42 protein-coding genes and 3 pseudogenes (1 of these 45 running past the window's edge) are annotated in these 57,671 nt (G+C 67.3%); 25 read left to right on the forward strand and 20 right to left on the reverse strand.

Annotation, left to right across the window (positions count from 1 at the left end; translation table 11 throughout):
- Positions 1-53: 53 nt before the first annotated feature.
- Positions 54-860, reverse strand: coding sequence for a methyltransferase domain-containing protein (locus ABZS43_RS30795; RefSeq protein ID WP_355039549.1), 807 nt, complete (start codon positions 858-860; stop codon positions 54-56).
- Between the two features lie 198 nt (positions 861-1,058).
- On the opposite strand from ABZS43_RS30795, the gene ABZS43_RS30800 reads away from it, so the two are divergent.
- From ABZS43_RS30800 to ABZS43_RS30810, 3 genes are all read left to right on the forward strand, one after another.
- Positions 1,059-1,643, forward strand: a complete 585-nt coding sequence (locus tag ABZS43_RS30800) for an HhH-GPD-type base excision DNA repair protein (protein ID WP_355039497.1) — start codon at positions 1,059-1,061, stop codon at positions 1,641-1,643.
- Between the two features lie 113 nt (positions 1,644-1,756).
- Positions 1,757-2,470, forward strand: a complete 714-nt coding sequence (locus ABZS43_RS30805; RefSeq protein WP_355039498.1) for a hypothetical protein — start codon at positions 1,757-1,759, stop codon at positions 2,468-2,470.
- A 443-nt stretch (positions 2,471-2,913) separates the two neighbouring features.
- Positions 2,914-4,182 carry an ROK family protein gene (locus tag ABZS43_RS30810; protein ID WP_355039499.1) on the forward strand — a complete coding sequence of 423 codons (1,269 nt, stop codon included), beginning with the start codon at positions 2,914-2,916 and terminating at the stop codon, positions 4,180-4,182.
- 77 nt (positions 4,183-4,259) lie between these two features.
- On the opposite strand, the gene ABZS43_RS30815 is transcribed toward ABZS43_RS30810, so the two are convergent.
- Positions 4,260-5,891 carry a DUF2207 domain-containing protein gene (locus ABZS43_RS30815; RefSeq protein ID WP_355039500.1) on the reverse strand — a complete coding sequence of 544 codons (1,632 nt, stop codon included), beginning with the start codon at positions 5,889-5,891 and terminating at the stop codon, positions 4,260-4,262.
- 121 nt (positions 5,892-6,012) lie between these two features.
- Between ABZS43_RS30815 and ABZS43_RS30820 the strand changes: the two genes are divergently transcribed.
- Positions 6,013-7,182, forward strand: a complete 1,170-nt coding sequence (locus ABZS43_RS30820; RefSeq protein WP_355039501.1) for a neutral zinc metallopeptidase — start codon at positions 6,013-6,015, stop codon at positions 7,180-7,182.
- A gap of 184 nt (positions 7,183-7,366) precedes the next feature.
- On the opposite strand, the gene ABZS43_RS30825 is transcribed toward ABZS43_RS30820, so the two are convergent.
- The 4 genes from ABZS43_RS30825 to ABZS43_RS30840 form a co-directional block, all read right to left on the reverse strand.
- Positions 7,367-8,644 carry an ammonium transporter gene (locus tag ABZS43_RS30825; RefSeq protein WP_355039502.1) on the reverse strand — a complete coding sequence of 426 codons (1,278 nt, stop codon included), beginning with the start codon at positions 8,642-8,644 and terminating at the stop codon, positions 7,367-7,369.
- Between the two features lie 103 nt (positions 8,645-8,747).
- Entirely contained in the window at positions 8,748-9,434 is a 687-nt protein-coding gene (locus tag ABZS43_RS30830; protein ID WP_355039503.1) for a TetR/AcrR family transcriptional regulator, read from the reverse strand.
- A complete protein-coding gene (locus tag ABZS43_RS30835; protein ID WP_355039504.1) occupies positions 9,431-11,668 on the reverse strand; it encodes an MMPL family transporter in 2,238 nt (745 codons plus the stop codon). The genes ABZS43_RS30830 and ABZS43_RS30835 overlap by 4 nt, the downstream gene beginning before the upstream one ends.
- A gap of 66 nt (positions 11,669-11,734) precedes the next feature.
- Positions 11,735-12,559 (reverse strand): hypothetical protein, encoded by an 825-nt coding sequence (locus ABZS43_RS30840; protein WP_355039505.1) that lies wholly within the window; start codon positions 12,557-12,559, stop codon positions 11,735-11,737.
- A gap of 469 nt (positions 12,560-13,028) precedes the next feature.
- Here ABZS43_RS30840 and ABZS43_RS30845 point away from each other — a divergent pair, with 469 nt between their 5' ends.
- The 5 genes from ABZS43_RS30845 (at position 13,029) to ABZS43_RS30865 (ending at position 23,945) form a co-directional block, all read left to right on the forward strand.
- On the forward strand, positions 13,029-15,464 hold the full coding sequence (locus ABZS43_RS30845) for a DNA polymerase III subunit gamma and tau (protein ID WP_355039506.1): 2,436 nt from the start codon (positions 13,029-13,031) through the stop codon (positions 15,462-15,464).
- A 291-nt stretch (positions 15,465-15,755) separates the two neighbouring features.
- The gene (locus ABZS43_RS30850) at positions 15,756-16,970 is read left to right on the forward strand and encodes an acetyl-CoA C-acetyltransferase (RefSeq protein WP_355039507.1); all 1,215 of its coding nucleotides are present in this window, start codon (positions 15,756-15,758) and stop codon (positions 16,968-16,970) included.
- Positions 16,971-17,007: 37 nt separating this feature from the next.
- Positions 17,008-19,158 carry a 3-hydroxyacyl-CoA dehydrogenase NAD-binding domain-containing protein gene (locus tag ABZS43_RS30855; RefSeq protein WP_355039508.1) on the forward strand — a complete coding sequence of 717 codons (2,151 nt, stop codon included), beginning with the start codon at positions 17,008-17,010 and terminating at the stop codon, positions 19,156-19,158.
- A gap of 343 nt (positions 19,159-19,501) precedes the next feature.
- Positions 19,502-20,155 (forward strand): hypothetical protein, encoded by a 654-nt coding sequence (locus ABZS43_RS30860; RefSeq protein ID WP_355039509.1) that lies wholly within the window; start codon positions 19,502-19,504, stop codon positions 20,153-20,155.
- Positions 20,156-20,345: 190 nt separating this feature from the next.
- A complete protein-coding gene (locus ABZS43_RS30865; protein WP_355039510.1) occupies positions 20,346-23,945 on the forward strand; it encodes a protein kinase in 3,600 nt (1,199 codons plus the stop codon).
- Between the two features lie 48 nt (positions 23,946-23,993).
- Here ABZS43_RS30865 and ABZS43_RS30870 read toward each other — a convergent pair whose 3' ends face one another.
- Both ABZS43_RS30870 and ABZS43_RS30875 read right to left on the reverse strand, forming a co-directional pair.
- On the reverse strand, positions 23,994-25,310 hold the full coding sequence (locus tag ABZS43_RS30870) for a class I SAM-dependent methyltransferase (RefSeq protein ID WP_355039511.1): 1,317 nt from the start codon (positions 25,308-25,310) through the stop codon (positions 23,994-23,996).
- A complete protein-coding gene (locus tag ABZS43_RS30875) occupies positions 25,307-26,758 on the reverse strand; it encodes an FAD-binding oxidoreductase (RefSeq protein ID WP_355039512.1) in 1,452 nt (483 codons plus the stop codon). Before ABZS43_RS30875 ends, ABZS43_RS30870 begins: the two co-directional genes overlap by 4 nt.
- Before the next feature lie 254 nt (positions 26,759-27,012).
- Between ABZS43_RS30875 and ABZS43_RS30880 the strand changes: the two genes are divergently transcribed.
- Positions 27,013-27,447, forward strand: a complete 435-nt coding sequence (locus tag ABZS43_RS30880) for an SRPBCC family protein (protein WP_355039513.1) — start codon at positions 27,013-27,015, stop codon at positions 27,445-27,447.
- A gap of 24 nt (positions 27,448-27,471) precedes the next feature.
- Here the strand turns inward: ABZS43_RS30880 and ABZS43_RS30885 are convergent, their stop codons facing one another.
- Positions 27,472-28,287 carry a MerR family transcriptional regulator gene (locus ABZS43_RS30885; RefSeq protein WP_355039514.1) on the reverse strand — a complete coding sequence of 272 codons (816 nt, stop codon included), beginning with the start codon at positions 28,285-28,287 and terminating at the stop codon, positions 27,472-27,474.
- A 149-nt stretch (positions 28,288-28,436) separates the two neighbouring features.
- On the opposite strand from ABZS43_RS30885, the gene ABZS43_RS30890 reads away from it, so the two are divergent.
- Both ABZS43_RS30890 and recR read left to right on the forward strand, forming a co-directional pair.
- The gene (locus ABZS43_RS30890) at positions 28,437-28,778 is read left to right on the forward strand and encodes a YbaB/EbfC family nucleoid-associated protein (protein ID WP_355039515.1); all 342 of its coding nucleotides are present in this window, start codon (positions 28,437-28,439) and stop codon (positions 28,776-28,778) included.
- 11 nt (positions 28,779-28,789) lie between these two features.
- Complete coding sequence (gene recR / locus ABZS43_RS30895) at positions 28,790-29,398, forward strand: recombination mediator RecR (RefSeq protein ID WP_355039516.1); 609 nt, start codon at positions 28,790-28,792, stop codon at positions 29,396-29,398.
- An 89-nt stretch (positions 29,399-29,487) separates the two neighbouring features.
- Here the strand turns inward: recR and ABZS43_RS30900 are convergent, their stop codons facing one another.
- A complete protein-coding gene (locus tag ABZS43_RS30900) occupies positions 29,488-30,126 on the reverse strand; it encodes a hypothetical protein (protein ID WP_355039517.1) in 639 nt (212 codons plus the stop codon).
- Between the two features lie 203 nt (positions 30,127-30,329).
- Positions 30,330-30,452 carry a hypothetical protein gene (locus ABZS43_RS30905; RefSeq protein WP_355039518.1) on the reverse strand — a complete coding sequence of 41 codons (123 nt, stop codon included), beginning with the start codon at positions 30,450-30,452 and terminating at the stop codon, positions 30,330-30,332.
- 246 nt (positions 30,453-30,698) lie between these two features.
- Here ABZS43_RS30905 and ABZS43_RS30910 point away from each other — a divergent pair.
- From ABZS43_RS30910 to ABZS43_RS30945, 8 genes and pseudogenes are all read left to right on the forward strand, one after another.
- Positions 30,699-31,961, forward strand: a pseudogene (locus tag ABZS43_RS30910) (transglutaminase family protein); the annotation flags it as partial.
- A 240-nt stretch (positions 31,962-32,201) separates the two neighbouring features.
- Positions 32,202-34,340 (forward strand): transglutaminase family protein, encoded by a 2,139-nt coding sequence (locus ABZS43_RS30915; protein ID WP_355039550.1) that lies wholly within the window; start codon positions 32,202-32,204, stop codon positions 34,338-34,340.
- Between the two features lie 78 nt (positions 34,341-34,418).
- Positions 34,419-37,259 (forward strand): circularly permuted type 2 ATP-grasp protein, encoded by a 2,841-nt coding sequence (locus ABZS43_RS30920; RefSeq protein WP_355039519.1) that lies wholly within the window; start codon positions 34,419-34,421, stop codon positions 37,257-37,259.
- Positions 37,256-38,161, forward strand: coding sequence for a transglutaminase family protein (locus ABZS43_RS30925; protein ID WP_355039520.1), 906 nt, complete (start codon positions 37,256-37,258; stop codon positions 38,159-38,161). The genes ABZS43_RS30920 and ABZS43_RS30925 overlap by 4 nt, the downstream gene beginning before the upstream one ends.
- Before the next feature lie 6 nt (positions 38,162-38,167).
- Positions 38,168-38,395, forward strand: a pseudogene (locus ABZS43_RS30930) (zinc-ribbon domain-containing protein); the annotation flags it as partial.
- A gap of 126 nt (positions 38,396-38,521) precedes the next feature.
- Positions 38,522-39,310, forward strand: a pseudogene (locus ABZS43_RS30935) (putative zinc-binding metallopeptidase); the annotation flags it as partial.
- 67 nt (positions 39,311-39,377) lie between these two features.
- Positions 39,378-39,635 (forward strand): type II toxin-antitoxin system prevent-host-death family antitoxin, encoded by a 258-nt coding sequence (locus ABZS43_RS30940; RefSeq protein WP_355039521.1) that lies wholly within the window; start codon positions 39,378-39,380, stop codon positions 39,633-39,635.
- The gene (locus ABZS43_RS30945; RefSeq protein ID WP_355039522.1) at positions 39,632-40,006 is read left to right on the forward strand and encodes a type II toxin-antitoxin system VapC family toxin; all 375 of its coding nucleotides are present in this window, start codon (positions 39,632-39,634) and stop codon (positions 40,004-40,006) included. The genes ABZS43_RS30940 and ABZS43_RS30945 overlap by 4 nt, the downstream gene beginning before the upstream one ends.
- Positions 40,007-40,011: 5 nt before the next feature.
- Here ABZS43_RS30945 and ABZS43_RS30950 read toward each other — a convergent pair whose 3' ends face one another.
- The 5 genes from ABZS43_RS30950 to ABZS43_RS30970 all read right to left on the reverse strand — a co-directional run bounded on the left by ABZS43_RS30950 (position 40,012) and on the right by ABZS43_RS30970 (position 45,748).
- Positions 40,012-40,722 (reverse strand): glutamine amidotransferase, encoded by a 711-nt coding sequence (locus tag ABZS43_RS30950; protein WP_355039523.1) that lies wholly within the window; start codon positions 40,720-40,722, stop codon positions 40,012-40,014.
- Positions 40,719-41,954 carry a MurT ligase domain-containing protein gene (locus tag ABZS43_RS30955; protein WP_355039524.1) on the reverse strand — a complete coding sequence of 412 codons (1,236 nt, stop codon included), beginning with the start codon at positions 41,952-41,954 and terminating at the stop codon, positions 40,719-40,721. The genes ABZS43_RS30950 and ABZS43_RS30955 overlap by 4 nt, the downstream gene beginning before the upstream one ends.
- Before the next feature lie 131 nt (positions 41,955-42,085).
- Complete coding sequence (locus tag ABZS43_RS30960) at positions 42,086-42,724, reverse strand: pyridoxamine 5'-phosphate oxidase family protein (protein WP_355039525.1); 639 nt, start codon at positions 42,722-42,724, stop codon at positions 42,086-42,088.
- Positions 42,725-42,789: 65 nt separating this feature from the next.
- A complete protein-coding gene (locus ABZS43_RS30965) occupies positions 42,790-44,562 on the reverse strand; it encodes an FAD-dependent oxidoreductase (protein ID WP_355039526.1) in 1,773 nt (590 codons plus the stop codon).
- Between the two features lie 157 nt (positions 44,563-44,719).
- A complete protein-coding gene (locus tag ABZS43_RS30970; RefSeq protein WP_355039527.1) occupies positions 44,720-45,748 on the reverse strand; it encodes an EamA family transporter in 1,029 nt (342 codons plus the stop codon).
- A 124-nt stretch (positions 45,749-45,872) separates the two neighbouring features.
- On the opposite strand from ABZS43_RS30970, the gene ABZS43_RS30975 reads away from it, so the two are divergent.
- A complete protein-coding gene (locus tag ABZS43_RS30975; protein ID WP_355039551.1) occupies positions 45,873-46,769 on the forward strand; it encodes a LysR family transcriptional regulator in 897 nt (298 codons plus the stop codon).
- A gap of 48 nt (positions 46,770-46,817) precedes the next feature.
- Here ABZS43_RS30975 and ABZS43_RS30980 read toward each other — a convergent pair whose 3' ends face one another.
- Positions 46,818-48,494: a MinD/ParA family protein gene (locus tag ABZS43_RS30980; protein ID WP_355039528.1), complete on the reverse strand. Its 1,677-nt coding sequence runs from the start codon at positions 48,492-48,494 to the stop codon at positions 46,818-46,820.
- A 301-nt stretch (positions 48,495-48,795) separates the two neighbouring features.
- A complete protein-coding gene (gene leuA, locus ABZS43_RS30985) occupies positions 48,796-50,589 on the reverse strand; it encodes a 2-isopropylmalate synthase (RefSeq protein WP_355039529.1) in 1,794 nt (597 codons plus the stop codon).
- Between the two features lie 270 nt (positions 50,590-50,859).
- Between leuA and ABZS43_RS30990 the strand changes: the two genes are divergently transcribed.
- The 4 genes from ABZS43_RS30990 to ABZS43_RS31005 all read left to right on the forward strand — a co-directional run bounded on the left by ABZS43_RS30990 (position 50,860) and on the right by ABZS43_RS31005 (position 56,029).
- Positions 50,860-51,627: a sulfite exporter TauE/SafE family protein gene (locus ABZS43_RS30990; protein ID WP_355039530.1), complete on the forward strand. Its 768-nt coding sequence runs from the start codon at positions 50,860-50,862 to the stop codon at positions 51,625-51,627.
- A 51-nt stretch (positions 51,628-51,678) separates the two neighbouring features.
- Complete coding sequence (locus ABZS43_RS30995) at positions 51,679-53,349, forward strand: alpha/beta hydrolase (protein WP_355039531.1); 1,671 nt, start codon at positions 51,679-51,681, stop codon at positions 53,347-53,349.
- 95 nt (positions 53,350-53,444) lie between these two features.
- Positions 53,445-55,064 carry a GMC oxidoreductase gene (locus ABZS43_RS31000; RefSeq protein WP_355039532.1) on the forward strand — a complete coding sequence of 540 codons (1,620 nt, stop codon included), beginning with the start codon at positions 53,445-53,447 and terminating at the stop codon, positions 55,062-55,064.
- Positions 55,065-55,180: 116 nt separating this feature from the next.
- Positions 55,181-56,029, forward strand: a complete 849-nt coding sequence (locus tag ABZS43_RS31005) for an ion transporter (protein ID WP_355039533.1) — start codon at positions 55,181-55,183, stop codon at positions 56,027-56,029.
- Between the two features lie 6 nt (positions 56,030-56,035).
- Here ABZS43_RS31005 and ABZS43_RS31010 read toward each other — a convergent pair whose 3' ends face one another.
- Positions 56,036-57,244 (reverse strand): low temperature requirement protein A, encoded by a 1,209-nt coding sequence (locus ABZS43_RS31010; protein ID WP_355039534.1) that lies wholly within the window; start codon positions 57,242-57,244, stop codon positions 56,036-56,038.
- 78 nt (positions 57,245-57,322) lie between these two features.
- A protein-coding gene (locus tag ABZS43_RS31015) for an SRPBCC family protein (RefSeq protein WP_355039535.1) crosses the window boundary here: on the reverse strand, positions 57,323-57,671 show its 3' portion. It continues 107 nt past the right edge of the window; only the last 349 of its 456 coding nucleotides appear in the window; its start codon lies off the right edge, out of view — the gene reads right to left on this strand; it ends in the stop codon at positions 57,323-57,325.

Raw genomic sequence — 57,671 nt, forward strand, 5'->3', positions numbered from 1 at the left:
ATGGTGTGGCCCATCGAATTCGATGGGGCCCGCCGCTTGTCGAACAGGCCGGATCAGCGTGGCTTGTGGGCCAGCACCGCGAACATGGTGACCGACAGGTGGATATCACCGGTTTCGGAACCGCGACGCAGGTCGGCCAGCAGTTGGTCGCGCTGGGCCTCGGTGATCGCGCCGCGCGCCACCGCCATCGCCGAAATCCTCGTGACCAGCGAACCCGCACCGACGGTGCGTTCCTGGACTAGAGCGTGCGAGCCGACCTCATCGATGACGAGGCCCGCTTTGGTGAGCAGTCCCGGCAGTCTGCGGCCCGAGCGCGGGTTGGTGGTCGCGGCGGCCAGCGTGTCGATGACCTGGCGCACTACCTGCAGATCACCGGGGTGCACGATCGCGGTGCCCCAGTCGACGTCGACCACCACGGCGCGACCGCCTGGCCGCAGCACACGGGCGATTTCGTTCGCCGCGCGGCCCGGCGCGGTCAGATGCTGGAATACCCGCTCGCACAGTGCCGCGTCGAAAGTCTCCGCGCCGAAAGGAATGCCGTAGGCGTCGCCGGAGTGGAATTTCGCCGGGGAGCCCGCCTGTTCGGCGCGGCGCTCGGCGGAGGCGAGCAGATTCGGGTCGGGCTCGACGCCGATGGCCGTGCCGGTCGGTCCGACGGCGTCCGCGAATTCCAGGACCTCCGAGCCGGTTCCCGACCCGATATCGACCGCGGATTCGCCGGGCCGTAGTGCCAGGGCTTCGTGGGCCCAGGTGCGCAATCGCCGGATACCGGGCAGTGCGGCCTGCAGGTCGCGCACGTCGACCAGTTGGTCCTGGCCCGCACGGTCGAAGCGATCCGGGCGGGGAGAGTAAGTGTCCATGGGCCCGAGTCCGTCCCTGGGTTTCGCCGTCGTCTGGGGCATGGCCGGTAGCCTACGCGGGGGCATGCGGGCCCGCGCGGCAGGGTTGTGAGATGTGTCACGATTCGGGGCTCTTCCCATCCGAGGCGGTGACCTCGCCGCGTGGTGCCGGTGGGATGATCGGACGTGGTTCGAGCGATAACGGCGAAAGGATGCACGGTGACCGTCAAACTATGTCTCGCGCAGGAACCGGAGGCCGACGAGTTGCTCTCCGACGACCCCTTCGCGTTGCTGACCGGAATGCTGCTGGATCAGCAATTCCCGCTCGAACACGCATTCCGCGGGCCCAAGAAAATTGCCGATCGGATGGGGGGTTTCGCGATCGACAAGATCGCCGAGGCCGATCCGGAGGCATTCGAGGAGCTGTGTGCCACACCGCCCGCGATCCACCGCTATGGGCGTTCCATGGCGCGCCGGACTCAGGAACTTGCCCGGTTTGTCGTCGAGAATTACGGCGGCAGGACCGAGGCGATCTGGACCGAGGGCGATCCGGACGGCGCAGAGGTGCTGCGCAGACTGAAGGCGCTGCCGGGTTACGGAGATCAGAAGGCGCGAATCTTTTTGGCACTCTTGGGGAAACAGCTCGGTGTGCGGCCCGGGGGCTGGGAGAAGGCGGCAGGTGCGTATTCCGAGAAGGGATCTCGTCGTTCGGCCGCCGACATCGTCGACGGCGAGTCGCTGCTGGAGGTTCGCGCCTTCAAAAAGCAGATGAAGGCGGCGGCGAAGGAAACAGCCGGTAAATAGGGTTGCCGCGCGATTGCGGTATTGAAATCGTGCTGCGTTTTTTCCTCGTCTGCCTGTGAATTCTCGGTGATGCTTTCCCCCGAAAGCTGGACCGAGATGAGGGATTGCACGTCATGAGGATGAGGAAACTGGCCGTTGTGGCCGCATTGCTTACGGTGGCGACCGGTGTCGCCACCGGCACGGCCGGTGCTGCGCCCGAGGTGGAACCCGCCCCGGTCAACTTCACCGCGCGCAGCACCGATACCCAATCGATCATCACCACCGACTCCGGCTCCATCGTCGTGGAAGATGACACCTTGAAGATCAAGGCCGCCGACGGCACCGTTGTCGCGGGCACCGTGCTGAAACTGCGGCTCGACGAGTTCGAACTGCCGATCGCCGCGCAGATCTCCGGTAATACCGCGACGCTGACCCCGCAGCTCGACGTCGCCAAGGCCGTCTACAAGCCGGTCGCCCTGCCGTACGAGGACAAGGCGCCGTGGAAGAACGAATACGACCGTGAGGTCGCGGCCTGGACCCGCCTGACCAGCACTATCGCCGCGGGCGCCACCATCGGCACCCTCGTGGGCGGCCTCACCGGCGGTGCCGTCGGCTGCGTGCTCGGTGGCGTCGTCGGCGCCGGCCTCGCCGCGGGCACCATTGTCGGCCTGTTCGGTCCCTTCATCGGTGGCGCCGCACTCGGCTGCGTCGCGGGTCTTGCCGCGGTCGGCTTCCTCGGCACCCTGATCGGTCAGATCCTGGTGACCGCGCCCGTCGCCATCGCCGCCGCGATCCAGTACTTCACCACCATCAACGCGCCGTTCGTCGCGCCCGCCCCGGCGAAATAGTCTGACCGGGGAGAGCTCGTCCTGATCCGAAACCGTTGGACGTCACCCGTTACCGCGAAGGCGGTAACGGGTGACGTCTGCCGTTGTTCTCGGCTCGCTCGGTCGCAACCGACTGGCTCCGGCCGTGTCACTCCCGTGACACGCCGGGAACTCATCGCCGTGACCTGCGGAAACGGTGTGTGCTTGCCCACCGGGATATGTCATTAGGTTGGTATACCGATGAACTCGGTGTTACCGTTTTTTTATGTCCAGCAACCGCACCTCCGCCCCGCGGGTCACCTACGTGACCGCCGCGCTGGGCCTGCGGTTGCCATTGACTCGAGAACTGTGTTGTTCCTGCCGCTGCAGCTGAGCTGAGCTCCGCTTCCGGCTCCATGCTGCCTAGTCGCCGCACATGTAGGCACGTCCCGTTTCGATTCGGGACTTCAGCAAGGAATCTTCATATGTCCCTCCCCATCCTGGAGCGCCACGCCTCGCGTGTCGCCACCGGTCGTGTCCGTGTTCAGCGTCCAGTTATCGCCCCGGAACTTCGTATCGCCGACAATCCGGCCGCGGCCGTGCTCCGCGCCGCCACCGGCGGTCCGGTGTCGCGCGACAATGCCGCGCGCACAACGGGTTTGAGTATCGCCACCGTCAACCGTCAGGTCTCCGCGCTCTTGGCCGTCGGCCTGCTGCGCGAACGCGCGGATCTGACCGCCTCCGGTGCGGTCGGGCGTCCCCGGGTGCCCTTCGAAATCGATCACGAGGCATATCTGACCCTCGGCATCCATATCGGCGCCGCCGTCACCAAGATCGTCGCGGCTGACCTGCGCGGCCGGATTCTCGGTGGACTCGCCATCGCCACCCCGCAGACCGGCCAGGAGTTCGCGACCACCACCGTTGCCCGTAGCGCCAAGGCATTCCTGCAGCGCTGGCATCGGCGAAAACCGCTCTGGGCCGGTGTCGCCATCGGCGGCCGGGTGGATCCGCTCACCGGTGTGGTCGATCACCCCAAGCTGGAATGGAAGGGCGCGCCCGTCGGCGCCGTACTCGGCGAGGTGCTGGAACTGCCGGTTTCGGTGGCGCCGCACGTCGAGGCCATGGCCGCCTCGGAACTGCTGCTGCCGACGCCGGAACCGCGCGAAGGTCAGGAGCGAGGCAGCAGCCTGTATTTCTACGTCCGCGAAACCGCGGGAATCGCGGTGACGCTGGACGGTCGTGTGCATACGCCGAATAACGGCCCCGGTTCCATCGCGCACTTGCCGACCGGGTCGAATGTCGAATGCACCTGCGGGCGTCGCGGTTGCTTGGAGGTCACCGTCGGTGACCGGGCGCTGCACGCGAGGGCCGTCGGCCGCGGAATCATTCCCGCCTACAACGGAACAGCGGGATCGACCATCGCCGATCTGTATCGGGCGGCCGAGGCAGGCTCGGAATCCGCACGGGAACTGCTGGCCGAGCGAGCGACCATGCTCGGACATACCGTCGCCATGGTCAGGGATATGCTCAACCCGGATCGGGTCATCCTCGGCGGGCAGGCGTTCACCGGCTACCGTCCCGCGGTCGCCCATGTGGCGAGTGCGTTCCGGCAGGGTTCGACGCTGCCGCCGACCGATATCAGGATCAGCGGATTCGGCGGCAAGGTGCAGGAATTCGCGGCCGTCGTCACCTCGGTCAGCGCCATCTACGCTGACCCGCTCGCGGCGATGCGCCGACTGTCGCTCAACGACTGACACCGGGTTCGAAGTCAGCGCGACGGCCAGGTCCAGTGGACCTGGCCGTCGCGCTGTTCGTCGTACTGGTCCCGGGGTCAGTCCCTGCCGAAAAGGCCCTCCATCGCGACGATGAAGTACGGGAAATGCCCCGCGAAGCGTTGCAGATTCGCATCGCGTTCGAAACCGCCGAACCAATACAGTCCCGGCTGGGCGTCCGCGGCCGGATTCAGGTCGCGGAACACGCGGATCCAGTTGTCGGCGCGACCGCCGATGACGGTGAACGGCAGGGCGCGGGAGAACACCGTCTCCTGATCGCTGTCCGGAATCTGTTCGCGCCGAGTCGATTCCAGTCCGCGCTGCAACGCCCGCACCCGTCCGGTGAGTTCGCGACCGTAGGCCGTGCGCACCGGCAGATAGGTGGGAAGCAGCACCACCGCGAGGCCCGCCAATGCGATCGCCACCCCGACGAGGGCGTGCCCGGCGGAGAAGGCGAGACCCAGTGTCGCAGCGATACCCGCGGCGATCAGCCCGCCGCCCAGCCAGCGCGCCGGACCCGCACCGGAACGGTCGGCGATGGCGCCGCGCTCGACGGCATCGGCCAGCATCGCCGCGCGGATCGCTTGCACCGACATCCGATCCGGAGCGCGCAACTCGCTCACGGTGACCGCGTCGACGCCTTCGGGCAGCAGGGCTGTGTAGACGGCCTTTTCGTAGTCGCGCAGCTGGTCATCGGTGGCGTTGACCCTGGTGATCCGCCAGTCGTTGCCGCCGGGGACGCCCGCGGCGGCGCCGACCGGCGTCACCGAGATGTAGCGGCGCACCGCGAGATCCACCACGGTGGCGGCGATATCGATCGGATCGGCGTGCCCGTCGAGAAGTAGTCCCGCCTCGCCGGGGAGGATGCCGTCGGGCGAGGTGAACCGCACCTGATCGCCATCGCGTTCCAGCGGGTCGATGACCTCGGATCCAGCTCCGGCGGAAGCATTCTCGCGCCGGGCCCGCAGCACTACCGCGGCGAGTCCGGCGAGGACGGCGAGCAGTACGCCGAAAGCGAGCCACACCGGGCCCGTCAGGGCGAAGGGGCCGGGCTTGTCCTCGCGGATATCGGCATTGGCGGGAACGGTGCCTGGTGGCAGTTGCAGGGTGAGATCGATGGTGTCGCCCTTGCGCAGGTCGGTCTGCTCGAGGAACAGCGCACCGGTCGCCTCGACGCGCACATCGGCGCACGGCCGGATATTGCCGGGCGGACCGAGTTTGCAGTCGACGATGCCCATTTCGAAGCTGGGGGCGATCACCGAGGCGCTGATCGCCGCGATATCGGTGTTCATGACCCCGATCCAATGGAAGACCTGGGTGCCCGGCGCGTCCCGGACGGTGTTGTGCAGGGAGTAGGTGAATTTCGATTCACCCGGTGCGGCATCGATGGTGAACTTGTCGCCCGCGACGGTCGCGGTGCCCGCGCCCGTGGTGTCGACATCGGTGACCTTGAAGACCCGCTCGACATCGCCGCTCACTCGCAGTCGCAGTGGCAGCGCCATCGTGAATCGGCCGCCCTCCGGCACATTCACCGTCTCGACCACATCGAGGACGCCCTCGCGGTTCAGGGTCAGATCCGCGGTGATGGTGACGCCCCCGGGGGAGGGTTGGCCGTATGCGGGCGCAGCCGCCGCCATTCCCAGACCGGCGAGAATCAGCACGCTCGCGGCGGCCCCCCGAAATGTCAGCATGGCTGCCTACTCTAGACAGGTTGCTATCCTTCGTCAGCGGCACGGCGCGAGCGACGGGGGCCGGGAGCGCGCTTCTGATCCACACTGTCGGTGACCAATCGAGACGAGGGGGTGCGGGAGAGTGACGCAACCACCGTACGGTTCCGGACCGGTTCCACCCGGCGGGCGGCCGGTGCCGCCACCGGGATACGGCACACCGCCCGGATACGGTCAGCAGCCCGGTTATCGGCCACAGCCCGGCCACAGGCCGCAGCCCGGATACGGACAGCAGCCAGGTCACGCGCCGCAGCAGGGAAACCGGCCCGGCTACGGCCCGCCGCCCGGCTACGGTTCGCCGCAGGGGTATCCGCCGTCCGGATACCGCCAGGCGATGCCACCTCCCATGCCCTACGGCCCACCCGGCCGCCCGCCGCAGCGTCCGCGTAAACGCGGTGGCGGTGGCGTGCTCGCCCTGCTGATCGTGGTGATCGTGCTGGTGGCGGGTGGTCTGGTGTTGAACGCCGTGCGCGGCGGCGTCGACGATCCCTCCGCGGGGCCCAATCCGAGTCTGACCTTCCCGTCCGACGGCACGACGGGATCGGCTGAGACAGCGAGCAATCCGCTGCTCACCGATCCGGACGCGACGCTGGTCCCCGCGCGGTGCAATTACTCGCCGTGGAGCACCCAGGTCGACGCGGCGCGCAAATTCTTCGAAAGCGCGGCGAACTGCCTGGAGGCCGCGTGGAAACCGGTCTTGGCCGACGCGGACCTGCCCTTCCAGGCCCCGGCCTTGAACGTGAGCGCGAGCACCACGGGCATCACCACCCCGTGCACCGGCGCCACCTCGAATTTCGCCGCGTTCTACTGCCCGGCGAACAAGACCATCTATATGCCGATCAGTCAGTTGCAGACGGATCTGTTCAAGGACAACTGGGTCGTCTACCTGTCGGTTTTCGCCCACGAATACGGGCATCACGTGCAGGCCATGTCGGGAATTCTGCGCAAGGCCAATGCCGAACGCGTCGACGCGGGCACCCGCAGCACCCGCGGTCTGGAACTGTCGCGTCGCGTCGAATTGCAGGCCCAGTGCTTCGACGGCATGTACGTGGGATCCTCGGCGAGCGCGGGTTCACTGACCAATTCCCAGATCACCATCGCCAAGCGAGATGCCAACGGCCGCGGTGACGCACCCACCGACTCGCGTGATCACGGCACACCAGAGAACAGCGGTGACTGGTTCGAACTCGGCGTGGCGAAGAACCTCACCTCGCAATGCAATACATTCATCGCGTCCGCGGATTCGGTCGGATGAGGTCGGTTCCTGTGCGCGGATAACACCATCGCTTCCGAAAGGATTTCGATCGACACCGCCACCATGTACGACCGCGCCGGGCAGCTCGGCACCTGTGTCGTGTCCACAGTGTCGAACGCGCGCAGGCAGATCGATTACGCACAGTACGAACCATCGCGACAGGTCCGGTAGCCCGTATCCAGGGCTACCCTTCGCCGAGGCGCCGGGGTGAATGCCCGTGGACCCCTTCGGCGTACGCGGTTTCCGCGTGCAGTGCGAAGTCGATACCGGCGGTCTCGTCCTCCCTGCTGACGCGGAAGCCGATGACCTTGGCGACCGCGGTGCCGAGCGCGTACGTCACGCCGAACGCGTAGGTCGCCACCGCGAGCACGCCGACCACCTGCTTGCCCAGCTGGGCGGCGCCGCCGCCGAAGAGCAGTCCTTCGACGCCGCCGGTCATCACCCGATGGGCCAGCAGTCCGATCAGCAGGGTGCCGACGACGCCGCCGACGAAATGCACGCCGACGACGTCGAGGGAATCGTCATAGCCCGCCTTGTGCTTCCAGCCCACCGCGAAGGAACAGGTGACTCCGGCGGCCAGGCCGACGGCAACGGCGCCGAGGGTGTTCACCGAACCGCAGGAGGGGGTGATCGCGACCAGACCCGCCACCACGCCGGAGGCCGCGCCGAAGGTGGTCGGGCGGCCATCGCGTACCTGTTCCACCGCGAGCCAGCCGAGCATGCCGAGACAGCCCGCGACCAGTGTGTTCAGGAATATGGCCGCGGCGATGCCGTCGGCGGCCAGCGCAGATCCGGCGTTGAATCCGAACCAGCCGAACCACAGCAGGCCCGCGCCGAGCAGGACGAAGGGCAGATTGTGCGGTCGCATCGCGTCGATCTTGAATCCGACGCGCGGGCCGAGTACCAGGGCGAGTGCGAGCGCGGAGGAGCCCGACGCGATCTCCACCACCAGGCCGCCCGCGTAATCGAGCGCGCCGAAGGACATCAGCCAGCCGTCAGGACCCCACACCCAGTGCGCGATCGGCACGTAGACCACGAGTGCCCACAGCGGGACGAAAACCATCCACCCGGAGAATTTCGCCCGGTCCGCGATGGCGCCGCTGACCAACGCGACGGTCAGTACCGCGAAGGTGAGCTGGAAGGTCGCGAACAGCAGTTCCGGCACCCCGCCGTGCGAGGTCTCGTGCACGGTGCCCGGATCGATGCCCGCCATGCCGGCGTGCGCGAGATCGCCGATCAGACCGCCGCCCGCATCCGCGCCGAAGGCGAGACTGTAACCGAGCACCAGCCAGACGACGGTGACCAGTGGTATCGAGATGAAACTCATCATCAGCATGTTCAGCACGCCCGTGGAGCGCACCATCCCGCCGTAGAAAATGGCCAGCGCCGGGGTCATCAGCAGCACCAGCGCCGTGCTGACGAGTAACCAGGCGGTGGCCGCCGGATCGATGGTGGGTGGCATGAGCGACTCCTTCTACACCTGCGTGCGTCGCAAGGAAGTTACCGAATCCGCACCGGCGGTATGCGCGAGCGGTCCGTCATGCCCGATATGTGTGGAACTGGGATCAGGGCGCGGGCGGGGCGCGGCGGAGCCGGTCGAGCCAGTCGGTGATCTCGTCCGGCTCGGGCGCGTCGCCGATCAGATCGAGTACCGCGCGCCCGACGCAGGCCGCGGCCAGCACCCGGTTCGCGGTCGCCTCCACCTCGCCCCACGGCAGGAACGGTTTGGCGATCAGCAGGGAGGCGATGCCATGGGCGGCTGCCCAGAGTTCCAGCACGATGGGCGTCGGATCGCCAGGGGTCATGGTGCCCTCGTCCATGCATTCGCGCACCGTCGTCGCGAAAAGCTGGAAGGCTCCGCTGGTCAGCACCCGGTCCACGGCCCCGCCCTCGGCCGCCGGCGCGGTAGCCACCCGGTACTGGGCCGGATGTTCCAGCGCGTAGCGGACATAGGCAAGACCCTGTTCCCGCAAACGGCTCATGGCCGAGAGCGCCGGATCGCCCGCCGCGTGCATGGCGCCGGACAGATCCTCGAAGGCCCGCGCCACCACCGCTTCGATCAATTCGTCCTTATCGGCGAAATGCCGATAGATCGAGGGTGCGCTGACCCCGACCAGGGTGCTGACTTCCCGAATCGATACCGCGCCGGAGTGACCGGTGCGGGCGAGCAACTCGGCGGTGGCATCGAGGATTTCGGCGCGCAGCGCGGCTCCGGAGCCGCGCGGGGAGCGAGGACGGTGGGTAGGGGTCATCGGCGTGCGGCGGCGACCGGTTCGCGGTCGGGCTCGACCTCCTCCGACAGGCCGATGCGAGTGTGCAGTCGTGCCAGCGGTTTCGGAGCCCACCAGTTGAGCGGGCCGAGCAATCGCATCAGCGCGGGGGCGAGCAGACCTCGGATGATGGTCGCGTCGGCCAGCACGGTGAGGGTCAGACCGAGCCCCATCAACTGCATGAACGACACTTTCGAAGTAATCATCGCGCCCATAACGATAGCCATCAGCACGGCGGCGGCGGTGAAAATACGTCCGGTCCGCGCGACGCCGATGGCGACGGCGCGGGTGTTGTCGTGGGTGGCCAGCCATTCCTCGCGAATTCGGGACAGCAGGAAGACCTCGTAGTCCATGGAAAGGCCGAAGGCGAGGCAGAACATCAGAATCGGCATGGTCGGCACCATGTGCCCGACCGGGGTGAAGCCGAGCACCCCGGACAAATGTCCGTCCTGGAAGATCCAGACCATCGCGCCGAATGCCGCGGCCAGCGACAGCGTGTTGAGCAGTAGCGCCTTGACCGGCAGCACCACGCTGCCGGTGAAGAGGAACAGCACGACGAATGTGGTCAGCGCGATCAATGCCAGCGCCAGCGGCATACGCGCGCCGAGTGCGTCGAGGGAATCGGCGTTGACCGCTGCCGCACCGCCGTACAGCGCGGGTGCGGGTGCGGCCACGGCGCGGATCTCGCGTAGTTGGTCCTGGCCGGCGGGGGAGTAGGGGTCGAGCCGGGTGGAGACGCTGAGGTAGGTGCCGCTGTCATTGGACAGGCCCGGTGGTGCGGCGGCGACGCGCTGCCCGTCGACGTAGATACCCGCCGCCGAGAGCACAGCGGGCACGTCATCGATGGAGGAGAGCCGGGCCGCGTACCCGCCGAGCACGGCGATGTCGCCCCGGTTTTCGTCGAGGACGATGGTGGTCACGGCCCCCGGATCGGCTTGGGGGAATTCCTCGCGCAGGATGTCGCCGACTTGGTGGGCGGGTGCGTTCGCGGGCAGCACCCGATCGTCGGGGTAGCCGAATTTCACCGAAAGGAACGGGGATCCGAGGGCGAGCAGTATCGCGACGATCACCACGGCGACCGGCACGGCATGCCGCATGACGACCTGCACCAGCCGATACCACCCGCTCTGCTCGGGCGCGATGGGCCCCGGCCTCGGGTCGCGGCCGAACAACCGCCGCAATGGAACGCGCAGGTCGGCGGCGTTGACCCGGTGTCCGAGCAGGACAAGCGCGGCGGGCAGCACCAGGATCGATGCCGCCGCCGCCGCGACGACGACGGCAACGCCGGTGTAGGCGAAGGATTTCAGGAAGTACAGGTTGAACACGCTGAGCACCGCCATCGAGAGCGCGACGGTCAGCGCCGAGAACAGCACCGTGCGTCCGGCGGTCTGCACCGCCCTGATGGTGGCGGCGACGGGTTCGCGGCCGTTGCCGAGTTCCTCACGATATCGGCTGACGATGAAGAGGCTGTAGTCGATGGCGAGCGCCAGGCCCATCGCGGTAGTCAGATTCAGCGCGTAGATCGAGACGTCGGTGAACAGGGTGAACAGGCGCAGGATCGCCAGGGTGACCGCGATGGCGAAGAGTCCGATGGCCAGCGGGAGGGAAGCGGCGACCAGACTGCCGAAAACCAGGACGAGCACGATCATCGACAGCGGTATCGCGACAGCCTCGGCGACCGCGAGATCGCGGGTGGTCTGGGCGTTGACGTCGTGGTAGATCGCGGCGACACCGCCCTGCCTGACGGTGATGCCGTCGCCGGTTCCGGTGAGTCGATCGGCGAGTTCGCCCGCGGTCCGCTGGATTTCGGTCTCGTCGCCGACCAGGAAGGCGACGACAAGCGCGCTCTTGCCGTCGGCGCCGCGCAACGCGGAGGCCAGGGGCGGCGGCGCTGTCCAGTACGACCGGGCGCCCCGCACGTCCGGACGCGCCCGCAGCGTATCCACCAGGGCGAGGCCGGCCGCGCGGGTGACCGGATCGTCGACGCCGGTCTCCGATTCGATCAAGAGGACGAAATTCGGCGCGGCGCCGTCGAAATTATCGGCGAGCAGCCGGGTGACCCGCGATGATTCGGCGTCGTCGGAGGTGAATCCGCCCGATTTCAGATGTCCCGCCGCGGTGGCCCCGAAAATTCCGCAGAGCAGCGCGAAAGCCAGTGCCGCCGCGAGTACGGTGCGCGGTCTGCTCGTGGCGAGGCGAGCGATTCTGGTCAGCATCCGACTGCCCTTCGTAGGTTAACGACGTTAGAGTAACGCCGTTAACGTAGGAAAGTCGAGAGTCGATCATCGGCGGGAATGTTTGGCGAGCGCGCGCTGGCCGCGGCGTCCGGGAATCGGCTGGCCGTCCACGAGTTCGACCCACTCGGCCGTGCTGAGCCACAACTGCTGAGCCATAGCGTCGGAGGTGTCGTGAAAAACCCGGCGGTCCCGGTCGTCGCGCAGATCGTGGGCGACCGCGGACCAGCGCGGCGGGCGGCCGTGTGTGTCGCGATAGTCCGCGAGGAAACCCGCGACCAGCGTGCCGATGGTATTCACCGAACGCAGCGAGACCCGGTTACCGAATTTCGCGGCGTGGAATCGACGTGCCGCGCAGAGCGACTGCGGATTGGCGTTGGAGGCGATCCACCCCGCGCGCTGGGCGCGTTCGATCAGCCACAGATGTTTGACCGCGGTCGGCGGGACATCGCCGATCCTGTCCTGGATCAGCGTCATGATGGGTTCGGAATTGAGAACGTCGCGCCGGATCGGGCCGGTGCCGTGCTCGATCCAGTGCTCGTGGGCCAGCCGGGCCAGCGTGCGGCCGAAATCATCGATACTGCGCTGGGCGCGTCGGCCGAGCCGTTCGATCCGCTCGGCCTCGCGGCGCATCTCGTTCTGCGCGGTCAGGGTACGGATGGCGGCCATCGTCGGCACTTGGCCGCGTCCGAGCAGTTCGAGGATCGCCGACGCGGTCGCCGGATCCGCGGCCGCGGCCACCGGCAGCGAATCGCGTTTCAGGGCGAAATCCTGCGGCCTGATGGCCCGGCTCAGCAGGTCGACCGCGATCGGGTCGCCCGCGAAGTCGGTACTGGACAGCCATGCGGTGGCGATGTCGTCACAAGACGGCACGTGGAACATTCCTCCGGGAAGGCGGCGGGAGTTCGGCGATGACGCCCGAGGATTTATGGGATTTCCAGGTTGTGCCCCGGTCGGGATGAGGGACCGACCGGGGCCACCAACCTGATGAAGGTTTGGCTACCGAAGTTGCCGATAACCACGGTAGCCAGCTGCTTGCATGGCTGTCACGGATGGTGATTGATTCGTTATATCTATATCCGAGCTCGGAAACGGGGCTCGGGTAGGTCCAACTCGTGATATCTGCCATGTGCGGTGCGAAATCATGCGCTGAACTGCCTCTCGATGTTTGATAGCCGGTGAGTTGCCATCTCGTGCGCGGTTCGTGGCGGTATAAGAAGTCGTAGGGATTTATGTGATATGTATCACTTATTGGGCGGCATTCGGTCGTGTCACGCGCAGCCGCTCGGCCGTGGGGTCGGCGGGAATGTTCATTGTCGGTGCGCGCCGGTAATCTCTGGCCGTGGCTCTGTACCGGAAGTACCGACCGGCAACGTTCGCTGAGGTAGTGGGTCAGGAGCACGTCACCGACCCGTTGAGTACCGCGCTCGACACCGGGCGGATCAGTCATGCCTACCTGTTCTCCGGTCCGCGCGGGTGCGGTAAGACCTCCTCGGCGCGCATCCTCGCGCGTTCCCTGAACTGCGTGGAAGGTCCGACCTCCAAACCGTGCGGTGTCTGCCCTTCCTGCGTCGCGCTGGGCCCGGGCGGTCCTGGCAACCTCGACGTGACCGAACTCGACGCCGCCAGCCACGGCGGCGTCGACGACACCCGTGAACTTCGTGATCGCGCCTTCTACGCTCCCGCCGAATCCCGGTACCGCGTCTTCATCGTCGACGAGGCCCATATGGTCACCACGGCGGGTTTCAACGCGCTGCTGAAGATCGTCGAGGAGCCGCCGGCACATCTGATCTTCATCTTCGCCACCACCGAACCGGACAAGGTGCTGCCCACCATCCGTTCGCGCACCCACCACTACCCGTTCCGGCTGCTGCCGCCCGCGACGATGCACGGCCTGCTCGGGCGCATCTGCGATCAGGAGAACGTTCCGGTCGAGGAAGCGGTGTACCCGTTGGTGATTCGCGCGGGTGGCGGTTCTCCGCGCGACAGCCTCAGCGTGCTCGATCAGCTACTGGCCGGGGCCGGGCCGGAGGGCGTCACCTATACGCGCGCGGTGTCGTTACTCGGTGTCACCGATGTCGCGCTGATCGATGACGCGGTGGAGGCGCTGGCCGTCGATGACGGCGCCGCGCTGTTCGGCACCGTCGACCGGGTCATGGATGCCGGGCACGACCCGCGTCGTTTCGCGGTGGACCTGCTGGAACGCTTCCGCGATCTGATCCTGATGCGCGCCGTCCCCGACGCCACCGACCGGGGACTGGTCTCCGGACCGGGCGACGTGATCGCCCGGATGAACGACCAGGCCCAGCGCATCGGCCCGGCCACGTTGACCCGCTACGCCGAACTGCTGCACGAAGGTCTCGGCGAGATGCGCGGTGCGACCGCTCCGCGGCTGCTGCTCGAGATCGTGTGCGCCCGCATGCTGCTGCCCTCGGTCGCCGACACCGAATCCGCCACCCTGCAACGCCTCGAGCGCCTCGAGCGCGGTATCGCCACCGGTGCGGTCGCCGTCACCGCACCCGCCGTCACCGGACCCGCCGTCGACGCGCCCGCGGCCTCCGATTCCCGTCCTGTCCCCGCCGAACCCGGTCGCCGACGTGGCGCGGAAGCCCTTGCGGCGGTGCGGGAAAGCCGTGTCCGCGAAGGTTCGGAGCCGCTCGCCGATGTATCGGGTGGCACGGGTAGCGCTCGATCGGACGCGAGCGAGCGGGGTGGCGGGGGAACGAAGGAAGGACACGCCGCGGCGAACGATCTCGCGGCCGACCAGCCGGACGCTCGCGGCGCGGAGCGCGATGCCGTGGGCGAGACCGCCGACCGACGTGGCGAACAGGGGGTATCGCATTCGGTCGGGCCGGGCGTCGGGGTTGCCGATTCGCCGGAAACCCCAGGGCCGCCGTCACTTCCGGCGACATCGGAGACGCCGCCGGAAGTGAGCGCCCAGCCGGGCGCCGCGGCTCGGCCCGCGGCGGCCGGGGGCGGCGTCCCCGCGCCGGACGCCGAATCGGTTGCCGGGCGATCGCCGGATTCGGTCGCCGGGTCGGACGCTGAGCTGTTGCGGGCGGTCGAAGCCGCGTGGGGCGATATCCGCACGAAGGTGCGCGAATTCGGGACGACGGTGCACGCGCTGCTGTCCGGCGCTTCGGTGTCGCGGATCGAGGACGATGTCATCGTGTTCGCCCATCAGCACGCGCCGCTGGCGAAGCGGCTGTCGGACGTGCGCAATCTGGAGGCCGTGCGGGCCGCGGTGCGCGCGGTACTCGGCCGCGATCACGACGTGCGATGGGAGGCGGCCGGTGCGGCGGCCCGTCCCGCGACGGCCCCGCAGGCAGGCGGCAGGGCGCGCGGTGCGACCGCGCCACAGCAGGCCGCGACCGGCCGGGGGGCGGCGCAGCCGAACGGGCGGAGTTCCGAATCCACCGCCCCGCCGCGGTTCTCGCGGCCGAGCCAGGCCAACAAGGCGGCGAACCCGCAGGGCGGGGCGCAGCGTTCCGGATCGGAGCCGCGCCCCTTCGTGGCCGACGACGATATCCCGCCGCCGGATTTCCCGGATCTGCCTGATGATCCAGGGCCCGGCGACTACCCGCCCCCGGACGCGGGGTACGACGCGCCGCGCGGCGCGGGTTCGGGCGAGGTACCGCAGGCGCTGACGCCGGAGGAGGAGCAGGAGATGCTCGACGCGGCGGCGGTGCCCGTGGCGCCGGAAGACCGGCGCGACCCGGACGAGGTCGCTCTGGAGTTGCTCCGCAGTGAGCTGGGTGCCACACGTCTGGACGGTTGACAACCACGGCCCCGAGGACGTTAAGTTAACCGGAGTTCGCACCCCACGGTAGTATGGGCGTGTGGCCGCGAGCTCCGGTTCGGCGAGGTTCTATGGTAAGTCCGTTCGCACGGGCGCCAGGAACGTGCGCCTGCCGTTGCGTGCCGAGTTTTGTACAGCGTTAGAACGGTCGGTCCAGGGGCCGGTCGGCGAGGTCAGCCGTGTCCGCGCAGCATGCGTGGTGTGCGGTGCAATGAGCGCTCGGGCGGGCGAAAGCCCGGCCGCCGCACCCTAAGGAAGGAAACACTCCACATGACCACAGAGGCCTACATTTACGAGGCCATCCGCACCCCGCGCGGACGCGGCAAGAAGAACGGTTCGCTGCACTCGGTGAAGCCGATCGACCTGACCGTTGGTCTGATCAAGGAGCTGCGCGGTCGTTTCCCGAACCTCGACGAGGACCGGATCTCCGACCTCATCCTCGGTGTCGTCGGACCGGTCGGTGACCAGGGCGGCGATATCGCCCGCACCGCGGTCATCGTCGCGGAACTGCCCGACACCGTCGGCGGCTTCCAGCTGAACCGCTTCTGCGCCTCGGGCCTCGAGGCCGTCAACCTGGCCGCCCAGAAGGTGCGCTCGGGCTTCGAGGACCTGGTTCTGGCCGGTGGCGTCGAATCCATGTCGCGGGTTCCGATGGGCTCCGACGGTGGCGCTTGGCTGCTCGACCCGGCCACCAACTACGACACCTACTTCGTGCCGCAGGGTGTTTCCGCCGACCTGATCGCCACCATCGAGGGCTTCTCCCGCGATGACGTGGACGCCTACGCCGTGCGCTCGCAGGAGCTGGCCGCCAAGGCCACCACCGGCGGTTACTTCGCCAAGTCGATCGTTCCGGTCCGGGATCAGAACGGTCTGATCGTGCTCGACAACGACGAGCACATGCGTCCCGGCACCACCTCCGAGGATCTGGCCAAGCTGACCCCGTCCTTCGCCGGACTCGGTGAGATGGGTGGCTTCGACGCCGTCGCGCTGCAGAAGTTCCACTTCGTGGAGAAGATCAACCACGTTCACCACGGCGGCAACAGCTCGGGCATCGTCGACGGCGCCGCGCTGGTGCTGGTCGGTTCGGAAGAGGCGGGCAAGGCCTCCGGCCTGACCCCGCGCGCCCGCGTCGTCGCGACCGCGACCAGCGGCGCCGATGCCACCATCATGTTGACCGGACCCACCCCCGCCGCCAAGAAGGCGCTGGCCAAGGCCGGTCTGACCGTCGAAGACGTCGACCTGTTCGAGATCAACGAGGCGTTCGCCTCCGTGGTGCTGAAGTTCCAGAAGGATCTGAACATCCCGGACGAAAAGCTGAACGTCAACGGCGGCGCCATCGCGATGGGCCACCCGCTCGGCGCCACCGGCGCGATGATCACCGGCACCATGATCGATGAGCTGGAGCGCCGCAACGGCCGCTACGCACTGATCACCCTGTGCGTCGGCGGCGGCATGGGCGTCGCGACCATCATCGAACGCGTCTGATCCCAACCGACAGCATTTCACAAGGAGAAACAGAGCTGTGAGCGAAACCAACATGATCGGTTGGGAGCAGGATTCGGACGGCATCGTCGTTTTGACGATGAACGACCCGAACCAGGGCGCCAACACGATGAACGAGCTGTACAAGGCGTCGATGACGGCGACCGTCGACCGGCTCGAGGCCGAGAAGGACAGCATCACCGGTGTGGTGCTGACCTCGTCGAAGAAGACCTTCTTCGCGGGCGGCGACCTGAAGAACATGATGCATGTCGGCCCCGGCGACGGCCAGGCCCTCATGGACGAGCTGTCCACCATCAAGGGTGCGCTGCGTCGCCTGGAGACCCTGGGCAAGCCGGTCGTGTCCGCGATCAACGGCGCCGCGCTCGGCGGCGGCCTCGAGATCACCCTGGCCACCCACTACCGCATCGCGGCCGACGTGCCGGGTGCGCAGCTGGGTCTGCCCGAGGTCAGCCTCGGCCTGCTGCCCGCAGGCGGCGGCATCATCCGCACCGTGCGCCTGCTCGGTCTGCAGACCGCGCTCATGCAGGTGCTCCTGCAGGGCAACAAGTACCGTCCGGCCAAGGCCAAGGAAATCGGCCTGATCAACGAGGTCGTCGGTTCCATCGAGGAACTGGTGCCCGCCGCGAAGGCGTGGATCAAGGCCAACCCCGATGCCGGTGTCCAGCCCTGGGACAAGAAGGGCTTCAAGATTCCGGGCGGCGCTCCGTCCAGCCCGGCCATCGCGGCGAACCTGCCCGCCTTCCCGGCCAACCTGCGCAAGCAGCTCAAGGGCACCAACATGCCCGCGCCGCGGGCGATTCTGGCCGCCGCGGTCGAGGGTGCGCAGGTCGATATCGACAACGCGTCGCTGATCGAGTCGCGCTACTTCGTGCACCTGCTGACCGGCCCGGTCGCGAAGAACATGATCCAGGCGTTCTTCTTCGACCTGCAGTCGATCAACAACGGCGGTTCGCGTCCCAAGGACGTGCCCAAGCGTGAGATCAAGAAGGTCGGCGTGCTCGGCGCGGGCATGATGGGCGCCGGTATCGCCTATGTCTCCGCCAAGGCGGGCTACGAGGTCGTGCTCAAGGACGTCACCATCGAGGCGGCCGAGCGCGGTAAGAACTACTCCGAGAAGATCGAGGCCAAGGCCCTCTCGCGTGGCAAGACCACCCAAGAGAAGTCCAAGGCGCTGCTGGACCGGATCAAGCCGTCCGCCGACGCGGCCGACTTCAAGGGCGTCGACTTCGTCATCGAGGCCGTCTTCGAGAACACCGAACTCAAGCACAAGGTGTTCCAGGAGATCGAGGACATCGTCGATCCCGACGCGCTGCTGGGCTCGAACACCTCGACCCTGCCGATCACCGGTCTGGCGACCGGCGTGAAGCGCGAGAGCGATTTCATCGGCATCCACTTCTTCTCGCCGGTCGACAAGATGCCGCTGGTCGAGATCATCAAGGGTGAGAAGACCTCCGACGAGGCGCTGGCCCGGGTGTTCGACTACACCCTCGCGATCAAGAAGACCCCGATCGTCGTCAACGACAGCCGCGGCTTCTTCACCTCGCGCGTCATCGGCACCTTCGTCAACGAGGCGATCGCCATGCTGGGTGAGGGCATCGAGCCCGCCACCATCGAGCAGGCCGGTCTGCAGGCGGGCTACCCGGCCGCGCCGCTGCAGCTGTCGGACGAGCTGAACCTGACGCTCATGCAGAAGATCGCCAAGGAGACCGAAGAGGCGTTCAAGCAGGGCGACACCACCATGGGCCACAAGCGTCATCCGGCCCTGGACGTCATCGACTACCTGGTCGGCGAGGGTCGCCCCGGTCGTCTGGGCAAGGCGGGCTTCTACGACTACGACGAGGACGGCAAGCGCCTCGGTCTGTGGCAGGGCCTGCGCGATCACTTCAAGACCATGGCGGACTTCACCGTCCCGCTGCAGGATCTGATCGACCGCATGCTCTTCATCGAGGCGATCGAGACCCAGAAGTGCTTCGACGAGGGCGTGCTGACGACGACGGCCGATGCGAATATCGGCTCGATCTTCGGCATCGGCTACCCGGCCTGGACCGGTGGCGTGCACCAGTTCATCGTCGGTTACCCGGGCGGCCAGGAGGCCTTCGTGGCCCGCGCCGACGAACTCGCCAAGACCTACGGCGAGCGCTTCGAGGTTCCGGCCTCGCTGCGCAAGTAATCCCGCGCGAGTAGTAGCAACGACGAAGCCCGCCACCGCCTTTCGCGGTGGCGGGCTTTCGCCGTGCCCGGGCGGGAGTGGCCGGATATCTGCTCGCCGATAGCGAGGTGGTGGCGTGCGACCGCGTCTGCCGACGGGGAACACATCCTGATTCCGGTGAGCGACAACAATTTCGGCGCGAACCAGATCACTCGGTTCGCCGCGCCCGCACTGCGCTGACCAGCGGCGAACGCGAGCGACCCGGCCCGGAATCCGATGCGGCGGCCACCGTCGGCATCGGATTCCGCCCGGTCCGGCGACGGTTGCGGGGCGCGGGTCGTCGCCACGATGCGATGATTCCCTGGTGACCCAGTGGCTTCCGCTTCTCAGCTCGCTCATCATTGCCGGCGTGGCGCTGGTGGGCGTCCTCGTCAACAATCGGACCAACCGTGACGCGATCACCGCGGCGGACGAACGGAACCGGGTCACCCTCGAAACCGCGCAGCGCAGTACCGAGCTCACCAATACCGCCGCTGAACGCCGCGAACGCGACAAGTGGCGGCGTGATTCGATTCTGGCGGCCGTCTCCTCCGTGCTCGCCGTCTCCGAGGAGGTGCGCGAGCAGTTGGAGTCGTGCGCGCACTGGAACGCCCAGGACGCCGAGGAGATCGACGCCATGGGCGAGGAGGTCGACCGGATCATCGAGGGTTGTCACGGCACTGTCAGCCGGCTGCGCGTGCTGTCGAATCGCAAGATCCCCAACCGCTGCGAGGATCTGCTGCGCACGCTGACCGCGGCGCAGGCCATCACCCTGCAACGGTTGAAGACCGAGCTGGACGACGATCCGAGCAGTAAGGAAGTTCTCGACGTCCTGACGCTGTGGCACAAGGCGATGGCCAAAACCATCGAGCAGGAGACCTCGGTCATCTACGCGACGCGCGCCGAACTCGGCATCGAGGTGCTCAAGGACAAGGACGTGCCCGAGCCCGCCACCGAACCGGTGCCAGTAGAGGTCTGACCGCGCCGCCGAACCCGGCGAGCCAGGGGCGGGCGACACTGAATCGAATCTCCCCCACCCGGCTCGAGAGCGCGCTACGTTGGAGTATGCGCAGACATATCGGACATCGCGGGGTTGCCCCGCGTTGCCTGCCGTCGGCGTGTACACGATCGCCGGTGACGCCGATTCGATGTGAGTTCGAGGTGGTCACATGAATCCACAGATTCGCTCGGGCCAGGGGAGTCACGGGGAAACGTCGGCCGATTCGACGTCTTCACGGGGGGAAGACCGGCAGCAGGGTGAGAATACCGCGCGTAACGAGCCGATAGGGATCGCGTCCGAATTGGAGGCGATGGGGCTGTCGGGCGCCGTCGAGATCGGGCGCGGCGGATTCGGTGTGGTGTACCGCTGCCTGCAACTGGCCCTGGAGCGGGTGGTCGCCGTCAAGGTGCTGTCCTCGGAAATCGACAAGGAGAGCCGCGAGCGCTTCCTGCGCGAGGAGCAGGCCATGGGCAGGCTTTCCGGCCATCCGAATATCGTCGACATCCTGCAGGTCGATGTGACGGCCACCGGACTGCCCTTCATCGTGATGCCGTACTGCACGCGCGGGTCACTGGAGCGGCTGATCCGCGACCAGGGTCCGCTGACCTGGCAGGACGCGTTACGGGCCGGGGTCAAACTGGCCGGTGCGATCGAGAGCGCCCACCGCGCCGGAATTCTGCATCGCGATGTGAAACCCGCCAACGTCCTGCTCAACAGTTACGGTGAACCGCAGCTCACCGATTTCGGGATCGCCCGGATTCCCGGTGGTTTCCGTACCTCCAGCAACCTGATCACGGGCTCGCCCGCCTTCACCGCGCCGGAGGTGCTGCGCGGTGACGAGCCGACGGTCCGCTCCGATATCTACGGACTCGGCGCCACCCTTTTCGCCCTGCTCACCGGTCACGCGGCCTTCGAACGACAGGCGGGGGAGAAGGTGGTCGCGCAGTTCTTGCGGATCACCACCCAGCCGGTACCGGATCTGCGTGATGAGGACATTCCGCCCGATGTCGCCGCGGCGATCGAACACGCGATGGCCACCGACCCGCGCGAACGCCCGCAGTCGGCCTTCGAATTCGGCGAGATGCTGCGCGCGGCGCAGCGCGCGCACGGCCAGGTGCCCGATGAGATGGCGCTGCCGGACAACACGCTCACCGTCGAGGACGTGAACGGCGCACGCGCCGATGGCGACACATCGCGGTCCACCGCGTCGCGGCCCGCGGTGACCGCGCGCCGCAGCTGGCCGCTGACGATGCGGCCAGCGGTGTCGCGGCACCCCACCGAATCCGGATACGGGACGAATACCATGCCGCCGACCGCGGCGACGAAATTCCGTCCGCCGACCCCCGCGAGGGAACCCGTGCCGCGCCCTCGGCTGCTGGACATCCTGCGCGCCGGTGGCCGCCGCAAGTTGGCGGCGATCCACGCGCCCGCCGGTTTCGGCAAGAGTACGGTGGCCGCGCAGTGGAGCGCCGAACTGACCGAGCGCGGGGTCGCGGTCGCGTGGATCGGGATCGACCCCGGCGATGACAACGAGATCTGGTTCCTCGCCCACCTGATCGAGGCGATCCGGCGGGTTCGTCCCGATCTGGGCACGGGGTTGGATCAGGTGCTCGAGGAGCGACCGGCCGATGCCGTCGCCTACGTCATCTCCACGCTCATCGACGAAGTCCACGCGAGCGGGAAAACCGTGGTGGTGATCGTCGACGACTGGCATCGGGTCACCGATCGGGGTGCGCATCTGGCGATGGCGGCCTTGCTGGACAACGGATGTCACCACCTGCGCTTCGTGGTGACCAGCCGGGAGCAGGCTGGACTGCCGACCAGCCGGATGCGGGTGCACGACGAACTGGTGGAAATCGATTCGTCCGCACTGCGCCTGACCGTCGCGGAGACCGCACAGATCCTGGTCGAGCGCAACGGATTCGATCTCACCGACGCCCAGGTCGAACAGATCCACGAGGTCACCGACGGCTGGCCCGCCGCGATTCAGCTGGTCAGCTTGTCGCTGCGCGGTAATCCGGATCCCGCCCAGCTGATCGAGAACCTCTCCGAAGGCAGCCACGGCATCCGCGAATATCTCGCCGAGAATGTGCTCGACACCCTCGAACCAAGGATGCTCGACTTCCTGACCGCGATCTCGGTGACCGAGCGGGTGTGCCCGTCGCTGGCCTCGGCGCTGTCCGGTGACAGCGAGGCCGAAATGCTGCTCGCGCAGGCCGAGCAGCGCGAGCTGTTCCTCCAGCGCATCGAACACGATCCGGAATGGTTCCGGATGCAGCCGCTGTTCGCCGAACATCTGCGGGCCAGGCTGGAACGCGCCGATCCCGGCGAGCTGAAGACACTGCACCGCAAGGCCTCCCGCTGGTATGCCGAACATCAGCTCCTGCGCAAATCGGTCGATCACGCGCTGGCCGCGACGGATCTGAAACTGGCGATGGATCTGATCGAGAACGGCGGTATGGACCTCATCGACGGCTCCCGCCTCGCCACACTGCTCGGCACCGTGTCGAAACTGCCGGTGCAGCAGGTGGCCTCGCGTTCCAAATTGCTGATGGCGGTGGCACGGGCAAATGTGAACCTGCAGCAGTCCGGTGCGGCGCGGACCGCGCTCGGGCGACTGTCGAATATCCTCGCCCGCGGATCGTCCACCGATACCGATGTCGTCCAGCAGCGCTGCGAGGCCACGGTGCTGGCCGCCGCCGACGATATCGCCCGCGACCACACCGAGGGTGTGCTGGAACGGGTCGCCGATTGTCTGGAACGGCCCGACGAACTGCCCGCGTGGACGGTGTCCACCGCGGCGAATCTGATCTCTTTCGTGCGGCTGTGCTCCTTCGATTTCGACGGAGCCCGCGAAATCCAGGACTGGGCGGCGGAATACCACGCGCGGTCGAAGGATCCGCTCGGCGCGGTCTTCGGCCTGTGCGGTCAGGGCGCCGCCGCCTACGAACAACTCGATATCGACACCGCGAACGGATGTTTCCAACGGGCCTGGGATACCGCGCACACGCGATCGGGTCCGCGCTCGCACGCGGTGCGGGTGGCCTCGGCCCTGCTGGGCGAATTGAGCTACCGCCGCGGTGATCTGGACGCCGCCGATCGGCTGCTGGACGAAAGCCACCAGTTGGTGACCAGAATCGGCCCGGTCGATTTCCTGATCGCGACCTTCGTGATCGGCGCGCGCGTGAAGGCGGTGCGCGGTGATCTCTACACCGCGGCGGCTCGGCTCGACGAGGGCGCCCGCATCGCGACCGATAACGACTTGCCGCGCCTGGCAGCCCATATCCGCGCGGAACGATTGCGACTCGGCCTACCCGTCAGCCCCGCGGGCCGAGCGGACGAACGCGACGGCGTCCACCTCTCGCACCGGCCGGCGGGTGCGGCGGCGCTGGCCTTGGAGGCGCTCGAGATCGCCGATATCAGGGCGCTGCTCACCGAACATCGGCCCGGCTCCGACGATCGCGCGGTGCGCAGGGCCCGCGCGCTATATGTCCGTACCCGCGAACAGGGCCGTCCCCGTGCGGAATTGGATTCCGCGCTGCTGCTGGCCGAATGTCTCGCCGCGTCCGGCTGGGTGGGTGAGGCCACCGGACTGTTGCTGCCCGCGGCGGCCAGGTGCGCCGAACTCGGCTGGACCCGGCCGCTGCTGGACGCGGGCCCCGGCGTCGTCGCCATCCTGCGGGTTCTGCGCAGCGATATGCACACCGTGCCGGAAGGGGCGGAAGAAGTGACGTTGCCCGCCCTGTTCCTCGCGGAACTGCTCGATTGAGAAAACCCCGCCCGCCCGGTGCGGGCGGACGGGGTTCGCGGCATTCGACTACCCCTGCCACCAGGGGCGAAGCGGCAGTCCCGATTCCCCGTTCGGGCCGAGTTTGACGCCGAGGACCTGGTGCAGCTGAATGACGTTGCGCTGGAAACCGAGTCGACAGCCCGCCATGTACAGTCCCCACACCTTCGCCGTGCCCTCGCCGACATCCTCGACGCAGGCATCCCAATTGGCGACCAGGTTCTTACACCATTCGTGCAGTGTCAGCGCGTAGTGATCGCGCAGATTCTCCTCGTGCATCACCTCGAGTCCGATGTTCTGGATCTCGCTGATGATCCGTCCCGACCCGATCAGCTCCCCGTCGGGGAACACGTACCGGTCGATGAAATCGCCTGCCTTGGTGCTGCGCAGATTGTCGGGACGGGTGATGCAGTGGTTCAGGAACAGGCCGCCGTCGCGCAGCTTGCCCTTGATGTAATCGAAGTAGTACGGGTAGTTGTGCACGCCGATGTGTTCGGTCAGCCCGATCGAGGAGACGGCGTCGAAGCCGCCCTCGGCGACATCGCGATAATCGGAATGCCTGACCTCGGCCAACTCGGACAGACCTTCTTCGGCGATCCGCTTCTGCGCCCATTCCGCCTGTTCCGCGGACAGCGTCGCGCCGATGACCTTGACGCCGCGCTTGGCCGCGTAGCGGACCATGCCGCCCCACCCGCAGCCGATATCGAGCAGCCGGTCGCCTTCCTTCAGCCGGAGCTTCTCGAAGACCAGGCGGTACTTGTTCTCCTGAGCCTGCTCCAGCGTCCAGTTCTCGTCCTCGTAGACCGCGCAGGTGTAGGTCATCGATGGACCGAGTACGTACTCGTAGAAGGTATTCGAGACGTCGTAGTGGTGATGGATGGCCTCGGCGTCGCGAGTCTTGGAATGCCGCAGACCCTCCAGCGCGATACGCCGCCAGCGCGGCACCGTCTCCTGCGGCGGCGGCGCGACCGGACGCAGACGCTCCCAGCCGAGCGACCGGGCGATGGTGACCAGCGCCAGCGCGGAGGGACGCCGGAATTTCAGGCTGTCCATCGCCTTCAGGATCTCGTACGGATCGCCCGGGTGGACGCCGGTAGCCGACATATCGCCGGAGATATAGGCCCGCGCCATACCGAGATCACCGGGCGCGGTTGCCAGGTAGTTGATACCGCGTGGCGTTTTGATGTCCAGCACGAATTCCGAATCTTCTGGACCGGTGGCACTACCGTCATAGGCGGTCAACCGGACCGGCGTGTCGCCGTCGATCAGCGTCTCGAAGATTTCGGCAATGCTGAGCTTGGTTCCGAGATCCGCGAGGACATCGGAACGGTCTTTGAATGTCGTCATTTGCGTTGCACCGCCTTCGAATACAAATCCAGCAAGCGCTGGTCCGGGTCGTAGCGTTTCTTCAGTTCGGTGTACGTACTACCGCCGTACAGCGCCGCGAATTCATCTTTGCCGTAATACGCGTCGGAGTACAGGGACTTATGCCCGTCGAAGTCGGTCACGGTCCGCTCGATCGCTCGATTGGCCGCGCCCTCCTGCGCGCCGGGGGTGGTCGGCACGGCCGACCAGAACCCCACGTTCACGTAGGTTCGATGGGGTTCGAGGGGGTAGAGCGGCCAGGTACGCTCGGCAACACCCGTGGGCGCGGCGCCGTCGCGGGCCTCGCGCAACCGCAACGGGCACAGCCAGATCGGCTCGATCGGGATTTCGCGCAGGAACCATTCGACGAAGTCGGCGGTGCGCTCGACGGGAACCTCGATGTCCTGCACCACGCGCTCCCTCGGCGGATTACCCTTGCGGGCCTCCAGTTTGTCGCCGACGTGATACTTGTGGTCGAGTGCGATCAGCTTCCAGTAGAAGCTGCTGCGCCGGTAGCGCTTCGGCCAGAACCGCCGGAGCGTGGGGTTCTGGGCGCCGAAGGCGCGCGAGCACCAGAACCAATCGGTATCCCAGCGCCACAGGTAGTCGTGGATGGTCAGCCGGTCCCGCTTGGGCGTGGGGCTGTCGTGCTGGATGGAGCGATAGAAGATGTCCATCCCGGTGTAATCGCTGACCGGGCCCGGTTCGTCGGTCTGCCTGCCGAGGGTCAGGTAGCTTTCGTCGGCGCTGAACACGACGCCGTCGAGATAGTCGACCCGTTCGCCCTCGTAGGACTTCTCGTCCACGATCGTGGCGAGGGTCGCCTCCAGTTCGCGCAGGTCGTGGAAGCGCACGTGCCGCAGCGCCACGAAGGGCTCGACCGTCTCCAACTCGATTTTCAGCCGGACGGTGTAGCCGAGCGTGCCGTAGGAGTTCGGGAAGCCGCGGAACAGGTCGGCGAATTCGCCGTCCGGTGTCGCGGTGATGATCTCGCCCGCCCCGGTCAGCACGTCCATTTCCAGGACCGCTTCGTGCGGGAGCCCGGAGCGGAACGAGGTGGACTCGATGCCGAGACCGGTTACCGCCCCGCCGAGCGTGATCGTCTTGAGTTGTGGAACCACCGTCGGAGCCAGACCGTAGGGCAGCGTCGCGGCGACGAGTTCCTCGTAGGTGGTCATCCCGGCGACATCGGCGGTCTTCGCCACCGGATCCACCTCGATGACCCGGGTCAATCCGGACACGTCGAGGCCGGGCGCGGTGTTCTTCGCCCTCGCCCGGAAGAGGTTGGAGGTTTTCTTCGCCAATCGCACGTCGGCGCCTGCCGGGATAGCGCGGTAACTCGCCAGCAGGCGATCCACACCAGCTCGATGCGCGGCGAACCCTGATTCGTGTGCGGCCGACGCGGAACCGGCTTTACCCAACAGACTCATTGCCACCCCTCGACGCTAGTACTCACCTCGGCCGACAGCCACCGTGAAGTGACCTTCGAAGGAGAAATGTCACGCATATGTTGCAACGGGAATATTGATCGCAGATGACCGTAGCGCAGATAGTCGTATTCGATCGGAATAGCGCCGTATCGCCGCCCGCGCGTACGCGGCGAGCCCGCGCCGAAGCCCCGGGGGCGGCAGCGCCTATGGTGAATCCCGAAGCCCGAGCAACGTACCCGGACAAGGAGTTCATCGTGGGACAGGTCAGCGCCAGCAGTTCGATCGCCGTGGCGGCGGATCCGCAGCGCGCACTCGAGGCCATCGCGGATTACGCGTCGGTGCGTCCTCGCATCCTCTCGCCGCACTACCGCGACTACAAGGTCGTCGAGGGCGGAACCGGCGCGGGCACCATCGCGGAGTGGACGTTGCAGGCCACCGAGAAGCGCTCGCGCAATGTGCGCGCGGTCGTCTCGGTCTCCGATTCGATGGTGACAGAGCGCGATTCGAATTCCAGCATGGTCAATACCTGGACCGTGACACCGGACGGGTCCGGTTCGCAGGTCACGCTGCGCACCACGTGGCAGGGCGCGGGCGGGATCTCGGGCATCTTCGAGGGCATCTTCGCCCCGCTCGGTCTGAAGAAGATCCAGGCCGAGGTGCTCGGCAATCTGAAGCGCGAACTCGGCTAGCGACAGTACGCGGCGAGCGCTGCTTCATGAGCGCTCGATCGGCCAGCAGATCTCGGTGAGATATTCGGTCGGGTCGTCGGTGTCGCCGGGCGCGACCAGGTAGATCTCGCGCACCGGTTCGTTCAACGCGGTGTCGTTTTCGGCGACGTGGCTGCCCAGCGCGCCGTAGGTGCGGTCGACATCCTCGAACGGACCCCGGTGCACGGCGATCGCGAACCTGCGCGCGGGCAGTTCCACGAATTCCAGGCCGTCGGGGGCGGCGAATGCCGTGCCGTCCGCGACCGGAACGAAGGCGAGCACCTCGCCCGAGTCGTTCTCGAAGAAATCCATGGCGTAGGTGGCTCCGCCCGGTCCGGCCGGTGCGCATCCCGCGGCGGCCAATGTCTCGTACAGCGACGCGAACGAGGTCTGGCACCAGTCGCCGACACCGTCGCGGCCGATCACATCGCGGATCGTGAGCGCGGAAAAGGCCGCGACGGTGGAATATTCGACCGCGAGCGGCGCCGCCGGGGTGAGCAGCGCGCGTAGCGAGGCCACCGCGTCGCGGGTGCGCCGCAACTGCTCCTCCATGCGCGCGAGGTGGGCGCGCAGCGCGACGTCGCGGGTGTCGGTATCGGGAGCCTCCAGCACCGCCTTGATCTCGGGCAGGGGCATATCGAGTCGGCGCAGTCGACGGATCAACTGGGCGCGGCCAACCTGTTCGGTCGCGTAGCGGCGGTAACCGGAGTGCGCGTCGATATCGACCGGTGCGAGGAGGCCGACGTCGTGGTAGTGCCGCAGCGTCTTCACGCTGAGATGGGTCAGCCTGGAGAATTCGCCGATCGATACCGTCGCTGTCATATCTTCAGCGAACACCCTCCTGCCACGGGAGAGTCGAGATTTCGCGCGACGACCTCGGTGACGGTCGTCGCTCGTTCGGGTACGGGCGGAATCCTCCCGTACCCGTCCACTACGCTGGGTGGCGACACTTTCCGCAGAGAGGACATGCCGTGCAGCCCGGTGGTCAGTTCGACATGCAGCAGTTACTCGCCCAGGCGCAGCAGATGCAGCAGGCGGTGATGGAAGCGCAGGCCGAGATCGCGGCCTCCGAGGTCGAAGGCCAGGCGGGCGGTGGGCTGGTCAAGGTCACCATCAAGGCGACCGGTGAGGTCGTCGCGTTGACCATCGACCCGAAGGTGGTCGACCCGGAGGATGTCGAAGGTCTGCAGGATCTGGTGATCGGCGCGGTCAACGACGCCATGACCAACGCGCAGCAGTTGGCGGCCGAGCGTCTCGGTCCGCTCTCCGGCGGGCTCGGCGGCGGTTCGCTGCCCGGCCTGCCGGATTTCTAGGGGTATCGCAGTTGTACGAGGGTCCGGTCCAGGATCTGATCGATGAACTGGGCAAACTCCCCGGCGTCGGGCCGAAGAGCGCGCAGCGCATCGCCTTTCACCTGCTCCAGGTGGAACCGCTCGACATCGATCGGCTCCAGTCCGCGCTGCAGAAAGTGCGCGACGGCGTGCGGTTCTGCGTGATGTGCGGCACCGTCTCCGATAACGAACTGTGCCGCATCTGCGCTGATCCGCGCCGTGATCGCACCATGATCTGCGTGGTCGAGGAGCCCAAGGACGTGCAGGCGATCGAGCGCACGCGCGAATTCCGTGGCCGCTACCACGTACTCGGTGGCGCGCTGGATCCGCTCAGCGGTATCGGGCCCGACCAACTGCGTATTCGAGAGTTGCTGGCGCGTATCGGCAATCAGCAGGACGGAGTCGACGTCAGCGAGGTCATCATCGCGACCGACCCGAATACCGAGGGCGAGGCGACCGCCACCTACCTGGTGCGGATGCTGCGGGATTTCCCCGGCCTCAGCGTGACGAGGCTGGCGTCGGGTCTCCCGATGGGCGGGGACCTGGAATTCGCCGATGAACTGACGCTGGGCCGAGCACTGTCAGGCCGCCGCGCACTGTAATTCGCGATCGGCTCCGCCGCGGTGTGGTCGCGCGGCGGCGCGAGTGACCGTGCGGGGGATGAGTGTCCGGTTCGTGAGCGCGTTCCTCGCTAGAACTCGACGCGCTCCCAGCCGATATCCGAAGGCACGTCGCCGACGGCCCACGACCAGATCAACGCCACGACTCGGCCCGGATCCTCGATGATCGTGCCGAAATGCTTATCCGGTGCGCCGTCGCGGTATTCGACGGTGTACCCCCCGTCGGGATCCCGATACGTCTGGATGTACACCTGATCCGCGCGTTCGGCGATGAGATACGGATTCGGCTCCGCCAGGGCGGGAACCCACAGATCCAGCAGTGCTTTCGTCAGATACGGGAACTCACCCGCCCCGCCGTGCGTCACGGCGACGTCGACCCGGTCCGCCGGATCGATCAGCCAGGTCAACTGCGGGTCGTACAGCGCGTACGCGCGCGGTGTCGCGATCTCGAACAGCAGATTACGCACGAATCCGATCGCGTCGTACGGGCACGACACATGCAGTACGGTCCCGGTCGCCGCCCCGCCCACCGACTCCGTCGCGAGGAAACTGTCCGACTCCGGCAGTTCGCCGTCGCGGTGATTGACGTGCTTCGCCATCTCCGCGACGATCCCGGACTCCGCCAGCCCCTGCTGCCCCGACAGATACTCGTCCACCTCGTCCGGCGTCGACGCGACTCCGGACGGCAACAGCACGTGGTCGTAATTCACCCGCCCAGCCTACGACCCGCCCCGACCCCGACCGCGCCGCCGCGTCGGCGACACGGTTCTGGTGGTCGAGGTCGTCTCGCCGACCACGCTCACCGCCGACCACCGCGGCAGGGCAGACGCCTCCGCTCCCGCCATCGAGAGCCTGGTGCCGTTCGACGTGCGGACGACCGGCAGGACCTCGATGACGGGGTGGACTGACGTTGTCAGGCGGTGCGCGACGGGCGGTTGGTGCAGGGGCAGCCGCCGGCGATATCGGTGCAGTCGATGAGGAAGGTGTGGCGGGTGTGATCGAAGTCGATGCAGTCGAGATCGGTGCATTCGGGCATGCGGCCCACATGGATGATGAGTGTGCCGTGACAGTGATCGATCGCGGTTTCACAAGATCGGCATATCGGTGCAGGCATATATTTGTGACCTCCCGATGAGATCTAATGGTTATTCGGTCATATCATCGGGCGCGGACACGGCGTGGGAAGTCGGCCGCGTGTCGGCGAATAAACATAATGTTGCTTCCCGGAAAACGCCTGCTTCTCGGACCGGCACGCACCTGCGCGGTGTGGTGAACTTGCTTCATGGGCATCAAGGTGTCGCTCGAGCACCGGACCACCTACACCTTCGACCGGCTGGTGGAGGTGCATCCCCACGTGGTGCGTCTACGTCCGGCCCCGCATTCGCGAACTCGCATAGAGGCATATTCGATGCGCGTCACGCCGGCCGAGCACTGGGTCAACTGGCAGCAGGACGCCTTCGGTAATTTCCTCGCCCGGCTGGTATTTCCGAACCCGACCAGGGAATTGTCGATCACCGTCGGCCTGATCGCCGATCTCGAGGTGGTCAATCCCTTCGATTTCTTCATCGAGGATTCCGCCGAACATTTTCCGTTCACCTACAGCCCCGAGTTGACGGCGGATCTCGAGCCGTATCTGCGTCGGGTGGACGAATCGACTCCCGGTTCGGGGGCGGGGGAGTTGGTGCGGGAGTGGGTACGCGCGCACCGGCCCGAGGGCGTCCCACGCACCATCGATTTCCTGGTCGAGGTGAACCGCGTACTGCGCGAGGACGTCGGGTACACGATCCGGATGGAACCGGGGGTGCAGACACCGGACCACACCTTGCGCAGCGCGATCGGTTCGTGCCGGGATTCGGCGTGGCTGCTCGTGTCGATCCTGCGGGAATTCGGCTTGGCCGCCCGTTTCGTCTCCGGCTATCTGGTGCAGTTGGCCCAGGATGTGCCGTCCCTTGACGGACCGTCAGGTCCGCCCGCCGACTTCACCGACCTGCACGCCTGGACCGAGGTGTACGTGCCGGGTGCGGGCTGGATCGGGATGGATCCGACGTCGGGCCTGTTCGCCGGTGAGGGGCACATCCCGTTGGCCGCGACCCCGCACCCCACCTCGTCGGCGGCGATCACCGGCGCGACCGGCCGCACCGAGTCCACCCTGGAATTCGCCAATACGGTCCGGCGCATCCACGAAGACCCACGGGTCACGCTGCCCTACACCGATTCCCAGTGGGAAAGCATCCGGGCCGCTGGCGCCGCGCTCGACGCCAGGATGGCGGCCGACCGGATCGGACTCACCATCGGAGGCGAACCCACCTTCGTCTCGGTGGACGACCAGAAGAGTCCGGAATGGACCACCGACGCCGACGGCCCGCACAAACGCGAACGCGCCGTCGACCTGGCCGACCGGCTCCGGCGCGTCTACGCCCCGACCGGCATCGTCCAGCACCGGCAAGGAAAGTGGTATCCAGGAGAACCGTTGCCGCGCTGGGAGATCGCGATCGTCTGGCGCGCCGATAACGTGCCGCTGTGGACCCGTCCGGATCTGCTCATAGATCCGTGGACGCCGGTGGATACCGTGCCACCCGAGGTGACCGCACTCGTCCGTGCGAACGGGAACCTCTCCGAACCCGAGGTCGACGGCGTTCGGGTCGACACAGCCGCGAAGACCAATGGCGCCGACAGCTCTGTCGTGACGGGCGACGCCGACGACGAGGACACCGATCTGCGCGTGGTCCGGGTGGAAGGTAATGCGAACCCGAGCGCCACCGCGACTCTGCCGGGCCGCCGCCGTGTGCCCGCCGCCGATTCCGGCACCGCGGGGGCGCTGATCGCGCATCTGGCGGAGGGGCTCGGGCTGCCGCCGACGCAGGTCCGCCCCGCCTACGAAGATCCGCTGGCCCGCCTGGCCGGCGCCATGCGCATACCGGCGGGCGATCCGCCCGACGTCGCCGATATCGACCCCGGCCAGGATTCACCGCGGACGCGGGAGGAACTGCTCCGGCGACTCGACGAGTCGGTCACCGATCCGGTCGCCTACGTACTGCCGCTGTATCGCAGGAGTGACGGCCGAGGGTGGGCCAGCGCCGACTGGCGATTGCGCCGTGGCCGTTCGCTGGACACTCCCGGAGGTCGAATCGTGTTGGCCGACGGCGATTCTCCCGCCGGGCTGCGGTTACCCCTCGACGCCATCTCCTGGCGGCCGCCGCGACCGCGTCCCGATAGCGATCCGCTGTTCATGGGGCCGCTGCGCCCGGTGCGCGACGAGGCGCCCGCGGTGGTGGAGTCCGGTGATTGGGAGCCGACGACCGCCGTCGTCGCCGAGGTGCGCAACGGCCGAGTACACGTATTCCTGCCTCCGCTGGAGCAATGGGAGGATTTCGTCGAGCTGATCGGGCGGGTCGAGGCCGCGGCGACCGCGCTGAATCCCTCGGGTTCGGCTGCGGGCCTGCCGGGCCTGCCGGGCCTGCCGGGCCTGCCGGGGCAGCCGGTGGTGCTAGAGGGGTACGGCCCGCCGGTCGACGCGCGGTTGCAGACCCTGTCGGTGACCCCGGACCCGGGTGTCATCGAGGTGAACGTGCAGCCCACCGCGTCGTTCGCCGAACAGGCCGAACTGCTGTCGACCCTCTACGACCAGGCCAGGCTGGCCCGGCTGAGCACCGAATCCTTCGATGTCGACGGCAGTGCGGGCGGCACCGGCGGCGGTAATCACATCACCCTCGGCGGCGTGACGCCCGCGCGCTCGCCGATGTTGCGCAGGCCGGATCTGCTCGTCTCGATGCTCACCTACTGGCAGCGCCATCCCGCGCTGTCCTATCTGTTCTCCGGCCGTTTCGTCGGGCCGACCTCGCAGGCGCCGCGGGCGGACGAGGGCCGTGAGGGCGCGCTCTACGAATTGGAGATCGCCTTCTCCGAGATCGCCAGGCTCACCGCGGATTCGGCGGGCGGGGAACAACCCGTCGCGCCGTGGCATATCGATCGCGCGCTGCGGCATCTGCTCACCGATCTCACCGGCAATACCCACCGTGCCGAATTCTGCATCGATAAGCTCTACAGCCCGGATTCGGCCAGGGGCAGGCTCGGTCTGGTGGAATTGCGCGGTTTCGAGATGCCGCCGCATTTCCAGATGGCGATGGTGCAGTCGCTGCTGGTCCGCGGTCTTGTCGCACGTTTCTGGAGGGAACCGCTGCGCGCGAGACTCATCAGGCACGGGGCCAATCTGCACGGTCGCTACCTGCTTCCGCATTTCCTGACGACCGATATCGCCGAGGTCGCCGCCGACCTGCGCGCGCACGGTATCGAATTCGATTCCAGCTGGCTCGACCCATTCACCGAATTCCGGTTCCCGCGCATCGGCACGGTGGTGCTCGGTGATATCGAGATCGAATTGCGCGGGGCGATCGAACCGTGGCACACCCTCGGTGAACAGAGCGTCGCCACGGATACCGCGCGCTATGTCGATTCCTCGGTGGAGCGGATACAGCTCAGGGTGGTCGGCGCGGATCGTGGCCGATACGTGGTGACCTGCAATGGCATGCCGGTCCCGCTGCTCGCCACCGATAAAACCGATGTGCAGGTAGCCGGTGTCCGCTACCGCGCCTGGCAGCCGCCGAACTCGCTGCACCCATCGATCACCGTCGACGCGCCGCTGGTCTTCGACCTGATCGACGCCGATACCGGAATCTCCCGTGGCGGCTGCACCTATCATGTGTCGCATCCGGGCGGGCAGTACTGGGAGGAGCCGCCGGTGAACGCGGAAGTCGCGCAATCGCGTCGCAATCGCCGGTTCGAGGCGGCCGGGCATACGACGACTCCGGTGGATCCCGGCGAACTCCGTGCGAAGATTGCCGCACAGTCGACCGATGTCGGTGCGCCGGGCATCCTGGATCTACGGCGGGCCCGCACCGTGTGGGGACTGACCGGCGACCGGTAGCACGCCGGGCAGCGGAAGTGAGGTCGGCATGGCGGCCGATGCGGCGTATGCGGCCACCCGCAGGGGAGGCGTGAAGCGATGAACCACGAAGTACCCGAGACCAACACTCGGGCCGATGTCCTCGAGTCCGGCCAGCGCAGCGACCACGAGAACTCGGCGGCGCGTGATGAACAGGGCTTGTTATGGAACGCGGGGGAAACTCGCCGACCCACGGTGCGTGAGCTGATAGCCGAACAGTTCGCGCGCTACCGGGCCGAGAGCGTCGCCTCCGGCGGTTACGACGAATGCGGGGGGCCGACCGCGGGCTACTACGACGAACTGGTCGACGCGGACGGTTCGGTCCGATCGATGTGGTCGGAGCTCTCGTCCGCTTTCGTCGACATCGGCACCAGCGGGCTGGGCAGACTCGATACGCGGGTGCGCAGACTGATCGAGGACGACGGCATCACCTATACCGAGGTGAACGGCTCGGGTGAGCCGGTCAAGCCGGTGCCGTGGCGGCTGGATCCGATCCCGCTGCTGGTATCCGCCGACGACTGGACCCGGCTGGAAGCCGGGCTCGTGCAGCGCTCGCGTGTGCTGGACGAGGTGCTCACCGATATCTACGGCTCCCGCCGCACCATTACCTCGGGGCTGCTGCCGCCCGAGGTGGTGTTCGGCAACAGTGGATATGTGCGGGCCGCGCACGGCATCACGATTCCCGGCCGACATCAGCTGTTCCTGCACGCCAGCGATATCAGCCGGTGGGGTGACGGGGAATTCCGGGTCATCGCGGACTGGGCGCAGGCGCCGTCGGGCGCCGGATACGCGATGGCCGATCGCCGTGTGGTGTCGACCGCGATTCCCGAGTCCTTCGAATACGCCGGCCCGCGCCCGCTCACTCCCTTCGTGCGGGCGATGCGGTTGATGCTGATCGAATCCGCGCCGGCCGCCGACGTGGACGACCCGATGGTGGTGGTGCTGAGTCCGGGTGCGCATTCCGAAACCGCCTTCGATCAGGCATATCTCGCCGCGACACTGGGCTTCCCGCTGGTCGAGAGCGCCGATCTGGTGGTGCGTGACGGCGCGCTGTGGATGCGTTCGCTCGGCACCCTGAAACGCGTGGATGTGGTGTTGCGCCGAGTGGATTCGGAATTCTCCGATCCGCTCGACCTTCGCCCGGATTCCCATCTCGGTGTGGTCGGTCTGGTCGAGGTGCTGCGCCGGGGCGCGGTGACCGTGGTGAACACCCTCGGCAGCGGTGTGCTCGAGAATCCGGCGCTGACCGGATTCCTGCCGCGGATTTCGCGCGCTCTGCTCGGCGAGGAATTGCTGCTCGACAGCACGCCGACATATTGGGGCGGCGACGACAGCGAGCGGTCGTATCTGCTGGCGAAACTGGATCGGCTGGTCATCCGGTCCGCGGTCGACGGTTCCACCCTGTTCGGTCCGGAGCTCTCGGCCGGACAACGCGACGATGTGAAGGCGCGCATCGAGGCGAACCCCTGGCAGTGGGTGGGGCAGGAGCCCGCCCAGTTCTCGGTGGCCCCCGCGGTGCAGGGCTACGGCGGATTGGCCGCCGCGCCGGTCGGCATGCGCCTGTTCTCGGTCGCGCGGCGCGGTGGCTATACGGCCATGGCGGGGGGTCTCGGCCAGTTACGGCAGCGGCTGGAACCCGATCGCGCGGTCATCAAGGTGGCCGCCAAGGATGTGTGGGTGCGCGCCGCACCGGCGCCGGTGACGGCGGTCGCGGCGGAACCACAGGCGGAGGAGCGGGCGCACCGGTCGCCGCCGATCGTCGAGGCGATCAGTTCGCCCCGTGTCCTCAACGATCTGTTCTGGATGGGCCGCTACAGCGAACGCGCCGAGTCGGTGGCCCGCCTGCTCATCGCCGCCCACGACTGCTACCAGGAATACCACTACCGCCCCTGGCTCGACGGTGCGGAAGCCCTCCCGGTCCTCATGTCGGCGCTGGCCAGGACCACCGGCACCATCGCCCCGCCCGCCGTCGCCTCCGGTCCGCCCGCCGAAACACCCCCCGTCCCGCAGCAACCCATGCAGCTTGCCCCACCGCAGGAGAATTCCGTCGCGGCGGGCGAGGATGCACGGGCGAGCCGCGCGCCGACGACGGCAGCAGCGTCGTCGGAGGGCCACGAGTACCTGGTGTCGCTGACCATCGATCGGGAGCTGCCCGGATCGCTGTCCTTCGCGATCGACCGGTACGGGTCGGCGGCGCGGGCGGTGCGCGATCAGCTGTCGCAGGACACCTGGATGATCCTGAGCGCGGTGGATCGGGCGCTCGCCGAATATCGCGGGACCGAGGAAGGCAGGGAGGCGGCGCTGTCGGCGGTGCATTCGCTGACCCTGGCGGCCCTGCTGTCGCTGTCGGGGATCGGGTCCGAATCACTGGTGCGCGACGCTGGTTGGTACGTCATGGATATCGGTAAGCGCATCGAGCGCGGGCTGGCGCTGACGGCACTGATGTCGGCGGCGTTGACGCAGAGCTTCCGCGGTGAGGCCCAGCAGGTGGTGACCGAATCGGTGCTGCGTGCCGCCGAATCGCTGGTGAGTTATCGTCGCCGACACCGGGATTCGGTGCGGATCGCGGCGGTGGCGGGGTTGCTGCTCTTCGACGCGAGCAATCCCCGGTCGCTGGCCTACCAGTTGGATCGGCTCGACGAGGATTTCCAGGAGTTACCGGGGGCCTCCGGATCGTCACGGACGCAACGACTACTGGCCGACGCGCAACGCATGCTGCGCCGGATGGATCCGGCCGATCTGGAGGCCACCGACGACGACGGCGAACGGACCGAACTCGCCGAGTTACTGGAAGGTGTGCACTTGCGGCTGCGCAAGATCTCGGAATCGTTCGAGACGACGAAACTTTCGCTGCCCGTGGGTATACAGCCACTGTGGGGCAGCACGAGGGTGGTCGGATGACCGGGCGCGATGGTTTCGCCCGTCGTTATCGGGTGGAGCACCGAACCAGATATTCGTATTCGGCCGAGGTCAGCAGTTCCTACGGCCGCGCCTACCTGACCCCGCGCGAATTTCCCGGGCAGCGTCTGGTTTCGCATGATCTGGCGATCGCGCCACTGCCGTCGGACCGTTCCGTCGGCACCGACGTCTACGGCAACACCACCGCGTATTTCCATGTGACGGCGCAGCACACCGAATTGCTGGTCACCGGGGTTTCGGTGGTGGATGTGCAACGCCCTGCCGCCGCGAGTGCGGACCTTCCGTGGGAGCAGGCTCGTCCGAGTGCCGTCGACGGCCCACTGGCGGTGGAGTTCACGTTGGATCTTCGTCCGCGGGAGATCACGCCCGAGGTCACCGCCTATGCGGCGAAATCGCTGACGCCGGGCCGCCCGCTGCTGGAGGCGGTGACCGAACTGAACACCAGGATTCACCACGACTTCGCCTATCGGTCCGGCTCCACCAATGTCTCGACCAGGGTGGCCGATGTCTTCGTCGCCCGCGAAGGCGTCTGCCAGGATTTCGCGCGTATCGCGGCGGCCTGCCTGCGTTCGCACGGTCTGGCCGCGCGCTACGTGTCCGGTTATCTGGCCACCGATCCGCCACCGGGTAAGGAACGTATGGTCGGGGTCGACGCCACGCACGCCTGGGCGGCGGTGTGGGCGCCGGGGGACGCGCCCTCGGACCGGACCGGGCACTGGATCGGTTTCGATCCGACGAATGATCAGTTCGCCGACGAACGGTACGTCACCGCGGCCTGGGGTCGCGACTACGCGGACGTGCCGCCCCTGCGCGGCATCATCTATACCGAAGCCAAGAAGAGCATCATCAGTGTGTCGGTCGACGTCGCTCCTGTGGAGGTTTGAACCCGAGTGCGAGATTTCATCTGCCCCAACTGCGGACAACAGCTCGCCTTCGAGAATTCGGTGTGCCTGTCCTGTTCCAGTCCACTCGGTTTCAGTCTCACCCTGCGGACCCTGCTCGTCATCGCCGATTTCGTCCCGACCGGCGACAACGGATATCTCAGCGGTGAGGTAGACGGCCGCCGCTACCGGCTCTGCGACAATCTGCATGTCGCCAAATGCAATTGGCTGGTACAGATTCCCGACGCACACCCCGGATCGGTATCGAATACCGGGACCGAACCGCGATCCGATGCCGGCCCGTCCTCGGAGTCGGATAGCGCGCTGGAACCGGCTCCGCCCGCCGCGAACAGCGGTCCGGCACTGTGTGAATCGTGCCGGTTGACCCGCATCCGCCCCAACGACGCCGACCCCGCGGGCCTCGACGCCTTCGCCGAGGCCGAGGCCGCCAAGCGCCGCCTCATCATGGAATTGGCCGAGCTGGGCCTTCCGATCGTCGGCCGCGACGAGAACCCCCGAACCGGTCTGGCCTTCGACCTGCTGTCCAGCGATACCGACCAGGTACTCACCGGCCATCAGAACGGCGTCATCACCCTGGATCTCGCCGAGGCGAACGATCCGCATCGCGAGCAGTTGCGGATCGAGATGGACGAGCCCTATCGCACCCTGCTCGGCCATTTCCGGCATGAGATCGGCCACTACTACTATTCGGTCCTCGTCGCCGATGATGCCGCGCGACAACGCTTCCTGGATCTATTCGGCAATCCGGACGCCGATTACCAGGCCGCGCTGGACGATCACTATTCCCACGGCGCCCCAGCCGGCTGGGAGGCCGATCACGTCTCCTCCTACGCCACCATGCACGCGGCCGAGGACTGGGCCGAAACCTTCGCCCACTACCTGCATATCCGCGACACCCTCGACACCGCCGCCGCATTCGGCTTCGCCCCGGCGGGCGCGACGCTGGACCGGCCGCAACCGGGACGGGCCGGTTTCGACAAGATCATCGACCTGTGGCTGCCGTTGGCGTGGGCGCTGAATATGGTGAACCGCTCCATGGGCCACCCCGATCTCTACCCGTTCGTGCTACCCGAACCGGTGCTGGAGAAGATGCGCCTGGTCCACGAGCTGTGCGCGACCGCGGCGGTCTGAGCCGACGCGCATCCGTTTCGCCACATCGGCAAGAATTATGGACTAACCTCTTAGCTAAGGAGGTGACGTGGTGGGCAGCGCAGCCGAACAGTTCAATATCCACGATGCGAAGACGAATCTCTCGCGGATCATCGAGCGAGTCGAGCGAGGTGAGGAGATCGTCATCAGCCGGGCCGGTCACCCGGTCGCAAAGGTTGTGCCGCTGATTCGTCGTGCCGAACATCGCGGTCGCGGGTCGCTGCGCGGGCGACTCACACTCGGGCCGGAGTGGGATTCCGCGGAGACGAACGCAGCGATCGCAGACGATTTCGGATCGATGCAGTGAGTCTGCTCCTCGACACCCACGTGGTGCTGTGGTGGTTGGCGGACGATCCCGCCCTGCCATCGGAGATCGCGGACCAGATCGACCACGATGTGGACGTGTACATCAGTGCCGCCACCCTGTGGGAGGTGTCGATCAAGCAGGCTACCGGCGAACTGGCAGGGCCGAGTGATCTTCCGGAACGTATCAGGGACTGCGGCTTCCTCGCGCTCCCCATCAGCCACGAGCATGCGATCGCGGCTGGTCGGCTGCCCCCGATCCATCGGGATCCGTTCGACCGGATGTTGGTGGCGCAGGCGCGGCACGAGGGGTTGACGTTGGCTACCCGAGATCCCTACTGCAAGAAGTACGACGTGGCGATTCTGGCTGTCTAGCGAGTTCAGGCGCGGAGGCGTTCGCGGCGGAGCTGGTCCACTTCGGGGAGGTCGAGGGGCGCGAGGGTATCGACACCGAGGGCGCGGCTGAGCAGCAGATCGGCCAGTTCCGGGTTGCGGGCCAGGGCAGGACCGTGCATGTAGGTGCCGAGGACCGAGCCGTGGACGACACCTTCCAACCCGTCGCCGACGCCATTGCCGACACCGCGCGTCACGCGGGCGAGGCCCGTCGCGTCGCCACCGAGTTTCGTTCCGCCCCTGTGGTTTTCGAAACCGGTGAGGGCGGCGGTGAGACCGGGCAGCAGCGGTGTGGTCGTGACTTCGCCGATGGCGCGCTTGGTCTGGGGAGAAGTGGTGACATCGATCATGCCGACACCGTCGACGCGTTCGCCGGTGGAGGTCTCGTACCAGTGCCCGAGCACCTGGATGGCCGCGCAGATGGCGAGGACGGGAACGCCGTTCGCGGCGGCCCGTTGCAGACCGGGATACCGTTGCAGATGCCGGGTGGCCAGTCGTTGCGCCGAATCCTCCGCGCCGCCGAGGGTGTAGATATCCAGCGATTCCGGAACCGGATCGGGCAGCGTGATCTCGACGATTTCGGCGTCGTAGCCCCGCATGCGCGCCCGCTGGCGCAGCACGAGGGCATTGCCGCCGTCGCCGTAGGTACCCATCACATCGGGCAGGACCAGCCCGATCCGCACGGTCGATTCACTCATGCCTTCGCCTCGAGGTCTCGGTTCAAATCCCGGAACGCGGTGTAATTCGCGAGCACTTCGACGTGACCCGCCGGGCAGGACGCGATCGCGCGTACCGGATCCGGCACCGTCGTGTGCTCCACCCCGGCGTAGGTGAGCCGGACCGCCAGATCGGTGGCGCGTTCACCGGACGCGACCACCTGCACACCCTCGAAATGCTCGAAGCGCACATCCCACAGCCAGGACAGATCCTCGCCGTCGGGCACCTGCCCGTTCACCGCGATCACCAGCCCCGCCGAAGACGGCTCGATCATGGACAGCGCCTCCTGCCAGCCCGCCGGATTCTTCGCCAGCAGCAGACGGGCGGCATGTTCACCGACCCGCACGGTGCGGTAACGGCCCGCGATCTCACGTACTGTCCCCGCCGCTGCCGCCGCCTGCCCGGCATCCGCGCCGAGCGCGACCGCGGCGGCGACGGCCTGCGCGGCATTGCCGCGATTGGCGCGACCGGGCAGGGCCAACGTCAACGGCAACCGCACGCCGTCCGGGCCCCGCAATTCCGTGCCGTCGAGCCACCAATTCGGTTCCGGCCGTTCGAAATCGGCACCGGTACTGCGCCAGTGCGCACCCTCCCACACGATCGGCTCACCGCTGCGCGGGCAACTGGTCGCATCCATGGCCCACCCGCTGCCCGCCGCGACCCACACCACATTCGGGTGGTCGTAGGCGATGGACGTCACGAGCACATCGTCACAATTGGCGATCACCACGGCATCGGGATGCTTCGCCAGACCCGCCCGCAACCGGCGCTCGATCATATTGATCTCGCCCACCCGATCCAGCTGGTCGCGGCTCAGGTTCAGCAGCACCACCGCCGCCGGATTCAGCGAATCGGCGACATGCGGCAAATGCAGCTCGTCCACCTCGATGGCGGCCAACTCCACGCCCTGATGCGCGCTCAGCGCGGCGACGATACCCGCGTCCATATTGGCGCCATCGGCCTGCGTGGCCACCTCACCCAAGGTCGCCAGTGCCGCCGTTGTCATCCTGGTCGTCGTCGATTTGCCATTCGTGCCGGTCACCAGCACGGTGCGCCGACCACGGCCGAGCTGATCCATGATCGTCGGATCGATTTTCAGCGCGATCAGCCCGCCGATCATCGAACCCTTGCCGCGACCCGCCCGCTGCGACGCCCACGACGCTGCCGCCGCGGCCCGCAGGGCGATCCGACCACGCACCGAAATCTCTGCCACGCGGTGAGTTTATGGGCTGGGACATTTTGCCGCGCGGGCGCGGCCGCGAACGGTCGCCCGTAAGACTCGCTCCGTGCGGGTCGGGAGAGTGCGCCCTCGCCTCGAACGTCGCGCTCGGAGTGCCAGCGTGGTCAGCCGCGGTAGAGCTTGGCGTTGTATGCCTCGGCGTAGTACGCCTCCAATTCCGCTACCGATTCGCTGACACCGGCCTGCACCTCTTTGACCAGGCGGGCGTGGCTGGGGAGGGAGTCTTGCGGCCAGTGTCGCGGCTCCCAGAGGCGGCTGCGGAGGAAGGCTTTTGCGCAGTGGAAGAAGATCTGTTCGATCTCGACCTCTATCGCGAGGATCGGCCGATGTCCCTGCACCACCATGTCGTCGAAATAGTCAGCCTCGCGCACCAGGCGGGCGCGGCCGTTGACGCGCAATGTCTCGCGGCGGCCGGGGATGAGGAAGATCACGCCGAGGTGGGGGTTGGACAGGATGTTCAGGTAGCCGTCGGCGCGGCGGTTGCCGGGGCGTTCGGGGATGCCGAGGGTGGTGTCGTCGAGAACTTTGACGAAACCCGCGGGATCGCCCTTCGGGGAGGCGTCGCAGTTGCCGTCGGCGTCGCTGGTGGCGATCACGATGAATGGGGAGTTGGCGATCCATTCGCGGTCCCTGGCGTGCAGGGTTACGCGTTCCTTGGCGGCTGCGCGGGGCGCCACCTCCCCGAGTAATCGGCGTAGTTCCGCCGGGTCGGTGATCTCGTTGGTGCCCATGATCTCGCCCATACCTCGATTCAACACCCGTCGGTATGCTGTCGGAGGCGAATTCGGTTCGGGGCGAGGGAGATCGATCACACCGCCCGATCGAACAGATTGGGCTGCCCGGCGGCGTAGCGATCCGCGTCGATCTGACGCAGCGGTTCCAATTCGACGGCACGGTACATCTCGAACATCCGGCAGCGCGCGGCGTTCGACCCGGCGACGTCGAGCAGCGCGTTCACCGCGGCGCGCGCGGATTCGTTGGCCCCCTCCATGGTCGCGAGATCCACATTGGTGCGCACGTAATCACCGGCGAGGAACAGGTTCTCGATCGCCGCGTGCGCCTCGGGGCGGCACTGCCAGGAACCGGCGGTATTGATCAACAGCGGGTCGGTGTTGGCATTGCGACCCTGCGCGGCCTGCCAGGTGATCGCGGGATCGAGGAACCAGGAATGCAGGTCGGCGTCGCGCAGGGATTCGCCGGTGTCGTCGAGATGTTCGATCATCTGCGCCCAGACCTCGCGCGCGATCTCCTCGTGGGTGCACTCTTTCGCGGGTTTGCCGTAGAGCACACCGGGGGTGTTCCAGTCGGAGATATCGACCGAGAGGCAGTCCTGCACGGTGCCGTCGCCGTACTGGGGCAGTTTGCGCGACCAGTGCTGATTCTGGCTGATCGAGGTGAGCGACCACGGTGCGTCGATATAGGCGGTGTGCCCGCGTGAGATATCCGACGGCCGCCGCAGATAGAACTGGATGCCGGTCATCCAGTCGACGACGAGCCGGTCCATCGCCGCCAATTCCGGCTGCAGTTCGAGGATGTCGGGCGACCACAGGGTGCGGGCCAGTTCGGCGGGAAGCGCGACGACGAAGTAGTCGGCCTCCACCGTGCGTGCCCCGTCGGCGTCGACGATGCGCGCCGCCGCGATCCTGCGGTCGCGCACCTCGAGTCCGCGTACTTCCGCGCCGAGGGCGAATCGGACGCCGAGTGCACGCAGGTGCTGGGTCCACGGGTCGATCCACGCGGCATTGGTCGGCCCGTTCAGCACTCGGTCCAGCGCGCCGTCGTTACCGACCTCGAAGGGGTTGCCGAGGAACTGTTCACCCATCGTGCCGATGGTGCGCACGCTGGCGACACTCTCCTTGGCGGCGACCATGATGCTGGTCAGCGCACGCGAGAGCAGTGCGCGGAATTCGTGGGAACGCCGACGCGCGCCGACGAAATCGTGCCAGGCCATCCCTTCCCACTGGCCGAGCCGCCTGGCGTCGGAGCTGGTGTTGAAGACGAGCAAACGGTTGGCGAACCACAGACCCTCGGACGCGGGCAGTTTCAGCGAGGTGGAGATCGCGGCGCCGACGGTCTCGAGGAATGCCTCCGGCGTCGGTGCGGTGCGCGCGCTGGGGCCGAGCGGCAGCACGCGGAAGTCGTCGCCGTCGCGCCGGGCGAAGCGAGCCTCCGGCACCGCGAGCAGATTGCCCCGGACCCCGTCGGCGTTGCCCGCGAACGGAATACGTCGCATGGTGTCCGGAATGTGCTGGTAGAAGCCGGGGAAGAAACGGAATCCGTGTTCGCCGGGCAGATCCGGCCGCCCGTCGGAACCGGTGTCGGGCACCGGAATGCTTCGTGCCTTTCCGCCCAGTGCGCGCCGCTCGTAGACGGTCACCTGGAAGCCGCGTTCGGCCAGCTCGTGGGCGGCCGTCAAGCCCGCGACACCGCCGCCGAGTACCGCGACGCGCGGACCCGCCTCTGCGGCGGCGTTCGCCGGTCTCAGCGCGCCGGCCGAAAGACCGCCTGCTGTCGCAACCCCCATCGCCATCGTGCCGCGAATCATCGATCTACGCGAGACGGCCCATCGTTTGTCTGCCATGCGCTTCTCTGCTGCCTAGCTTTCCGGGACCTAACCTTCACCGCCGCACCCACCATAAAGTGGCGACTCCCGGTCGACCGACCCACCCCGGACGCCGCGGGCGGACCACCGTCGGTAAGGAGCGTCGACCGGCCGCACAAGTACAGGCGTCCAGAGACTACCGCCGCGCGGCGGCGAGCAGGGCGCCTTCGCCGCAGATTTCCGCTGTTCGACCTTCGGAGGACACCGCGCCGACGCTGTGCGATGTCGCCTGCGTGTCGATGCCGGCGTGCGGCGGCGCCGAGGCGGCGCTGATCGGTTTCGGCACGGGCACGCTGGCGGAGGTGGCGGTGAACGCGCCCGCGATGACGACCGCACCGCCGAGCAGCGACATGACGGTGGGGGTCTCGTGGAGGAACGCCCACGCGGCGGCGATGCCGACGACAGGCACCAGCAGGGAGAACGGGGCGACCGTGCCCGCCGGATATCGGCCCATCAAGTAGGTCCACAAACCCGAACCAACGATGCTGGCGAGGATCGCGATATAGGCCAGTGCCACGAGCGCGGGCCAGCCGGTGTGGGAGAACGAGGCGGCCAGATCACGCAGTCCCGTGGTCGGTCCCTCCGTGCACGCCGACAGCAGCATCAGCGGCGCGGGAGGTATCACCGCCATCCACAGGGTGAGATGCAGCGGGTCGAAACCGGGTGAGGTGCTGCCCGCGAGCCTGGCTCCGACATTGCCGAAGGCCCAGCCGAGTCCGCCCGCCAGGGTGAGCAGCACCGGCAGCAGGGCCGCGTGTTCGAGCCGGTCCCAGCCGATCACCGCCATCCCTGTCATCGCGACGCCGATACCCGCCACCTGTAGCGGGCGGATGTGCTCGCGCAGGAAAACCGCGCCGAGCAGCACCGTGAACGGGGCAGACGATTGCAGCACGAGCGAGGCGAGGCCGGTCGGCATGCCGGTCCGCATCGCGGTGTAGAGGAAGGTGAACTGAAGGATGCCGAATCCGGTGCCGTACAGCAGAATCCAGCGCCACGGCACCCGAGGACGGGGGACGAACAGCAGCACCGGCACCGCGATGACGGCGAACCGGAGCGCGGCGAAGAAGAAGGGAGGGAGGTGATCGAGGCCGATGCGGATGGCGAGGAAATTCAGGCCCCACAGCAGGACGACGGTTAGTCCGAGTAGGCGGTCGCGGATGGTCATGCCTCCCATCGTCGGAGCAGGAAAGCATCAGGACAATCGAATTAATATGGACTATTCATGTAGTAATGCTTCACGATTACCCCGCGAAAGGAATGCGATGCCGGATCTGTCGAGCGGCGCGTCGATGTCGGTGGAGCGGTTGCGGGTCCTGCGTGAACTGGCCGACCGCGGCACCATCGGCGCGGTGGCCGCGGCCATGTCGATGACTCCGTCCGCCGTGTCCCAGCGACTCGAGGTGCTGGCCAGGGAGGCGGGCGTCGCCCTGCTCGAACCCGATGGGCGACGGGTCCGGCTCACCGACGCAGGCCACGCGCTCGTGGTGCGCGCCGATGAAGTGCTGGCCGCCATGGATCGCGCGGTGGCGGAGATGGCGCACTATCGCGGCTCGCCGCGTGGGCGGGTGCGGGTCGCGGTGTTCCCCTCCGGCGGTGCGCTGCTGCTGCCGCATGTGCTCACCGCGACGGCGGACAGCGGCGTCGATGTCATCGCCAGCGACGAGGATGTGCCGCCCGCGGACGTCGCCCGGTTGCTGGCCGATTACGACATCGTGCTCACCCACCGCGACGAACGCGCGCCGTCGATATCGGGCGCGCGCATCGCGGCCCACGTGCTCATGCGCGAACCTATCGACGTGGTCGTCGCCCCCACCCATCGTCTTGCCGGGAAGTCCTCGGTGACCCCGGCGGAATTGGCCGACGAGATATGGATCAGCGTTCGCGGCGGTTTCCCGGTGGACGACGTTCTGCGCTCGATCGCGACCATCACCGGTGTGGAACCGCGAGTAGCGCAGCGTCTCAATGATTTTCGGGTGATCGAAACGGTGGTGGCGGCCGGATACGGTGTCGCGCTGATGCCGCGTTTCGCCGTGGCGCACCCCGGTCTCGCAGTGCTGCGTCTCTCGGGTGTGCGCGCGGCCCGCGCGTACGAACTCGCGACGCGCCCCCATGCGGCGAAACGGCCCGCTGTCGCCTCGGTTCTCGGGGCATTTCGCACGGCGGCGGCGCGGGTAACCGATGGATAGCGAACGGCCCGGCGCGACAGCGCCGGGCCGACAAAGGGATTCGCTGTCTCAGTACACGCCGGGAGGGCCGGGTTGCCGGTACTGCTGGGAGCCGATGTAGCCGAAATCGTCGGCGACCATGGCCGCGAGTTCGAGCAGGGCGCGGCGGGTCGGCTTGCTGACCAGTTCCAGGTCGATTTCCGCGCCTTCGGCCAAATGGTCGTCGAACGGGACGACCTGGACGGCGCGGGTGCGATCGAGGAACAGTCTGCGCAACTGTTCGAGGTCGATGGTGGACGCGCCGCGACGAGAGGCGTTGACCACGACCACGGTTCGCTCGACGAGTTTGCCGTACCCGTGGTGGTCGAGCCAGTCCAGCGTCGCGGAGGCGCTGCGCGCGCCGTCGATGGCCGGCGAGGTGACAAGTACCAGGGAACTGGCCATGTCCAGGACGCCGGACATCGCCGAATGCATCAGTCCGGTACCGCAATCGGTGAGAATGATGTTGTAGAAGGATTGCAGTATGCCGATCGCCTTGCGGTAGTCGGCTTCGCTGAACGCCTCCGATACGGCCGGATCCTGCTCCGAGGCGAGTACTTCCAGTCGGCTCGGGGCTTGAGAGGTGTGGGCGCGGACATCGGAGTACCGGGAGATCTGCTGATCCTCCAGCAGATTGCGGACCGTGGACCGGGTCTGGCGCGGCACCCGGTGCGCGAGGGTGCCCAGATCGGGATTCGCGTCGATCGCGATGACCCGGTCGCCGCGCAGCGACGCGAAGGTGGAGCCGATGCCAACGGTGGTCGTCGTCTTGCCGACGCCACCCTTCAGCGACAGGATCGCGATCCGATAATCGCCGCGCACAGGCTGATTCACCCGTTCGACGAGATCGCGGTGGACGAGGTCGGCCGCGGATTCGCCCGGATTGATCGCGCCGCCGGACGCCTTGTGCAATGCGCGACGCCACCCGCTGCGCGGCGCTCGGCGAGCCCGCTTGAGCAGGTTCAGATCATTGACCGAATGGCCGGGCTGGCCGGGCTGCTGCATATGCTGCGGCTGAAACGCCTGCTGCGGTGGTGATCCGGGCGCCGCGCCCTGCCAGATCTGGCCGGGCCCGGTCTGGCCGATGGGGCCGCCCGGATTGGGAACACCGGGCGGGGTATTGGGACCACCGGGCGGCTGATACATCGGGGGCGGCGGCGCCATCGGCGGCTGCTGGGCGGGCGGGGGCGGCGGAGCCCAGCTGTAGATGGGGCTCTGATGTTCCTGTCCCGCAAACGCTTCGGGATAATCCTGGGTGCCGCGTCCGTCGGGGGGCGTCTCCTGGCGGTACTCGCCGTACTGCGGACCCTGCTGGTGTGGGTCGGGCGGGGCGAGCGGATGGTTGCCGCTGTGCTGTTCGGGTGCGGGCTGATACGGCCCGCCCTGATACGGCGGATAGGGTCCGCCCTGATAGGGCGGCGCGAACTGCTGCTGTTCGGCGGGCGGCGCGAAACCTTCGACAGGCCCGTAACTCTGCGGGCCCCCCTGCGGCGCATAGGTGTTCTGATCCGCGGGCCCGGTCGGGTATCCCGGGTACTGCTGTTCCTCCGGCAGCGGCGCGGATTCGGCTTCCCGCACCGGAGTGGCGGTGGCTTCCGGTCGTTCCTGCCCGCGCTCGGCGGCCGCGTCGGCGGCCGAGGTCTCGCTCGAATCATCGTGCGCCGCGGACCCGCTCGCGGAATCGGTGGTGACGTCGGCCGTATCCACCGAATGACTCTGCAGCCAGGGCGGAGAAGTCGGGTTATGGTCGTTGTTTGTCACAGTTCCCCCATCTGCTCGGGAGCGAGCAGAGAGCTCGGCGCTTGAGTGCGAATCAACGCTAGCACGGGGTTCACGGCCCCGCGCCACGGTACTTATAGCGGACGCGCCGGGTGACACGCCGGTTGCGACGACTGTTCACCGGTCGCGGAAACACTGATTGTCTTTCTCCCCCAGCAGGTTAGAGGGCCGGACATCGAACCGCCCGTAAGCGTGATGTCCGGCCCTCAACGGTACTCGGGTGTCGCGCTCAGTGCGCGCGGTTGACCGCGCTGACCACGGCGCGCAACGAGGCGGTGGTGATGGAGGTGGCGATGCCGACACCCCAGACGACCTTGTCCCCGATGGCGCATTCGACGTAGGCCGCGGCCTGCGCGTCGTCACCCGCGGACATGGCGTGCTCGGAGTAGTCGAGTACTCGCACGTCGAAACCGACGGTGGCGATGGCGTCGACGAACGCGGCCAGCGGTCCGTTACCGGAACCGGTGATCTCCTGCTCGACCCCGTCCACCTTCACCACGGCGGTGATGGAGTCGACGCCGCCGTCGGTTTCGGACGCGGTCACCTTCTGGCGGATCCGCTCCAACGGCAGGATCGGGGACAGGTACTCCTCGGAGAAGACGTCCCACATCTCCTTCGGCGTGACCTCCCCGCCTTCGCCATCGGTGATCTTCTGGACGGCCTGGGAGAATTCGATCTGCAGTCGGCGCGGCAGCACCAACCCGTGATCGGTTTTCATGATGTAGGCGACGCCGCCCTTGCCGGACTGCGAGTTGACCCGGATGACGGCCTCGTAGGTACGGCCCACATCCTTCGGGTCGATCGGCAGGTACGGCACCGCCCACACGATGTCGTCGACATCGGAGTCGGCGGCGTCCGCGGCGACCTTCATCGCGTCCAGACCCTTGTTGATGGCGTCCTGGTGCGAGCCGGAGAACGCGGTGTAGACCAAGTCGCCGCCGTAGGGGTGACGTTCGTGAACCGGCAGCTGGTTGCAGTATTCGACGGTGCGGCGGATCTCATCGATATCGGAGAAATTGATCTGCGGGTCGACGCCGCGCGAGAACAGATTCATCCCCAGCGTGACCAGGCAGACATTGCCGGTGCGCTCGCCGTTGCCGAACAAGCAGCCCTCGATGCGGTCGGCGCCGGCCTGGTAGCCCAGTTCGGCGGCGGCCACCGCGGTGCCACGGTCGTTGTGCGGATGCAGCGACAGCACGATCGAATCGCGGCGGGCCAGGTTGCGGCTCATCCACTCGATCGAATCGGCGTAGACGTTCGGGGTCGCCATCTCGACGGTCGCGGGCAGGTTGATGATCATCGGCTTCTCGGGTGTCGGCGCGATGATCGCGGTGACCGCGTCGCAGACCTCCCTCGCGTAATCCAGCTCGGTGCCGGTGTAGGACTCCGGGCTGTACTCGTAGCGCCAATTGGTGTCCGGGTAGCGCTTCTCCACCTCCAGGCACAGCGTCGCGGCGTCGGTGGCGATCTTCTTCACCGCGTCGCGCTCGGCGCGGAAGACGACCTTGCGCTGCAGGATCGAGGTGGAGTTGTAGAAGTGCACGATGACGTTGCCCGCGCCCACGCATGCCTCGAAGGTGCGTTCGATCAGTTCGGCGCGACACTGGGTCAGCACCTGGATGGTGACGTCGTCGGGGATCGCGCCGTCCTCGATGATCTCGCGCACGAAGTCGAAATCGGTCTGGCTGGCCGAAGGGAATCCGACCTCGATCTCCTTGTAACCCATGCGCACCAGCAGGTCGAACATGCGGCGCTTGCGGGCCGGGCTCATCGGGTCGATCAGGGCCTGGTTGCCGTCGCGCAGGTCGACGGCGCACCAGCCGGGGGCGCGGTCGATGACCCGCTCGGGCCAGGTGCGGTCGGCCAGGATGATCGGCTCGACCTCCTCGGCGAACGGCCGGTAGCGGAAGGTCGGCATGGACGAGTTCTTCTGCGTGTTCCAGGCGGGCTGGTCGGCGGGCGCAGGCTTCGACGGGGCCGAAATGGTGCGCGTGCCGGATACGAAGGCGTCAGCGGGGGACATGCGATTTCTCCAGGGTGTGGTGGATCCCGTGTGGGTCGACCGGCGCGGCGAAACCCCGCGACGGGAGCCGGTCCGATTAGACCCCGTCGCGGCGTTCGAGAAGGAGCGCCCGCAGCATGATGCGCCCAGTTTAGCGTGCCGCAATCAACGGGCCAACGCAGGTCCCCCATCGTCGGGTCATCCGATGACGACCCGCTAGCGTTTCGGCGTCCGAACTGAACGCTCGTACGGGTGGTGACCCGGCGGGACGTCGAAGGAACCGTTCAAACTATGACCTGGCTGGAAATGCTGGCCGTCTTCGCCGCGGGTATCGCGGCAGGCGGCATCAACACCATCGTGGGATCGGGCACCCTGATCACCTTCCCGGTGCTGCTCGCCTTCGGGCTGCCGCCGGTCACCGCGAATGTGTCCAACACGATCGGTCTCGTGCCCGGTTCCATCAGCGGCGTCATCGGATATCGGCGCGAACTCGCCGGGCAGCGTGCCCGGTTGCTGCAACTCGGTACCGCCTCCCTGCTCGGCGGCATCACCGGCGCTGTGTTGCTGCTCACCCTGCCCGCCGACGCCTTCAAGGCCATCGTCCCCGTGCTGATCATCGCGGCCTTGATCCTCGTTGTGGTGCAGCCGAGGCTGGCGCGCTGGGTCAAGCGGCGCCGCGACGGCGATACCGGACCCGCGCCCGAACACGGCGGCCCGATTCTGCTGGCGGCGGTCTACGCGACCGGTATCTACGGTGGTTATTTCGGCGCGGCCCAGGGTGTGCTGCTGATCGGGTTGCTCGGTGTCTTCGTGCACGAGGATATGCAGCGGCTCAACGGTGTGAAGAATGTGCTCGCCCTGATCGTCAACGCGGTCTCGGCGGTGATCTTCATCGCGGTCGCCGAGGTCGACTGGATCGCCGTCGCGTTGATCGCGGTCGGTTCGATCATCGGCGGGCAACTCGGCGCTACGGTGGGCAGGCGCATGTCGCCGACCGTGCTGCGCGCGGTGATCGTCGTGGTCGGCACGATCGCGGTGATCCGGCTGCTCACCTCGTGAGCGCCTGCGCGGCCGCCGATCCGTCGATGTCGGCCGAAGGAGGATCCAGGGTTGAATTCGTCACTGAGGATGACGACCGGCTGCCCCCTCGCATCGGACGATGGTGACGTGCGTAGCTGGAAGAAGATGGCAGTCGCGGCCTTGGTCGTGGCGCTGCCCGTGTCGAGTGGGTGCGGCCCGGTGACCGAGCACGAGTCGGCGGTCGCCGAACTCGTCGCGCAGGCCGACGCCGTACCGACGCCGCAGCTGGACTGGGCGGTATGCGCGGAGCCGGGATTGAGCCGCTACGAATGCGCGACCGCCGCGGTGCCGCTGGATTACGCCAGCCCCGATGGCGAGACCATCACCCTCGCCGTCGTCCGGCAGCCTGCCTCCGATCCCGCGCACCGGATCGGCACCCTGTTCGCCGCTGTCGGCGGTCCCGGCGGATCGGGCCTGGAATGGGCCGCGAAGGGCGCGCTGGTCCCCGGCGAGGTGAGTCGCCGATTCGACGTGGTCACCTTCGACCAGCGCGGCGTCGGCCGCAGCGCGCGGGTCAAATGTTTTGCGAACGACGAGGAAAAGCGCGGATTCTGGACCGCGACGACGATTCCGCCGGTCACCGCCGAACAGCAGGCGGCGGCCGAGCGGGCCGCGAGGGCGCTGGCGGCGGGATGCGCGGCGTACAGCGGCGCGCTGTTGCCACATCTGACCACCGTCGACGCCGCGCGGGATCTGGATCTGCTGCGCCGGGCGGTCGGCGACTCTCAGCTGACCTACCTGGGCGGTTCGCACGCGAGTTATCTGGGCCAGGTGTACGGCGCGCTGTTCGGGGAGCGGGTCAGGGCACTGCAACTGAGCGCGGTACTCGATCCGGACGCCTACACGCGCGACGCCACGGCCGCCGTCCTCGACACCGCGACGGGCGCCGAGGACGTGCTCGGCGAATTCCTCCGGCTGTGCGCTTCGGCGAAGACCGCGTGCGCCTTCGCCGAAGCGCCGATATCGACCGCCGCCGGATCCACCGAGCGGGGGACATCGGGCCGGTCGACCGGCGACCTGCGGGCGCGCTACGACGCGCTGCTCGCCGGACTCGCACGCGGTCCGATCACAGTCGGGTCCGGCGAGCACGCCGTCCAGGTGACCTACGCCCAGGTCGTTGCGGCCCTGACGCCGCTGTTGTACGACCCAGGGAAGGGCTGGCCCGCCATGGCCGAGTTGCTGGCCGCCCTCGACAGCGGCCACGCGGGCAACGCCGACGCGGTACGGGCAATCCTGGCCGCAGGCGCCCTCGACGTCGATTTCCTGGACTCCTTCACCGCTATCTCCTGCGCGGACAGCACCTTTGCGCGTCAGCCCGAAATATGGCCGCAACTGGCGAGCCGATTCGCGGCGACCGCGCCGACCTACGGCGCCTTCTTGCTGTACCTGCGTCAGCCGTGCGCCGCATGGCAGGCACCCGCGGACGGATATCCCCAGCGCTACACCGGCCCGTGGACGCTCAGCGCCGACAAACCGGCGTTGCTGATCAACAATCGGTTCGATCCCGCGACGCCGCTGCCGTTCGCGCAGCGCGCGCAGCAGGCCATGGTGAACGCGCGTCTGGTCGTTGTCTCCGACGGCTACGGTCACGACCCGGATAACGAATGCGCCCGTCACCTGCGCGAGCGCTACCTGGTCGACCTGCAACTCCCGGCTCCCGGCGCGACGTGTTCCGCCGATTCCGCGCCCTTCGCCCGCTGACCGCGGGTTCGTGATTTCTCCGGCGGGGGACGGTGTGGTCGGAATGCCGGAATACCGGTAGTCTGCGCTCGGCCATAGGTGATTTTGGAGGTCCGGTGGACAGACGCGCCTTCTTACGGGGAGCCGCGGCGGCGGCGTTGTTCGGTGCCGCCGGTACCGCGATGAGCGCTCGCCCCGCGGCGGCGGATCCGGTCTGGTCCAACCTGTTCCGCGACTGGGTTCCCGAGATCTTCGCGCCGCTGCCCGATCCTCCCGAGCATTCCCCCGCCATCGTCATCGGCTCCGGATTCGGGGCCTCGGTCACCGCGCTGCGGCTGGCGCAGGCCGGTGTCGCCAATACCGTGCTCGAGCGCGGTTCGCAGTGGCCCAACGACCCGTGGCGCGAGATCTTCACCGGTGACGACCTCCCCGACGGCCGCGGTTTCTGGCATCGCACCAGTTTCACCGGTGTCACCAAAGTACCGATGCAATGCGCGAGTTTCGGCGGCGTGCTCGACTGCACCACCTACCCGGGCATCGACGTGTGGCGGGCCGCGGCGGTCGGCGGCGGTTCGGTGATCTTCACCGGCGCGATGGTCGCCCCGGAACGCAGGTTCTTCGATCACATCTTCGGCGGCGTCGTCGATTACGGCGAACTGGACCGGGTCTACTACCCGCGGGTGCGGGATATGTTGCGGCTCAACCCGATTCCTTCGGATATCTACGCGTCGAAACCCTTCACCCATTCCCGGGCCTGGGACGATCAGGTGCGCAAGGCGGGATATCAACCGCTGCCCAATGATTCGGTGTTCAACTGGGACATCCTGCGCGCTGAACTCGCCGGAACCACCCGCGCGTCGGCCACCGTGGCGCGCAGCAATCTCGGCAATTCCAACGGCGCGAAATTCGATCTGAACCAGAACTACCTGAAATACGCCAGGGAGACCGGGAAGTCGGCGATCTTCCCCGGCCATCGCGTCGACGCCATCGCCCAGGAGGCGGGCGGACGTTTCGCGGTCACGGTGACCAAGCTGTCGCCCACCGGCGAGAGCCTCGGCGTTCGCACCCTGACCTGTGACCGCCTGTTCCTCGGCGCGGGCTCGATCGGCACCTCCGAACTGCTGGTCCGCGCGCAGGCCACCGGCACCCTGCCGAAACTCAACGAGCACATCGGCGACGGGTGGGGTACCAACGGGGACGTGGTACTCGCCCGCGGCGCGAGTGCCGTCGGCGGGTTCGGACAGGGCGTGCCGAGCGCGAGCAGGATCTTCGACGAGCGAGCCGTGCCGGTGACCCTGGAGAACTGGTACATCCCCGGCATTCCCTTCGAAACCGGCGCACTCGCCTCCCTCGGCATGGTGCTCGACCCCGCCCGCACACGCTTCGGCTACGACCGGGCGGCGAACACGGTCGCCCTGAGCTGGTCGGCGCGCAACCGGGAGGAGACCACCGCCGCGGCCCGCGCCGTCGACCGCAGGGTCGCCGAGGCGGCGGACGCCCTCGTCGAATACGGCGCCCTCGGCTACGACGCCAACGCGCTGTTCACCGCCCATCCGCTGGGCGGCGCGGTACTCGGCAAAGCCACCGACGGGTACGGGCGCGTGCACGGTCATCCCGGCCTGTACGTCATGGACGGCGCGGCGATTCCAGGCAGCACCGGCACGGTCAACCCGTCACTCACCATCACCGCGCTCGCCGAACGCAATATCGAAGCCATCATCCGCGAGGGTCGCTGACCACACGCGATCACAGGTACGCGCCGCGCCGGTATTGATCACGGCGCGCGACGCCGGTATCGGCCGCCGTCGCGACTACTCTCGGCGAGACCGTTCGGCGTTGAAGGGATCCTTCTGTGGCAGCTCCTACCACCCCCTCACATGTCGACGCGGCATCGGAAGCGGCCGGATCGGCGACCGAACGCCCCGCGCTGTGGACCGACCTGGTCATGCTCGGCCTTGCCGTCATCTCATTCGCGCTGGTCTTCTGGGTCAGCTTCTTCTCGGTGTCCGACGGTGTCCATCACACGATCGTGATCACCGATTACGTCATCTGCGCGATCTTCGCCGCGGAATTCCTGTGGCGCTGGCGCCGCGCGGGCTGGCCGTGGACCTTCCCCTTCGTCTACTGGTACGAAGTGCTCGGCATGATTCCGGTGACCAGCCCGTTCTTCCGCGGGTTCCGGCTGCTGCGGATCGTGGTCATCACGGTCAGGCTCGGGCGCGTCGCCGATCGCGCGCTGGGTGAGCGGGTGACCGCCGCGGTGGTGAACCATTTCGTGAAAACCATTGTCGACGTCATCAAACGGCCCATGACGATCGCGGTACTCGACGAGGTGGCCGAGGTGCTGCGCACCGGTCACTACACGCGCAATATCGCCGCCGCGCTGGAGGAGAACCGCTCCGAACTGGACGACATGATCGTGGAACTGATCAAGAACGATCCGCAGGCGGGCAAGGTCCGCTACATCCCGTTCCACGACGACATCATGCGCCTGGTCGCCGATACCACCTTCCGCATCGTCTTCCAGGTGCTCGCCGATCCGAGGACAGATGAACTGGTCTCGGACATGATCCGCGAGAACGTCGACCAGATCCGGACCGCGGTACGTGATGGGGTGCGGGTAGACCCGTCCCACTACGGCCATACCCCGCACGAACATCGGGTTCGGCATCTGCTCATGCGGTCGTCGACCGACTCCTGACCGCGGTCAGTGCGCGCCGTGCCTGATCTCCTCGCGCGGCTGCGCGTAACGCGTTGTCTCCCAGGCGATCAGCACGATGAGCACGGCGCACAGCAGGGCCAGCGCCACCAGCGCGGGCACCGCGCAGGCGAGAGGGATCAGTGCCAGCAACAGCACCGCGGCGACGACGCGCGGCACCGTGATCTGTCCTGTCGCATAGTGTTTGAATCCGACGAGGGCGATCAGATACAGCACGACGCCGCCGTAGAGCGCGAACAGCGGGATACCGTACAGCGCGTCCTTCAGCGTGTGGTGTGAGGTGTCGCCGACGTAGTAGAGCACCTTCTTCAGCCCGAGCGAGAGCCCGATGATGCCGACGATCATCGGGAAATGCCAATAGGTGTAACTGTTTCGGGCGATCTTGATCTGCCGCTGACCGGTCGACCGCTTCAGTTCGTGCTCCACCGACAGCGCGGCGACATCGAAATACGCCCACCAGAGCAGTCCCGCGGCGGTGAGACCGAGTAGCGAGCCGACGGTGATCGGCCAGGAGATCGGCAGTCCGGCGACTCCGATTCCGATGGAAACGATCGATTCACCGAGCGCGACGATGATGATCAGCCCGTAGCGCTCGGAGAAGTGGGTGCCCGAATTCACCCGCCAGTCCTCGCCCGCCAGAATCGTCCACAGCATGTCGCCCGTGATCGCGGCGATCCACAGGGCGATCTGCACCGTCCCCGAGGTCATGGCGGCGATCACCAACAGGGTGGTGCCGATGGTGATGGAGCCGAGCGCCCATCGGGTGACCTGGCCGCGCAACTGCGGATCCGCGGAACTGGCGATATAGAAGACCCCGACGTGGATCAGGCGGGTCACCATATAGGCGATCGCGAAGACCAGCGGGCCGAACCAGCCGCCGGGCAGATCGTGGAAGGCCTCGGGAATGGTGATGGCAGCGATGAGGCCGCCGCCCATCGCCGCGAACATCGCGACGCGGGTGAATCCCTCATCGGCCTTGACCACATTGCCCAGCCAGGAATACGCGACCCACACCCACCACATGACCGCGAGCACAAGCATGGCGCGCACCATGTTCTTCGCGCTGGTCTCCTCCGCGGCGAGGTCGGTGACCATGGTGAACGCGAAGACGATGACGAGGTCGAAGAACAGTTCGAGCTGGGTTACCGAGCCGTCTTCGGCCTGCGGTTGGAACCGAACTCTCTTGCTACCGATCATGGCGCATATCGTCGCACCCGAACGCGGGGCAGGGGATCGGGCTTTTCCCTCGGCGAAATCAGCGCCGGGTGATTCTCGTTACAGCACCTCGTAGTCCCTCGGCTCCGGGTAGGCCTCGGCGAATTCGACGAAATTCTGCACAACGGTTTCGTGCCATCGCTGGACCGTGCGCTTCATCAGCAGCCCAGGCAGCGGAATCCGCGAATGCACCTCGACGTGATACCGGACCCGGGTGCCCGTCGTGCCCGCGGCCACCTCGAACGAGCCGCCGCCCCCGATGCCACGTGAACTGTCGACCACCTGCCACGCGCAGCGAGAAGCAGTCCATTCGTATTCGAGGACCTGGAGGTCGGAACTGCCCATCACATCCGCGGTGACGTAGACCCGGCCCGGTCTGCCCTGTTCGTCGCGGGTCGCGACGCGCGCA

Origin of the sequence: Nocardia sp. NPDC005366, from assembly GCF_040606855.1 — a bacterium.
Classification (GTDB): Bacteria; Actinomycetota; Actinomycetes; order Mycobacteriales; family Mycobacteriaceae; genus Nocardia.

Excerpts from the sequence above, each read along its gene's own strand:
- ABZS43_RS30805 (WP_355039498.1), top strand. The coding sequence starts at position 1,757 with ATGAGGATGAGGAAACTGGCCGTTGTGGCCGCATTGCTTACGGTGGCG.
- ABZS43_RS30825 (WP_355039502.1), bottom strand. The coding sequence starts at position 8,644 with ATGCCACCCACCATCGATCCGGCGGCCACCGCCTGGTTACTCGTCAGC.
- ABZS43_RS30835 (WP_355039504.1), bottom strand. The coding sequence starts at position 11,668 with ATGCTGACCAGAATCGCTCGCCTCGCCACGAGCAGACCGCGCACCGTA.
- ABZS43_RS30950 (WP_355039523.1), bottom strand. The coding sequence starts at position 40,722 with ATGAGTGAATCGACCGTGCGGATCGGGCTGGTCCTGCCCGATGTGATG.
- ABZS43_RS30990 (WP_355039530.1), top strand. The coding sequence starts at position 50,860 with ATGACCTGGCTGGAAATGCTGGCCGTCTTCGCCGCGGGTATCGCGGCA.
- ABZS43_RS30815 (WP_355039500.1), bottom strand. The coding sequence starts at position 5,891 with ATGCTGACATTTCGGGGGGCCGCCGCGAGCGTGCTGATTCTCGCCGGT.
- ABZS43_RS30975 (WP_355039551.1), top strand. The coding sequence starts at position 45,873 with ATGTCGGTGGAGCGGTTGCGGGTCCTGCGTGAACTGGCCGACCGCGGC.
- ABZS43_RS30875 (WP_355039512.1), bottom strand. The coding sequence starts at position 26,758 with ATGAGTCTGTTGGGTAAAGCCGGTTCCGCGTCGGCCGCACACGAATCA.
- leuA (WP_355039529.1), bottom strand. The coding sequence starts at position 50,589 with ATGTCCCCCGCTGACGCCTTCGTATCCGGCACGCGCACCATTTCGGCC.
- ABZS43_RS30870 (WP_355039511.1), bottom strand. The coding sequence starts at position 25,310 with ATGACGACATTCAAAGACCGTTCCGATGTCCTCGCGGATCTCGGAACC.
- ABZS43_RS31010 (WP_355039534.1), bottom strand. The coding sequence starts at position 57,244 with ATGATCGGTAGCAAGAGAGTTCGGTTCCAACCGCAGGCCGAAGACGGC.
- ABZS43_RS30925 (WP_355039520.1), top strand. The coding sequence starts at position 37,256 with ATGACCGGGCGCGATGGTTTCGCCCGTCGTTATCGGGTGGAGCACCGA.
- ABZS43_RS30810 (WP_355039499.1), top strand. The coding sequence starts at position 2,914 with ATGTCCCTCCCCATCCTGGAGCGCCACGCCTCGCGTGTCGCCACCGGT.
- ABZS43_RS30905 (WP_355039518.1), bottom strand. The coding sequence starts at position 30,452 with ATGCCCGAATGCACCGATCTCGACTGCATCGACTTCGATCACACCCGC.
- ABZS43_RS30960 (WP_355039525.1), bottom strand. The coding sequence starts at position 42,724 with ATGGGCGAGATCATGGGCACCAACGAGATCACCGACCCGGCGGAACTA.
- ABZS43_RS30920 (WP_355039519.1), top strand. The coding sequence starts at position 34,419 with ATGAACCACGAAGTACCCGAGACCAACACTCGGGCCGATGTCCTCGAG.
- ABZS43_RS30965 (WP_355039526.1), bottom strand. The coding sequence starts at position 44,562 with ATGGCAGACAAACGATGGGCCGTCTCGCGTAGATCGATGATTCGCGGC.
- ABZS43_RS30970 (WP_355039527.1), bottom strand. The coding sequence starts at position 45,748 with ATGACCATCCGCGACCGCCTACTCGGACTAACCGTCGTCCTGCTGTGG.
- ABZS43_RS30795 (WP_355039549.1), bottom strand. The coding sequence starts at position 860 with ATGGACACTTACTCTCCCCGCCCGGATCGCTTCGACCGTGCGGGCCAG.
- ABZS43_RS30865 (WP_355039510.1), top strand. The coding sequence starts at position 20,346 with ATGAATCCACAGATTCGCTCGGGCCAGGGGAGTCACGGGGAAACGTCG.
- ABZS43_RS30850 (WP_355039507.1), top strand. The coding sequence starts at position 15,756 with ATGACCACAGAGGCCTACATTTACGAGGCCATCCGCACCCCGCGCGGA.
- ABZS43_RS30885 (WP_355039514.1), bottom strand. The coding sequence starts at position 28,287 with ATGACAGCGACGGTATCGATCGGCGAATTCTCCAGGCTGACCCATCTC.
- ABZS43_RS30830 (WP_355039503.1), bottom strand. The coding sequence starts at position 9,434 with ATGACCCCTACCCACCGTCCTCGCTCCCCGCGCGGCTCCGGAGCCGCG.